Genomic DNA, 57671 nt, shown 5'->3' with positions numbered 1-57671 from the left:
CACGCGGAGCGTGGGAACGATCATTGGGCGGGGGGTTAGCCGAGCAGTTCACTCATGGCAATGATCTGCTCCGCCACCTGAATCAGCTTCTGCTGCCGGCTCATGGCCTGGCGGCGCATGAGGGTGTAGGCCTCTTCCTCGTTGCAGTCTTTCATTTTCATCAACAGCCCTTTAGCCAGCTCGATGCGCTTGCGCTCGGCCAGTTGCTGATCGCGGGCGTTGAGCTGGGCGCGCAAGGCCTGGTCGCTTTCAAAGCGCGCCATCGCAACGTCGAGAATCGGCTGCAAGCGTTGTGCGTGAATGCCTTCGACGATGTAGGCACTGACGCCGGACTTGATCGCCTGACGCATTACGTCGGGGTCGTGTTCGTCGGTAAACATCACGATCGGCCGCGGTTGATCACGCGACACCAGCACCACTTGCTCCATCACATCGCGGCTCGGTGACTCGGTATCGATCAGGATCACGTCCGGACGCACCGTTTCGACGCGTGCGGGCAGGTCAATGGTCAGGCCGGATTCATCGATGACCTCAAACCCGGCTTCGGTGAGGGCGGCTTTCAGGCGACCGACTTTCTTCGCCGTGTCGTTGATCAGCAGGATACGCAACATGTTCGCAGTCTCCTGTCAGCGGGTGGCGAATCGGTGCGAGCTGTCGCTCATGGCGTGCAACTTGAAACTGCGGGCGTAACCGGCCGGGTCACTGCCGTCCCAGATTTTGCCGTCGATCAGTTGGCTGGCGCGCATGGCCTGGCCCTCGGCGGCGACACCAACCGCCGCGGCCGCCTCACGGTACAAGTCTAGTTGTTGGACCTGACGGGCTACGCCGAGGTAGTCCGGGTCGTCACGCAACAAGCCCCAGCGGCGGAATTGGGTCATGAACCACATGCCGTCGGACAAATACGGCAGGTTGACCTCGCCATCGCCATGGAAGCGCAGGGCGTGCGGATCCTGCCAGCGATTGCCGAGTCCGTCGGCGTAATCACCCAGCAACCGAGGCTCGATGCAGTCGAGCGGCGCATCGAGGTATTCCGGCGCGCTCAACAGTTTGGCGGTGCTGCGACGGTTCTCGGTGCTTTCCTCGATGAAGCGGCTGGCCTCCAGAATCGCCATCACCAGCGCCCGCGCCGTGTTCGGGTATTGCTCGACAAAGGCACGGGTGCAGCCGAGGACTTTTTCCGGATGATCGGGCCAGATCGTCTGGGTCGTCGCCAGGGTAAACCCCAGGTTCTGCTTCACCGCACTGGCAGACCAAGGCTCGCCGACGCAGAAACCATCGATGCGACCCGCCTGCAGGTGCGCGACCATTTGTGGTGGCGGCACCACCACGCTGTCGACGTCCTGCAACGGATGAATGCCCTGGCTCGCGAGCCAGTAATACAGCCACATGGCGTGGGTGCCGGTCGGAAAAGTCTGGGCGAAGGTCAGTATTGGGCGACTTTGGTGCACATGCCGATCCAGTGCTTCAGGACTGGTCACGCCCAAGGCCTGCAAGCCATGGGAGAGGTTGATGCTCTGACCGTTCTGATTCAGCCCCATCAACACCGCCATATCGGTGGCGGCTACACCGCCGATGCCCAGGTGTACGGCGTAGATCAGGCCGTAAAGGCTATGCGCGGCATCGAGTTCGCCGCTGACCAGTTTGTCCCGCAGGTTCGCCCAGGACGATTGGCGCTTGAGGTTCAGGGTCAGGCCATAAGGCTGGGCGAAACCCTGCGTGGCCGCGACCACCACCGAGGCGCAGTCTGTCAGGGCCATGAAGCCGAGGTTGATTTCGGTCTTTTCCGGGGCATCGCTGCCGTTGACCCAGGCGAGTGGGCCCGCTGTGGTTTCATTCATGACTCAACACCTTCCAAAAAAAAACGTCGCCCCAGACCCTTGCGTGAGCAAAGCCTTGTGACGACGCCATTGTCCTTCCACTCATCCCGCCGTTGGCATGAGTGCTGATGCCTATGTCGGTGCAAGGCATATGCCATCGCCCGTTGATTTTGCCGCGTGCCTCGCTTGCGACCCCGATGCCCGGCTATAATCGCCGCCTCATTTCGCCGCCATTCGAGTCAAAGCCGCCCATGTACACCCTGGCCCGTCAGCTGTTGTTCAAACTTTCCCCGGAAACCTCCCACGATCTGTCCCTGGACCTGATCGGCGCGGGCGGGCGTTTGGGCCTCAACGGTTTGCTGTGCAAGGCCCCGGCGAGAATGCCGGTGAAGGTCATGGGCCTGGACTTCCCGAATCCGGTCGGTCTGGCGGCCGGCCTGGACAAGAATGGCGCGGCCATCGACGGTTTCGCGCAGTTGGGTTTTGGATTCGTTGAAATCGGCACCATCACCCCGCGCCCGCAGCCGGGCAACCCGAAACCACGGATTTTCCGTCTGCCGGAAGCCGAGGCGATCATCAACCGCATGGGTTTCAACAACCTTGGTGTCGATCACCTGTTGGCCCGTGTGGCGGCCGCCAAGTACAAGGGCGTGCTGGGCATCAACATCGGCAAGAACTTCGATACGCCGGTTGAACGTGCGGTCGACGACTACCTGATCTGCCTGGACAAGGTCTACGCCCACGCCAGCTACGTGACAGTCAACGTCAGCTCGCCGAACACCCCGGGCCTGCGCAGCTTGCAGTTCGGCGATTCGCTCAAGCAGTTGCTGGCGGACCTGGCGACCCGCCGCGCGGAACTGGCATTGCGCCATGGCAAACACGTGCCGCTGGCGATCAAGATCGCCCCGGACATGACCGATGAAGAAACCGCGCAGGTCGCGCAAGCATTGATCGAAACCGGGATGGACGCGGTGATCGCCACCAATACCACCCTGAGCCGCGTGGGCGTCGAGGGCCTGGAGCATGGCGAGGAGGCGGGCGGTTTGTCCGGAGCGCCGGTTCGCGAAAAAAGCACCCACACCGTTAAGGTATTGGCGTCGGAGCTGGCAGGTCGCCTTCCGATCATTGCTGTGGGCGGCATCACCGAAGGCAAGCACGCGGCTGAGAAAATCGCCGCGGGCGCGAGCCTGGTGCAGCTCTATTCCGGTTTCATCTACAAAGGTCCGGCGCTGATTCGCGAGTCCGTCGACGCCATCGCAGCCCTGCGCTGATTCTCTTGCAGGCATAAAAAAGGGCACCTCGAAGGTGCCCCTGGGCCGGAGCCCGCCGCCCGGATGGGGCGTGCGTGGTTAAGTCGTTCAGTAATCAGATTGTCGTGTCGGAGTGTTTGGCCCTGTAAATTAGCCGACGGCGTGAAGTTCGTTGAGTCTGTGGATTCCCGCAGTGCCAGTCATACCGTCCCAGTTGTCGCCGCGTCCTTCTCGCCAGCCGTTAATCCAGGCTTGGCGTACCGACGGTAGAGTAAATGGGCAAAGCTCACGGGATTTGCCACCAACGCCATATTGATATCCGCGCAAAAATGCTCTTTCCAACGGATCACGCTTAAGTCTTCTCATAGGGTGTTGCCCTCACTTGTTGACTGTATTTATCGCGTCGACCTCAACTGAGGTCTGGCAGAAAAAATCCTGCCGTTGGGGCTCGCTGCCGGCGTCGCGAGCCAAGGTGTCGACGTCGTTGCGGCGTCAACCTGTATTGAGTTCTAACCAATGCGTCACACCGATGGAATGATCGTTTTGTCATAAGGACGTAACCATTAAGGTGGTATGGCCATAAGTAACACGATGTTTGCCCGTGTTTATTGACCAAACCCCGGTATGATCAGCCCCGCGCTGGATGATCGCGCCAATCCCTTGCTGAGAATGCCTCGCGTTGCCCGGAGGCATTATTCGACGAAGGGTCGGTTTATGACATTTTGTTGCATCAACTTTTTTATCTGCCTTTGCATCTAAGCTCTTTTAACCCGGGCTTGCAGGGTGGGACGGCACACCTCCGTGCCACGCGGGCGCTCTTTTAGAAAAGCGCCTGATTGAAAACCGGGCCGGCAATGCGTTGCCGGTTCACTAGCCAAAGGCTTTGAAATTCCAATGTCCGATCAATTCGAAATCTTCCTCACTTGCCCCAAAGGCCTTGAAGGCCTGCTCATCGAGGAAGCCGTCGGGCTTGGCCTTGAGGACGCGCGTGAGCACACCTCGGCTGTGCGCGGCATGGCCACCATGGAAACCGCTTATCGCCTGTGCCTGTGGTCGCGTCTGGCGAACCGGGTGCTGCTGGTGCTCAAGCGTTTCCCGATGAAGGACGCTGAAGACCTGTATCACGGCGTGCTCGACATCGAGTGGCAAGACCACATGCTCAATGACGGCACCCTGGCCGTCGAATTCAGCGGCCACGGCTCGGGCATCGACAACACCCACTTCGGCGCCTTGAAAGTCAAAGACGCCATCGTCGACAAGCTGCGCACCCCGCAAGGCGACCGTCCGTCCATCGACAAGCTCAACCCGGACCTGCGCATTCACCTGCGTCTGGACCGTGGCGAAGCCATTCTCTCGCTCGACCTGTCCGGCCACAGCCTGCACCAGCGCGGTTATCGCTTGCAGCAAGGCGCGGCACCGCTCAAGGAAAACCTTGCGGCCGCGATCCTGATCCGTTCCGGCTGGCCACGCATTGCGGCCGAAGGCGGCGCACTGGCTGACCCGATGTGCGGTGTGGGTACGTTCCTGGTCGAAGCGGCCATGATCGCTGCCGACATGGCGCCGAACCTGCGTCGCGAGCAGTGGGGTTTTACCGCTTGGCTCGGTCACGTACCGGCACTGTGGAAAAAACTCCACGAAGAAGCCACCGAACGCGCCGCTGCCGGCCTGGCCAAGCCACCGCTGTGGATTCGCGGTTACGAAGCTGACCCGCGACTGATTCAGCCGGGCCGCAACAACGTTGAGCGTGCGGGCCTGAGCGAGTGGATCAAGATCTACCAGGGCGAAGTCGCCACGTTCGAGCCACGTCCGGACCAGAACCAGAAGGGCCTGGTGATCTGCAACCCTCCCTACGGCGAGCGCCTGGGCGACGAAGCAAGTCTGCTTTATCTCTACCAGAACCTCGGCGAGCGCCTGCGTCAGGCTTGCCTGAACTGGGAAGCGGCCGTCTTCACCGGCGCTCCGGAGCTGGGCAAGCGCATGGGCATCCGCAGCTTCAAACAGTATTCGTTCTGGAACGGCGCCTTGCCGTGCAAGCTGCTGCTGATCAAGGTCACCCCGGACCAGTTCGTCACCGGCGAGCGTCGCACCCCGGAACAGCGTCAGGTCGAGCGTGAACAAGCTGAAGTCGAAGTTGCCGACAACGACGTGGCACCGGGCAAGTACGAGAAGTACAACAAGAACGGCAACCCGATCAAACCGGCCCCGGTGGTGATCGAGCAGCCGCGCTTGAGCGAAGGCGGGCAGATGTTTGCCAACCGCCTGCAAAAGAATCTCAAGGCGCTGGGCAAGTGGGTCAAGCGCGAAGGCATCGACTGCTATCGCGTCTACGATGCCGACATGCCGGAATACTCCATGGCCATCGACCTCTATCAGGATTGGGTCCACGTCCAGGAATACGCCGCGCCGAAATCCATAGACCCGGAAAAAGCCTCGGCACGCATGTTCGATGCCTTGGCGGCCATTCCGCAGGCCTTGAACATCGACAAGAGCCGCGTAGTGGTCAAGCGCCGCGAGCGCCAGAGCGGTACCAAGCAGTACGAACGCCAGGCGGCGCAGGGCAAGTTCGTCGAGGTCAATGAAGGCGGTGTGAAGTTGCTGGTCAACCTGACCGACTACCTCGACACCGGTCTGTTCCTCGACCACCGCCCAATGCGCATGCGGATTCAGAAAGAGGCGGCCGGCAAGCGCTTCCTCAACCTGTATTGCTACACCGCGACCGCCAGTGTTCACGCGGCCAAGGGCGGCGCCCGTAGCACCACCAGCGTCGACCTGTCGAAAACCTACCTCGACTGGGCGCGTCGCAACCTGTCGCTGAACGGTTTCTCCGACAAGAACCGTCTGGAGCAGGGTGACGTGATGGCGTGGCTTGAAGCCTGCCGTGACGAGTACGACCTGATCTTCATCGATCCGCCGACGTTCTCCAACTCCAAGCGCATGGAAGGCATCTTCGACGTGCAGCGTGACCAGGTGCAATTGATCGATCTGGCCATGGCACGGCTGGCGCCGGGCGGCGTGTTGTACTTCTCCAACAACTTCCGCAAATTCACGCTCGAGGAAAACCTCACCGAGCGTTATGCCGTCGAAGAAATCACCGCCCAGACCATCGATCCGGATTTCGCCCGTAATGGCAAGATTCACCGTGCCTGGAAAATCACGGCCCGTTGACGGTTAAGCCGATTGGATCCACAGAGCCTTGATTTTTAAAGGCTCTTTGGTTCTTTCAGTGCTGGTCAAATTAGTGGCTAATAGCTATAACTCAACGCATGGCCAATGGGCTTTCCCGCACCTGGCGTTTTGAGTTGCGTCTATGTCGTTGCACGCCGTGCGCCCCAAGATCCTGGGTTTTATCAGTGAAGATGTCTCGGCCTGGCTGGTCGCGCTGCTGGTATTGCTCGTTGGCGGGATTCTCACCGGTTTGCTGGCCTGGTCGACGCTCAATCTGTTTCAGCATCAGTTGCGGCAACGTTTCCAACTGCTGGCCAGCGAACGTTACAGCCGCATCGAAGAACGTTTCGAAGACCAGGAGCAACGCCTTGACGGGGTGCGCCGGTTCTTCGCCAATTCCGAGTCGGTCTCCCGCGAGGAGTTCGACGGCTACACCCAACCACTCTTGCACCGCACACAGGCGTACTCGTTTGCCACGCGGGTCACTCGCGCCGAACGTCCTGCCTTCGAACGCCGGGTGCGCGACGAGGGGTTGAGCGACTTCACCATCCGCGAACTCAATGGCGAAGGCCAACTGCAATTGGCGGCCGAACGGGATGAGTACGTGGCTGTGCTTTACAGTCAGACGCAAAGCCGGCTCGGCTCGCCGCTGGGGTACGACTTGTGGGCCCAGCCCTTGCGCCGCGATACGCTGGAGCGGGCCAACCAACGGGGGGGCATGGCGGTGTCGAAGCCGATGCACCTGGTCAGCATCGAGCCGGCTTACGCGCGCGGGGTGTTGTTGGTGGCGCCGGTGAAGCAGGCCAGTGATCCGGCCGGGAAACCCTCCGGTTATGTCATGGCGGTGATCAGCATGCGTCAGCTGCTGGCGGATGGGCTGCCTGAGGCCAGTCATGACTACCTCTCGGTGCGAATCCTCGATTTGTCCACCGATGATCAGCACGAAGTGCTTTATGAATCCTCCAACACGCCAGCCACCAGCGAGTTGTCAGCGACACGCCTGTTGCGCATGGCTGACCATGACTACCAAGTCGACATCCTGCCCAGCGAAGCCTTTCTGCAAGCCAACCATTCCTCGGTGAGCAGCCTGGTGGTGCTCGGCGGTTTGCTCAGTCTGTTGCTCAGTGCATTGCTCTATGTATTGGTCAGTCAGCGCCAGCGTGCGCTGAGCATGGTCGAGCAGCGCACCCAGGAGCTGCACGCCCGTGAGCAGGAGTTGCGCGGCACCCACGGCCAGTTGCGTGGCGTGCTGAATGCGGCGACTCAGGTGGCGATCATCGCCACCGACTTGCGCGGTGTCATCAGCACGTTCAACGCCGGGGCCGAGCAGATGCTCGGTTACTCCAGTGCCGAAGTGGTGGGGCGCATGACCCTGGAAAACCTGCACTTCCCCCGCGAGCTGGTCACCCGCGCGGCCGAATTGAGTGCGTCCTATGGCAAGCCGATTCCGACCTGTCAGGCGATGCTGGTCGAAGGGGGCGAAAAAGGAGGCCACGAAGCGCGGGAGTGGACGTTGGTCCGCCAGGATGGCAGCCATTTGACGGTCAACATGCTCGCGACTCCGGTGCTCGACGAACAAGGCCTGTGGGTTGGGCATCTGGCCATTTGCATCGACATCACCGAACGCAAACGCGTGCATGAGGCATTGGCCGCGCGGGACCTGCTGCTGAAAAAACTCAGCGCCCATGTGCCCGGTGGCATTTATCAATTCAAGATGGAATTCGACGGGCGCTTCAGCTTGATTTACGCCAGCGACGGTATTCGCGACATCTACGAACTCGAACCGGACGTGCTGTTGTTCGACGCCGAAGCGATCTTCACGCGGATTCATCCTCAGGACATGACGCGCGTGCGCGCCTCGATCCGGGCGTCGGCGGACACCCTCAGCCCGTGGCGCGAGGAATACCGGGTGCTACTGCCCAAGCGTGGGCTGCGTTGGGTGCGTGGCGAGGCGACTCCGGAAGAACTGCCTGGCGGTGGCGTGCTCTGGCATGGCTATGTTTCGGATATTTCCGACATGAAGCGGGTGGAGGAAGAACTGCGGGCGTTGTCGATCACTGACTCCCTGACCGGAATTCACAACCGCCGCTACTTCCAGGAGCGCCTGACCACGGAAATGTCCCGGGTCGAACGCGGTGGCGGCGAATTGTCGGTGATCATGCTCGACATCGACCACTTCAAACGCATCAATGACCTGCATGGCCACGCTGTGGGCGATCGGGTGTTGCAGGTCGTGTGCGAACGAATCAGTCATCGCCTGCGCCGCACGGACGTGTTCTGTCGCCTGGGCGGCGAGGAGTTCATGGTGCTCTGCCCGGACATTGACGGCGAGCATGCGCATGTCTTGGCCTTGCAGCTTTGGCAAGGGTTGCGCAGTTCGCCGATTGAAGGCGTTGGCATCGTGACCGCGAGTTTCGGGATTGCCAGTTGGCGCGTCGGGGAGGGCGCGGATGCGCTGTTGTTGCGGGCGGATTCGGGGGTTTACGCGGCGAAGCAGGCGGGACGGGATCGGGTACAGGAAGAGACGAAGTAAGGCTTTCTGCTGACCCTGTGGGAGCGGGCTTGCCCGCGATAGCGGTGTATCAGTCAACATGATTTCGACTGACACTCCCTCATCGCGGGCAAGCCCGCTCCCACATGGATCTCCAGTGTTTGGTAAAACAGGTCAGAGCACCGAAGCCGTTTCCGGCACTTTCGGCTGGCGATACAGGTCCAGCAGCACCTGATCCAGCACCGACGAAGCACCAAACGGCGCCTTGTCGTTGAGAATCGCCACCACCGCCCAGGTATTGCCGTTGACGTCGCGGCTGAAGCCGGAGATCGCGCGTACGGTGTTCAGGGTGCCGGTCTTGACGTGGGCTTCGCCGCGCATGGCGGTGGTTTTCAGGCGTTTTCGCATGGTGCCATCGGTACCCGCAATCGGCATCGAACTGATGAACTCGGCAGCGTACGGGCTGTGCCATGCGGCTTGCAGCATCGCCGCCATTTCACGCGCGCTTACCCGTTCGGCACGGGACAGGCCGGAACCGTTCTCCATCACCAGGTGCGGCGCGGTGATGCCTTTCTTCGCCAGCCACTGGCGCACCACACGCTGGGCAGCCTTGGCGTCGTCGCCGTCAGCGTCGGTGCGGAATTTCTGGCCCAGGCTCAGGAACAACTGCTGGGCCATGGTGTTGTTGCTGTATTTATTGATGTCGCGAATGATTTCCGCCAGGTCCGGCGAGTAAGCCCGGGCCAGCACCTTGGCGTTGCCTGGCGTCGGGGCCAGGCGATCCTTGCCCTGGATGCTGCCGCCCAGTTCTTTCCAGATCGCACGCACCGCGCCAGCGGTATACGTGGCGTGGTCGAGCAGCGACAGGTAAGTCTGCGAGCTGCAGCCATCGCCCAACTGACCGCCAACCGTCACGGTCACGCTGCCATCGGCCTGGGTCACCGGGTTGTAGCGCACGCCACCGGTGCATTGCTTGGAATTGATGGCTTTGACCTGGTTTTCAATGTTGATGGTGGCGATCGGCGGTTCCACCGAAATCAGCACCCGGCCATTGTCGTTGCGTGCCACGAAGCGCAGGGCCTTGAGGTTGACCATCAGCGAATCTGGCTTGACCAGGAACGGCTTGTTCTCGTCATTGCCGTCATCGTTGAACTCGGGCAATTGCGGTTGGACGAAGAAGCTGCGGTCGAGCACCAGGTCGCCGGTGATTTGCGTCACGCCGTTGGCGCGCAGGTCACGCATCAGCAGCCAGAGTTTTTCCATGTTCAATTTCGGATCGCCGCCACCCTTGAGGTAGAGGTTGCCGTTGAGGATGCCGCCGCTCAGCGTGCCGTCGGTGTAAAACTCGGTTTTCCACTGATGGTTCGGGCCGAGCATTTCCAGCGCGGCGTAGGTGGTGACCAGCTTCATGGTCGACGCCGGGTTGACCGAAACGTCAGCGTTGAAAATGGTTGGGGTGCCGGGACCGGTCAGCGGAATCATCACCAGCGACAGGGCGGTGTCCGGCAGTTTGCTGGCCTTGAGGGCTTTTTCGACGTTGGGCGACAGGCCGGTATTGATGGAAGCGGCGGAAACGGAGAAGGCCAGGGGAAGAAGGAAACCGGCCAGCAGCAATGGACGCAAAGACTTGATCATGTGAAATAAAACCCTACAGCCGAGGGGAAAAAAGACGAGGGCATGGAGACAAAAATCCCTCAGTGGTCATGAAAGTGTCGGCATTATGCCCCAAGGTGCAACCGCTTGTGCCGTGCCAGGCCTCTCTGATTTGCTATTTTTTTACCGGCGGTAGGCGTCACGCCACCGAGAGTCGGGCAATCAGCGGCTGAAACTGCTAAAGTGCCGCCCGTTATTACTTATGAGGATTGTTCCAATGGCGACTAACCGTTCCCAGCGTCTGCGCAAAAAACTGTGCGTCGATGAATTTCAAGAGCTGGGTTTCGAACTGAACCTGGATTTCAAAGAAGATTTGGCTGATGAAGCCATTGATGCTTTCCTCGACGCGTTCCTGAAAGAAGCCATGGAAGCCAACGGTCTGGGCTATGTTGGCGGCGACGACTTCGGTCTGGTTTGCCTGCAGAAGCGTGGCTCGGTATCCGAAGAGCAGCGTGCCGCTGTTGAAGCCTGGCTCAAAGGCCGCAGCGAACTGACCGAAGCAACCGTCAGCCCGCTGATCGACGTCTGGTACCCGGAAAAGCCGATCAATCCGGTAGCTTGATGTCATAAAAAACGGCGACCCAAGGGTCGCCGTTTTTTTATGCCCAAAAGATCGCAGCCTCGTTTCACTCGACAGCTCCTACATTGGAATGCATTCATCCTGTAGGAGCTGTCGAGTGAAACGAGGCTGCGATCTTTTGCTTTTTCAGGCCTTACGCCAGTTCAGGATCAACAGCGTCAACACCCCCGCCACAATCCCCCAGAACGCCGACCCGATGGAAAACAATGTCAGCCCCGACGCCGTGACCATAAAGGTGATGAGCGCCGCTTCACGCTCCTTCACTACGGTCATGGCGATGCTCAAGCCATTGATGATCGAACCAAACAGCGCCAGCGCGGCAATCGACAGCACCAACTCTTTAGGCAACGCGGCAAACAACGCCGCCAGCGTCGCGCCAAACACGCCGGCGATCCCGTAGAAAATCCCGCACCACACCGCTGCCGTATAGCGCTTGTTACGATCTTCATGGGCATGCGGCCCGGTGCAGATCGCCGCGCTGATGGCCGCCAAGTTGATCCCGTGGGAGCCGAACGGCGCCAGCAGCAACGAAGCGATCCCGGTGGTGGTGATCAGCGGGGAGGCCGGCACGGTGTAGCCGTCGGCGCGCAGCACGGCAATGCCGGGCATGTTCTGCGACGTCATTGCCACCACGAACAGCGGGATGCCGATGCTGATGGTCGCGGCCAGAGAGAAATGCGGCGTGGTCCAGACCGGCGTTGCTACTTCCAGATGAAAGCCGCTGAAATCCAGCAGCCCCATGAACCCCGACAGCGCCGTGCCGATCAGCAGTGCCGCGAGCACCGCATAGCGTGGCGACAGGCGCTTGATCACCAGGTAAGTGAAGAACATTCCCAATACCAGCCCGGTGCGATGCTGGGCAGCGACGAAGATTTCGCTGCCGATCTTGAACAGGATCCCCGCCAGCAATGCCGCAGCCAATGAAGCCGGAATTCTTTTCACCAGGCGTTCGAAGCTGCCGGTCAAACCACAAATCGTCACCAGCACCGCGCAGGTAATGTAGGCACCGATGGCTTCACCGTAACTGACGCCGCCCAGGCTCGTGATCAGCAACGCTGCGCCGGGCGTCGACCAGGCGATGGTGATCGGCGTGCGGTAACGCAAGGACAGGCCGATGGAGCAGACCGCCATGCCGATCGAGATCGCCCAGATCCACGACGAAATCTGCCCGCTGGTCAAACCCGCCGCTTGCCCGGCCTGGAACATCAGGACCAGGGAGCTGGTGTAACCGGTCATCATCGCGATGAAGCCGGCGACGATGGCCGACGGTGAGGTGTCGGCCAGGGGGCGGAGCTGCGTGTGCGTGGCGTCGTTCATGACAGCGGTGTTTCCTTGTTCTGATAAAGATGTCCGTTGCAACGCCAACCTACTGTGGGAGCGAGCTTGCTCGCGATAGCGATTTCACATTCAACATAAATGTCGACTGACCCGCCGCCATCGCGAGCAAGCTCGCTCCCACAGGGATCGCGGATTCTGTGTTCAAGCCTAAACTCAAAAGTAACCAGTCGTTGCAATACAGCGGAAGTGACAAACAGCCGTACAGTCGTGTTGCCACCATCCATTGTGTACAATCGCAGTGTTTTTTACGCGATACTTGCCAGCGACCCACTGTGCCGTATTACAGTCACGGTCAATTCGCCGCAGTTCTCCCGACTCGAGTGCCCATGAACGAACAGTTGCAACCCCTAAAGAAACAACCGCGAGCAGGCAAAGCCGGCCGCAGCGGTACCCAGGACGATATTGTCTACGCGCATATCTTCGAGGCCATCCTCGAACAGCGTCTGGCGCCCGGCACCAAGTTGAGCGAAGAAGCGCTGGGGGAAATTTTCGGGGTCAGTCGCACCATCATTCGCCGCGCGCTGTCGCGCCTGGCCCATGAAGGCGTCGTGCTGCTGCGTCCAAACCGTGGCGCGGTCGTTGCCAGCCCGAGTGTCGAAGAGGCCCGTCAGGTGTTCCTCGCGCGGCGTCTGGTGGAGCGGGCGATCACTGAGCTGGCCGTACAACACGCCACCGCCGAACAGATTGCCGAGTTGCGCCAGATGGTCAACGACGAACGCGACAGCTTCTCCCGTGGCGATCGTGGTGCCGGTATCCGTTTGTCGGGCGAGTTCCACCTGAAACTGGCCGAAGCGGCGAAAAACGCGCCACTGATCAGTTTCCAACGCAGCCTGGTGTCCCAGACATCGTTGATCATTGCCCAGTATGAAAGCGGCAATCGCTCGCACTGTTCCTACGACGAGCACACCCAGCTGATCGACGCGATCGAAGCGCGCAACGGTGAGTTGGCAGTGAATCTGATGATGCATCACATGGATCACATCGACAGCAAACTCAACCTCGACGAAGAAAGTGCGTCGGATGACTTGCATGCGGTGTTCTCGCATTTGTTGCAGACCAAGAAGCCAGGGCGTTCGTCGGCGAAGATCTGATGGTCCGTGGTGCGCCTATCGCCAGCAGGCTGGCTCCCACAGGGTTTTGAGGTCGCACGCAAATCTCGTGAACCCCACACATCACTGTGGGAGCCAGCCTGCTGGCGATGGCGGCAGGACAGGCAATAAAAATCCCCCAGGCTGAAAAGCACTGGGGGATTTTTTATGCCCTGAAAAGCTCTGATCGTTCCCACGCTCTGCGTGGGAATGCAGCCCGTGACGCTCCGCGTCACTGGACGCGGAGCGTCCCCTGAGGCATTCCCACGCGGAGCATGGGAACGATCAGTGTGGAGAGAGCTTAGCGCTGATGCACCTGATTCCCCGCCGCGTACGTCTGCAGCACCGTCCGGTCATCGCCCAGCGTCATCAACACAAACAACGTTTCGGCGATGTTATTGGCCTGCTTCAAGCGATAGCTCAGCAGCGGCGTGGCGTTGTAGTCCAGGACCAGGAAGTCGGCGTCGGTGCCCGGTAGCAGGGTGCCGATCTTGTCTTCCAGGCGCAACGCGCGCGCGCCGCCCAGCGTCGCCAGGTACAGCGATTTGAACGGGCTCAGCCGCGCACCTTGCAGCTGCATGACTTTGTAGGCTTCGTTCAAGGTTTGCAGGATCGAGAAGCTGGTGCCACCACCCACGTCCGTGCCCACACCGACATTCAGTTTGTGCTTCTCGGCCATCGGCAGGTTGAACAGGCCGCTGCCGAGGAAGAAGTTCGAGGTCGGGCAGAAGGCGATGGCCGAGCCGGTTTGCGCCAGTCGTGCGCATTCGTCGTCGCACAGGTGCACGCCGTGGGCAAACACCGAGCGCTCGCCAAGCAGTTTGTAGTGATCGTAGACGTCGAGGTAACCCTTGCGCTCCGGGAACAGCTCCTTGACCCATTCAACTTCCTTGAGGTTTTCGCTGATGTGGGTCTGCATGTACAGGTCTGGGTATTCGCTGAGCAACTGACCGGCGAGGGTCAGTTGTTCCGGGGTGCTGGTCGGCGCGAAGCGTGGGGTGACCGCGTAATGCAGGCGGCCCTTGCCGTGCCAGCGCTCGATCAGCGCCTTGCTTTCGACGTAGCTGGATTCAGCGGTGTCGGTCAGGTAGTCCGGCGCGTTGCGGTCCATCATCACCTTGCCGGCGATCATCCGCAGGTCCAGCTGTTCGGCGGCTTCGAAGAACGAATTCACCGATTGCGGGTGCACGCTGCCAAACACCAGCGCGGTAGTGGTGCCGTTGCGCAGCAGTTCCTTGATGAAAATGTCCGCGACTTCATCGGCGTGGGCCTTGTCGGCGAACTGGCTTTCGCACGGGAAGGTGTAAGTGTTGAGCCAGTCGAGCAACTGCTCGCCATAGGCGCCGACCATGCCGGTTTGCGGCAGGTGAATGTGGGTGTCGATGAAGCCGGGGGTGATCAACGCATCCTGATATTGGGTGATCTCGATATCGGCCGGCAGGTTTGGCAGCAATTCGCTGGCGTGACCGAGGGCGCTGATCTGGCCGTTTTCGACCACCAGCAAGCCATCTTCGAAATACTCATAGGAGGTTTCGATGCCCACTTCGGCGGGGTCGGCGATGCTGTGCAGGAGGGCGGCGCGGTAGGCTTTACGAGTGAAAGGCATGGGGTTTCTCAACGTGTGGCTTGGCTGCGGCGTGAAGCAGGCAGCAGTTTGGCAATTGATGATCCGGCGCTGGCAGTGTGCTGGCCGAAATCCGCGTTATAGGTGGCGATGATCTCGCCGGCGATGGAGATGGCGATTTCCACAGGCAACTTGCCTTTGACTTCGCCGATCCCCATCGGGCAGCGCATGCGTTGCAGCACGCTGCTGTCAAAACCGCGCTCGCGCAGGCGATGCTCGAACTTCACCCGTTTGGTCTTCGAACCGATCAGGCCGAAGTAGGCGAAGTCATTGCGCTTGAGGATCGCGGCGGTGAGTTCGAGGTCGAGCTGGTGATTGTGGGTCATGACGATGCAGTAGCTGCCGGCGGGCAGGTCGTCGACTTCGTCCACCGGTTCTTCGCTGACAATCTTGCGTACGCCGTGGGGGATGTGTTCAGGGAATTCGTCTTCCCGGGAGTCGATCCAGCGCACGCGGCAGGGCAGGCCGGCGAGCAGTGGCACCAAGGCGCGGCCGACATGGCCGGCGCCGAACACGGCGATCTGCGCCTGGACCTGGCCCATCGGTTCGAACAACAACACGGTCACGCCGCCGCAGCACTGGCCAAGGCTGGCGCCGAGGCTGAAGCGCTCCAGAAGGGTGTCCTGCTTGCCGCTCGCGAGCATCTCGCGGGCGATTTGCATGGCTTTGTATTCCAGGTGCCCGCCACCGATGGTGTCGAAGGTCTGGGTGGCGCTGATGACTATCTTCGAACCGGCATTGCGCGGCGTCGAGCCGAGCTCTTCGATGATGGTCACCAACACACAGGGTTCACCCCGGGATTGCAGGTCGGCGAGGGCGTCGATCCAGTTGTACATATTCACCTCGACATCGTTGTTGTCTGTCAGTCCGCCATCGCGAGCAAGCTCGCTCCCACATTGGATTTGTATTGATTCATAAATCGCCACATAACCCTGTGGGAGCGAGCTTGCTCGCGATGGCCGCGCCTCGGTCTTACAGCGAAGCCAACTCGGCTTCAGCCTCCGCAGGCTTCAAAGCCTTCAACTGCCGCATCTGCTCACAACCCCACAACACCCGCTCCGGCGTCGCCGGCGCGTCGATCTTCGGTTGATGCTTGTAATCACCCAAGCTCGCCACGGCGTCCTTGATCGCGCACCACGAGGCAATGCCGAGCATGAACGGTGGCTCACCCACAGCCTTGGAATGGAACACCGTGTCTTCCGGGTTCTTGCGGTTTTCCACCAGCTTCACCCGCAGGTCCAGCGGCATGTCGGCCACGGCCGGGATCTTGTAGCTGGCCGGGCCGTTGGTCATCAATTTGCCCTTGGCATTCCAGACCAGCTCTTCCATGGTCAGCCAGCCCATGCCCTGGATGAAACCGCCCTCGACCTGACCGATGTCGATGGCCGGGTTCAGCGAGGCGCCGACGTCGTGGAGGATGTCGGTACGCAGCATCTTGTATTCGCCGGTCAGGGTGTCGACGATCACCTCGCAACAGGCCGCGCCAAAGGCGTAGTAGTAGAACGGCCGACCCCTTGCCTGGCTGCGGTCGTAGAAGATTTTCGGAGTCTTGTAGAACCCGGTGCTGGACAACGACACCTGAGCGAAATACGCCTGCTGGATCAGCGCTTCGAAGGTCAGGATGTGATCGCGAATCCGCACGTGACCGTTGTGAAATTCCACGTCTTCTTCGCTGACCTTGTATTGCCGTGCAGCAAATTCGATAAGGCGTTTCTTGATGATCTCGGCGGCGTTCTGTGCTGCTTTGCCGTTCAGGTCGGCGCCGCTGGAAGCCGCGGTCGGCGAGGTGTTCGGCACCTTGTCGGTGTTGGTTGCGGTGATCTGCACGCGGTCCATTTCCACCTGGAACACCTCGGCCACAACTTGCGCGACTTTGGTGTTCAGGCCTTGGCCCATTTCGGTGCCGCCGTGGTTCAGGTGGATGCTGCCGTCGGTGTAGACGTGGATCAGCGCGCCGGCCTGGTTGAGGAAGCTGGCGGTGAAGGAAATACCGAATTTGACCGGGGTCAGCGCCAGGCCTTTTTTCAGGATCGGGCTGTTGGCGTTGTAGCGACGGATCGCTTCGCGGCGCTCAAAGTACTGGCTGCTCTCTTCCAGTTCGGCGGTCATTTCCTCGAGCATGTTGTGCTCGACGGTCTGGTAATAATGGGTGACGTTGCGTTCGGTCTTGCCGTAGTAGTTGGCCTTGCGCACGGCCAGCGGATCGAGGACGAGATGCCGGGCGATGGCGTCCATCACTTCTTCAATCGCGACCATGCCTTGCGGGCCGCCGAAACCACGATACGCCGTGTTCGACGCGGTGTTGGTCTTGCAGCGGTGACCGTTGATGGTCGCATCGCCCAGGTAATACGAGTTGTCGGCGTGGAACATCGCACGGTCGACAATCGACGCCGACAGGTCCGGCGAGCAACCGCAGTTGCCGGCCAGTTCCAGGGCGATGCCGTGCAGGCGGCCGGTGCTGTCAAAGCCGACGTCGTACTCGACGTAGAACGGGTGACGCTTGCCGGTCATCAGCATGTCCTCGACCCGCGGCAGACGCATTTTGGTCGGTTGCCCGGTCAGGTGCGCGATCACCGCGCACAGGCATGCGGGGCTCGCCGCCTGGGTTTCCTTGCCGCCAAAACCACCGCCCATGCGGCGCATGTCGACGACGATTTTGTTCATCGAAACGTCGAGCACCTCGGCGACAAGCTTCTGCACTTCAGTCGGGTTCTGGGTCGAGCAGTAAACGATCATGCCGCCGTCTTCGGTCGGCATCACCGAAGAGATCTGGGTTTCGAGGTAGAAGTGTTCCTGGCCGCCGATGTGCAGCGTGCCCTGGATGCGATGTTCGGCAGTTGCCAACGCGCCGGCCGAGTCGCCGCGCTGATGGGTGTGGCTGTCGAGCACGAAATGGCGTTTGCGCAGGGCTTCGACCACGTCCAGCACCGGCTCGAGATCTTCGTATTCGATGATCGCTGCCATCGCGGCTTTGCGTGCGGTTTCCAGGTCTTTCGCCGCGACGGCCACCACGGGCTGCCCGACGAATTGCACCGTATCGATGGCCAGCAATGGGTCACCCGGCAGCAACGGGCCGATGTCTTTCAGGCCCGGCACGTCTTCGTGGGTGATGGCAATGCGCACGCCTTCAGAGGCGTAGCAGGGCTTGGTGTCGATGCTGATGATTTTCGCGTGGGCGCGGTCCGACAGGCGTGCGTAAACATGCAGCTGGTTCGGAAACTCCAGGCGGTCGTCGATGTACTGCGCTTCACCGGACACGTGCTTGGCGGCGCTGTCGTGCTTGACGCTGCGGCCGACGCCGGTGGTCAGGTCCTTGGCGAACAGTTCAGCCAGTTCGGCTTGGGTCTTCTCTACAGCGTGATGATTAGACATAAGCGGTCACCCGAGTCTCGATGTGCGGTGTTTGCAGTTCGATGAAGTATTTACGCAGCAGGTTCTGTGCGCTGAGCAGGCGATATTCCTTGCTGGCGCGGAAGTCCGAGAGCGGCGTGAAATCTTCGGCCAGTGCGGCACAGGCGCGTTCGACGGTGGCGTTGTTGAACGGTGAACCGAGCAACACGGCTTCGCAGTGGCTGGCGCGTTTCGGAATCGCCGCCATGCCACCGAAGGCGACACGGGCGTCAGCGACCATGCCGTTGTCGATGCGCAGGTTGAACGCGGCGCAGACGGCGGAAATGTCATCGTCCAGACGCTTGGACACCTTGTAGGCGCGGAATAATTGTTCAGCGCTGGCACGGGGCACGATGATCTTTTCGATGAACTCGCTTTCCTGGCGCGCGGTGACGCGGTAATCGATGAAGTAATCTTCCAGCGCCATCGTTCGGCGGGTTTCGCCTTTGCACAAAACGATCTGCGCGCCGAGGGCAATCAGCAGCGGTGGCGAATCACCGATGGGCGAGGCGTTGCCGATGTTGCCGCCGAGGGTGCCCTGGTTGCGGATCTGCAAGGACGCGAAGCGTTGCAGCAGTTCGCCGAAGTCCGGATATTCGGCTTTCAAGGCGTCGTAGCAATCGGAGAGGGCGGTCGCGGCGCCGATTTCCAGGCGATCGTCGAAGCGCTCAATGCGCTTCATTTCGACGACATTGCCCACATAAATCATCACCGGCAGTGTGCGGTGGAACTGGGTGACTTCCAGCGCCAGGTCCGTCCCGCCAGCCAGCAGGCGCGCCTGTGGATAAGCGTCGTAGAGGTCGGCCAGATCAGCCACGGTCAGCGGCACCAGGCAACGCTTGTCGCCACTGTTGAGTTCGCCGATGTCGGTGGGGGCGATGGCCTTCAGGCGCGCGATGGTCTCGGCTTCACGGGCGTCGAACTGGTCTGGCTGCTTGGCGCAGCAGGATTGCTCGGCGGCTTGCAGGATCGGCCGGTAGCCGGTGCAGCGGCAGAGGTTGCCGGCCAGTGCTTCGTGAGCCTTGTGCGAGTCGGGTTGATCGCTGTTCTTTTGCAGCGCGAACAGCGACATCACGAAGCCCGGGGTGCAGAAGCCGCATTGCGAGCCGTGACACTCGACCATGGCTTTCTGCACGCTGTGCAGCTCGCCCTGGTGCTTGAGGTCTTCGACGCTGATCAATTGTTTGCCGTGCAATGACGAGACGAACGTCAGGCACGAGTTGAGGCTGCGATAGCGAATATGTTCGCGGCCATCGTCATCCGTTTGCAGCTCGCCGACCACCACGGTGCAGGCGCCACAGTCACCGCTGGCGCAGCCTTCTTTGGTGCCGGGCTTGCCCACATGGTCGCGCAGATAATTGAGCACGGTCAGGTTTGGGTCCAGGGCGTGCTCGCTACGGAGTTCCTGGTTAAGTAAAAACTGGATCACGGAAGGCCTCGCAGACTCATTATTGTTGTTAACCGACTTGACCCGAATTTATCAGGTCTGACTTTGCGGTCAATGATTTTCTGACTTAAAGGTCAGGAAATAGCATTTTGTCGATCAACGACTCGTTCCTTCATTATTGACCCTCGCGGGATAGCTTGCCTTTTGCGTGATTCGTGCCAAAAACCGCTGAGTGGGCACTCCGCCATGACCCTTCATGTGCGCTACACTGCGCCGCTTGTACAGATCGAAGAATTTGAAGGACACCCATGACGTTCAAGGCGCCGGACAGCCTCGCCGAGCAAATCGCCCATCACCTCGCCGAACGCATCATTCGTGGCGAAATGAAGCCGGGAGAGCGCATCCAGGAACAGAAGGTCACGCTGGCCCTCAATGTCAGCCGCGGATCGGTCCGTGAGGCATTGCTGATCCTCGAACGCCGCCACCTGATCGCGATCCTGCCGCGACGGGGCGCGCATGTCACCGAGCTCACGGCCCACAAGGTCCAGAGCCTGTGCGCGCTGATGAGCGAACTTTACATTCTGCTTGGCAACGCCGTAGCCAGCGGCTGGAAAGTCCAGGCCGACATGGCGCCGTTCGTGCAGATCCAGCAGCGCCTGGCCGCCAGCTATGAGCGACAGGACATCCGCACCTTCGTTGACGACAGCTTCAACGTGATGCGTGCTGCGTACCCGTTTGCCAACAACCCTTATTTGCAGGAAACCGTCGAGAATCTGCAGCCGGCCATGAGCCGCGCGTATTTTCTCGCCCTGGACCAGCGCAAAGCGTCGATGAGCGAATTTCTTGAGCTGTTCGAACGCCTGCTGGCGGCGGTGCTGGCCCGGGACTTTGCGCAGATTCGCGAAGTGCTGACGGCTTACGGCCAGCGCAGCTGCGATCTGGTGGTTTCCGCCCTGACGGACGCTTAAGCGTGCGGCTAAAGTGCATCAAGCTGGCGGGGTTCAAATCCTTCGTCGACCCGACCACGGTGAACTTCCCCAGCAACATGGCGGCCGTCGTCGGGCCCAATGGCTGCGGAAAGTCGAACATCATCGACGCCGTACGTTGGGTGATGGGCGAAAGCTCGGCCAAGAACTTGCGTGGCGAGTCGATGACCGACGTCATCTTCAATGGTTCGACCAGCCGCAAGCCGGTGAGCCAGGCCAGCATCGAGTTGGTGTTCGATAACTCCGACGGCACGTTGCTCGGTGAATACGCCGCCTATGCGGAAATTTCCATTCGCCGCAAAGTGACCCGCGACAGCCAGACTACTTACTACCTCAACGGCACCAAGTGCCGGCGCCGCGATATCACCGACATCTTCCTCGGCACCGGCCTGGGCCCGCGCAGCTATTCGATTATCGAACAGGGGATGATCTCCAAGCTGATCGAGTCGAAGCCCGAAGACCTGCGCAACTTTATTGAAGAAGCGGCGGGCATTTCCAAATACAAGGAGCGCCGGCGCGAGACTGAAAACCGTATCCGCCGCACCCACGAAAACCTGGCCCGCCTGACCGATCTGCGCGAAGAACTCGAACGCCAGCTCGAACGCTTGCACCGCCAGGCCGAGGCCGCCAGGAAGTATCAGGAATACAAAGGCGAGGAGCGTCAGCTCAAGGCCCAACTGTCGGCCCTGCGCTGGCAGGCATTGAACGAACAGGTTGGTCAGCGCGAAGCGATCATCGGTAATCAGGAAGTCACCTTCGAAGCGTTGGTCGCCGAGCAGCGCAACGCCGACGCGGCCATCGAGCGCTTGCGTGACGGGCACCATGACCTGTCCGAACGCTTCAATCTGGTGCAGGGGCGTTTCTATTCGGTCGGTGGCGATATCGCGCGGGTCGAACAGAGCATCCAGCACGGTCAGCAGCGTTTGCGGCAGTTGCAGGACGATCTCAAAGAAGCCGAGCGCGCGCGTCTGGAGACCGAGTCTCACTTGGGCCACGACCGCACTTTGCTGCTGACCCTCGGCGAAGAGCTGGACATGCTCACCCCCGAGCAGGAAGTCACCAGCGCCGCCGCCGAAGAAGCCGCCGCTGCGCTGGAAGAATCTGAAACCACCATGCACGCGTGGCAGGAGCAGTGGGACACGTTCAACCTCACCGCCGCCGAACCGCGTCGCCAGTCTGAAGTGCAGCAATCACGTATCCAGCAGCTGGAAACCAGCATGGAACGTTTGGCCGACCGGCAGAAGCGCCTTGGCGAAGAACGTGCGTTGCTCTCGGCGGACCCGGAAGACGCGGCGATCATGGAGCTCAGCGAGCAGTTGGCCGCGTCCGAGGCCACGCTTGAAGATTTGCAGGCCAGCGAAGAAGCCCAGGTCGAACGCCTTGAGCAACTGCGGCAGGAATTGCAGCTTGCCCTGCAAAACCAGCAACAGGCCCAAGGCGATTTGCAGCGCCTCAACGGTCGTCTCGCATCGCTTGAAGCCTTGCAGCAAGCGGCACTCGATCCAGGCACCGGCACCGCTGAATGGCTGCGCGATCAGCATCTGGCCGACCGTCCGCGCCTGGCCGAGGGCCTGAAAGTCGAAGCAGGTTGGGAGCTGGCGGTGGAAACCGTGCTGGGCGCCGATCTGCAAGCGGTGCTGGTGGACGATTTCGGCGACTTCGATCTGGCCGGTTTTGCCCAAGGCGATTTGCGCTTGCTCAGTCCGGCCAGTGATGGCGTGCGGGTGCCGGGCAGCCTGCTCGATAAAGTTGAAGCCTCTGTTGATCTGGCGCCCTGGCTGGGCCAGGTCAAACCGGTCGACACCCTTGAGCAGGCCTTGGCCTTGCGCGGTCAATTGGCCACCGGTGAGAGCCTGATCAGCCGCGATGGCTACTGGGTCGGCCGGCACTTTTTACGTGTGCGCCGAGCCAGTGAAGCGGAAAGCGGCGTGCTCGCCCGTGGCCAGGAAATCCAGCGTCTGACCCAGGAGCGCGAAGAGCGCGAAGCCACGGTCGAAACTCTCGAAACGAAATTGCAAAACCTGCGGGCGCAACAGCGTCAGCAGGAGAACGGTCGCGAGCACTTGCGTCGTTTGCTGCAAGACGAAGCGCGTCAGCAAGGCGAGTTGAAGGCGCAGCTATCCGCCGGCAAAGCCAAGGCCGAGCAACTGACCTTGCGCCGTACACGCTTGGATGAAGAGCTCACCGAACTGGCCGAGCAGCGCGCGCTGGAACACGAAAACATCGGCGAAGCGCGTCTGCAGTTGCAGGAAGCCCTCGACGCCATGGCGCTGGACACCGAGCAGCGCGAGTTGCTGCTGGCCCAGCGCGACAGCCTGCGCGAGCGACTTGATCGCGTGCGTCAGGAAGCCCGGCAGCACAAGGATCACGCCCATCAACTGGCCGTGCGTCTGGGCTCGCTCAAGGCGCAACATGACTCCACGCGCCAGGCGTTGGAGCGACTGGAAATGCAGTCCGAGCGCCTGAGCGAAAAACGTGAACAACTGAGTCTCAATCTGGAGGAGGGCGAGGCGCCACTGGAAGAGTTGCGCTTGAAACTCGAAGAGTTGCTCGACAAGCGCATGACCGTTGACGAAGAACTCAAGACCGCGCAAATCGCGCTGGAAGACGCCGACCGCGAACTGCGCGACGCCGAGAAACGCCGTCACCAGGCCGAACAGCAGTCGCAGTTGATTCGGGGTCAGATGGAAACCCAGCGCATGGAATGGCAAGCCCTGACCGTGCGCCGCAAGACCCTCGAAGATCAATTGCTGGAAGACGGCTACGACCTTCACGGCGTGCTTGCCACGCTGACGACCGAGGCCAACGAGAAGGACGCCGAGGAAGAACTTGAACGCATTGCCGCACGCATTCAGCGCCTCGGTGCAATCAACCTGGCGGCCATCGACGAATACACGCAACAATCCGAGCGCAAACGTTATCTGGACGCGCAGAACGACGATCTGGTGGAAGCACTGGACACCCTCGAGAACGTGATTCGCAAGATCGACAAGGAAACCCGCAACCGCTTCAAAGATACCTTTGATCAGATCAATGGCGGTTTACAGGCTCTTTTCCCGAAAGTTTTCGGTGGAGGACGCGCGTATTTGGAACTGACGGGCGAAGATCTACTCGATACAGGGGTAACGATCATGGCGCAGCCGCCAGGAAAGAAGAACAGCACCATCCATTTGCTCTCCGGTGGCGAAAAAGCCCTGACGGCATTGGCCCTGGTGTTTGCCATCTTCAAGTTGAATCCGGCGCCGTTCTGCATGCTTGATGAAGTTGACGCACCACTGGACGACGCTAACGTGGGACGCTACGCACGGTTGGTTAAAGAGATGTCGGAAACGGTGCAATTCATCTACATCACCCACAACAAGATCGCCATGGAAATGGCCGATCAACTGATGGGGGTGACGATGCACGAACCGGGTTGCTCGCGTCTGGTGGCGGTGGATGTCGAAGAGGCAATGGCGATGGTGGATGCCTAGCGGCGCAGTTAGAAGCCATAAGCCTCAAGCTTCAAGAGGAGTGACTTGAGGCTTGAAGCTTGCGACTTTTAGCTTGAGCTGCGCATGCCATGCGTCTGTGCGGGTTGTTGAATGAAGATGGCAAATCGACACAATTTGCGCAGCGATTTTGACAGACGGTGTAAAGTTACCTTTGGTCGTGCTAGTTTAATGTCAATTTTTCGTATACGTGGGCAAAACGCCTGTCAGAACATAGAGTTGGCGCCACGTTTTAAAGCGGTTTACGAGTTGTAAACCCCTTATTTTTCAGCATTTTTTATAGAGGCACGGGATTAAATGGAAATCGGTCTGCGCGAGTGGCTGATCGTCATCGGCATTATTGTCATTGCCGGTATTCTTTTCGATGGCTGGCGTCGCATGCGCGGCGGCAAGGGAAAACTGAAATTCCGTCTTGACCGAAGTTTGTCCAACCTGCCGGACGAGGACACCAGCGCCGAGCTGTTGGGCCCGCCTCGTGTGCTGGATACTCATAAAGAACCGCAGCTGGATGAGCATGATCTGCCGTCGGTAAGCATGCCGGCCCGGGAACCCCGCGAATCGGGTTCCAAGCGCGGCAAGCGTGGCCATGGCGAGCCGTCGCAGGGCGACATGAACCTCAGCCTGGACCTCGATGGCGGCCCGAGCTTCAGCAGCCGTGACGATGACTTCCCGGATGACAGCAAATCCTCGCCTTCGGTCAGCGACAAGGAACAACCGCAAGCCGAAGAAGTGCTGGTGATCAGTGTTATCTGCCGTGATGCGGCAGGCTTCAAGGGCCCGGCGTTGTTGCAGAACATTCTGGAAAGCGGTCTGCGTTTCGGCGAGATGGATATCTTCCACCGTCACGAAAGCATGGCCGGCAATGGCGAAGTCCTGTTCTCCATGGCCAATGCGGTCAAGCCGGGCGTGTTCGACCTGGACGACATCGACCATTTCAGCACGCCAGCCGTGAGCTTTTTCCTCGGTCTGCCAGGTCCGCGTCATCCGAAACAGGCTTTCGACGTGATGGTTGCCGCGGCACGCAAGCTGTCCCAGGAGCTGAACGGTGAACTCAAGGACGATCAGCGTAGCGTGCTGACCGCCCAGACCATCGAGCACTACCGTCAGCGCATCGTTGAATTCGAACGCCGCGCCCTGACCCAGAAACGATAAAGGCAAAAGATCGCAGCCTCGTTTCACTCGACAGCTCCTACAGGATGAACGCATTCCAATGTAGGAGCTGTCGAGTGAAACGAGGCTGCGATCTCTTGATCTGGATGAAATGAGATTGAGCAGCCACGGCTGCTCTTTTGCTTTATGAGAGAACACCCATGACCGCCGCCAAAACCCGCATTCTAGAGCTGCGTGCCGAGCTTGATCAGCACAACTATCGCTATCACGTGCTGGATGAACCGAGCATTCCGGACGCCGAATACGATCGGTTGTTTCACGAACTCAAGGCCCTTGAAGCGGCGCATCCCGAACTGATCACCAGCGACTCGCCGACCCAGCGTGTGGGCAGCGCGGCGTTGTCGGCGTTCACCCAAGTGCGTCACGAAGTGCCGATGCTCAGCCTCGGCAACGCCTTTGAAGAAACCGACATGCGCGAATTCGATCGCCGCGTGACGGAAGGCCTGGATCTGCCGGCCGGCGACTTGTTTGGCGGCGGCGCGGCGGTGGAATACAGCTGCGAGCCGAAGCTCGATGGCCTGGCGGTCAGCCTGTTGTATCAGGACGGTGTGCTGGTGCGCGGCGCCACGCGCGGCGATGGCACCACCGGCGAAGACATCAGCGTCAATGTGCGCACCGTGCGCAATATTCCACTCAAGCTGCAAGGCACCGGCTGGCCCGCGACTCTCGAAGTGCGCGGTGAAGTGTTCATGTCCAAGGCCGGTTTCGAACGCCTGAACGCCACGCAACTTGAAGTGGGCGGCAAGACCTTCGCCAACCCGCGCAACGCGGCGGCAGGCAGCTTGCGGCAACTGGATTCGAAGATCACCGCCAATCGTCCTCTGGAGTTCTGCTGCTACGGCATCGGCCAGGTGTCGGAAGATATCGCCGATACGCACATCGGTAATCTCAAACAGCTTCAGGCATGGGGTCTGCCGATCAGTCGCGAGTTGAAACTGGCCCACGGCATCGATGAATGCCTGGATTACTACCGCGACATCGGTGAGCGCCGTAACGGGCTGGCCTACGAAATCGACGGGGTGGTGTTCAAGGTCAACAGCATCGCCTCCCAGCGTGAGCTGGGTTTCCGCGCTCGCGAACCGCGCTGGGCCATCGCGCACAAATTCCCGGCGATGGAAGAGCTTACCGAGTTGCTCGATGTGGAGTTCCAGGTTGGCCGCACCGGTGCCGTGACGCCGGTGGCGCGCTTGAAACCGGTCAAGGTCGCCGGCGTTACCGTGGCCAATGCAACGTTGCACAACATGGATGAAGTGGCACGCCTGGGCCTGATGATCGGCGACACCGTGATCATCCGTCGCGCAGGCGACGTGATTCCGCAAGTGGTGCAAGTGGTCATGGAGCGTCGCCCGGAAACTGCGCGGCCGGTACAGATTCCGCAACAATGTCCGGTCTGCGGCTCGCACGTCGAGCGCACGCAACTGGTCAAGCGCAGCAAGGGGCGCGAGACCGTCAGCGAAGGCGCGGTCTATCGTTGTGTCGGTCGACTGGCCTGTGGTGCGCAACTCAAGCAGGCGATCATTCACTTCGTGTCGCGCCGTGCCATGGACATCGAAGGCCTGGGCGAGAAGAGCGTCGAGCAACTGGTCGATGAAGGCCTGGTGAGTTCGCCGGCCGATCTGTACGCCCTGACGTTTGAGCAAGTTGTCGACCTGGAAGGTTTTGCCGAGCTGTCGAGCAAGAACCTGCTCAGCGCTATCGAAGACAGCAAGCGCCCGAGCCTTGCACGGTTTATCTACGCCCTCGGGATTCCCGATGTCGGCGAGGAGACGGCCAAGGTGCTGGCGCGCTCTCTCGGCTCGCTGGAGCGGGTTCAGCAGGCATTGCCGCAAGTGCTCACGTATTTGCCGGATGTCGGCCTGGAAGTGGCACACGAGATTCACAGTTTCTTTGAAGATGCGCATAACCAGCAGGTGATCAAGGATCTGCTCAAGCATGGCCTGCAGATTCAGGATCAGGGTGAGCTGGGTGCCGATTTTGCCGCGAGTACTACGCTGGGCGGCTTCCTCGACAAGTTGAACATTCCTTCGGTCGGACCGGGCGGGGCGCAGAAGTTGGCGGACAAGTTTGGTTCGCTGGAAGCGGTCATGAGCGCCGACTGGCTGGACATGCGCCAGGCGTTGCCCGAGAAGCAGGCCAATTCGGTTCGCGAGTTTTTTGCAGTCGCTGAAAATCGTCAGCTCGCTGAAGCCGCTGAAAAACAGCTGCGCGATTTCGGCATGCATTGGCAGAGCGAGAAAAAAGTCGTCGAAGGATTGCCGCTGGCCGGGCAGACCTGGGTGCTGACCGGTTCGCTGGAGTTGATGAGCCGCGATGTCGCCAAGGACAAGCTCGAGAGCCTGGGTGCCAAAGTGGCCGGTTCGGTATCGGCCAAGACTCATTGCGTGGTGGCTGGGCCGGGGGCTGGCTCCAAGCTGGCCAAGGCCAATGAGCTGGGGTTGAAGGTTCTGGATGAAGAGGCGTTTGTCGAGTTTTTGCGCCAGCACGATATTTCGGTGTGATGCCATTCGCGAGCAAGCCCGCTCCCACATTTAACTGAGTTCTCCCTGTAAGAATGCGATCAAATGTGGGAGCGGGCTTGCCCGCGAAGGCGATAGTTGTATTGCGCAAAAAACCGGGAACGATCGACGGCCATTCATGATCTAGTCTTGGCAAGCCCCAGGGAGAGATCGTCATGTACCGCTTCTTCGAACAGCTCAGTACACGCATTGCCGCGCCTTTCATCGGCGAAAGTTCGCGTAACAGCAAAATCTGGCACTGCCGCTGCGGCCAGTCGCTGTTCTTTCGCAACAGTCAGTGCCTGGCCTGTTCGGCGGCGTTGGGTTATCAGCCGGAGCAGAGTCGTTTGTCTTCGCTGCAACCAGGTGTGCAAGCCGATACATGGTTGCTCGATGCCGATCCCGAGGCGGGAGTGTTCCGTCGCTGCGCCAACCTCGATTCGCCGGCGGCGTGCAACTGGCTGCTGCCGGCCAACGATCACGATGCGTTGTGCATCGCCTGTAGTTTGAATCGAACCATCCCTGATCTGTCGATTGCCGAAAACCATGAACGCTGGCGCAAGGTGGAAACCGCCAAGCGTCGTCTGGTCGCGCAGTTGATCAGTCTTGGTTTGCAGGTCATCCCCAAAACCCTTGACGAAGACACCGGCCTGGCGTTCGATTTCATTGGTGTCGACCTTGAAGGCAACGCGCCAACCACCGGTCACGCCAACGGCCTGATCACCCTCGATATCAAGGAAGCCGACGACGCTCATCGTGAGCAGGTCCGGGTGCAAATGCACGAGCCCTATCGCACGCTGCTGGGGCATTTTCGGCATGAGGTCGGGCATTATTATTGGGACCGGCTGATCGCCAACAGTCACTGGCTGGAACCGTTCCGCGGTTTGTTCGGCGACGAGCGGGCGAGCTACGCCGAGGCCCTCGAACGGCATTACCAGCAAGGTGCGCCGCTCGACTGGCAGCAACAAGCCGTCAGCGCATACGCCACCATGCATCCGTGGGAAGACTGGGCCGAAACCTGGGCGCACTATCTGCACATGATGGATGCGGTGGATACGGCGCTGGGGTTTGGCATGAGCGCGAGGGAAATGGATTTCGATTACCAGCCGTTTCCGTCCAGCGTCCTCTACGATCCACAACATCCCGGCGGTGCGGCGTTCCTGTCGTTCGTCAATGCGTGGATCGAACTGGCTGGCATGCTCAACGAGCTGTCGCGCAGCATGGGGCAGCCGGATTTCTATCCATTTGTCCTGCCGCCAGCGGTGATTGCCAAACTGCACTTCATTCACCTGGTGATCCAGGAAGAGGGCGGCAGGGTGGATGAGGTGCTGCAGGATCTCTAGCTGCACGCGGCTTCAATCTTCGATGTTGCGCAGGTATTGCATGTCCTTGAAGCAGCACAGATTTTTTAATCCGCACGAACGGTTGTAAGTTCTTCTCAGACAGGTACAATGGCGCGGCTCGCCGTCAGGTGAGCGTCGTTATGGTGACCCCATCGGTCCCCCCGCAACGATTACCCGTGAACCTGGTCAGATCCGGAAGGAAGCAGCCACAGCGGGAACATTGTGTGCCGGGGTGTGGCTGGTGGGGTTGCCTCCATAACGCACCGCGAGCCTTCTCTCGCGTTATCTTTTAAAAAAATACTTTTTGCTGTCACGGACCTTGTCCGGTGCGGTTTTTCGTCGTTTCCGATTTTCCACATGAGCACCCAAAGGAGGCCAGCCTGTCCGTATCAGACACGGCAGTCTCCTTTTTCATGAGCGGCAGTTTTTCGCCGCTAAGGCTTGGACAAGGCCTGGTCAACCGCTGCGATCAGCTTTCCCAGATCCTTGGGGGTTGCTTTGTGTATGACACTGAACAAATACGCCCGCTGTTCATCTTCATCGCCTGAATCTGCAAAAAAGACTTTGAGCTTTACGTCCAGTGCATCAGCAAGCCGGAACAAGGCTTCAACGCTGGGCGTGTAGGTTCCGGTTTCAAAGCGGCTGATGGTTTTGGGGTCAAAACCGGTTTTTTCGCCGAGTTCAGCCTGAGTAAGCCCCGCGCCCTTGCGGTAACGTCGGATGGCCGGACCCAAACTTGAAATGTGCATCGCTCAATTCCCATTTAGAATCAAGAACTTAACGATAGATTTTTGCATTAGGCAACTGCATGATCCATCACCTTGCTTTGCAAAATGTGATGCATTTCGTAGAATTGCCGCCATTAAGCGGTATTTGGTGACCTGTTTCCAGAAAATCGGCAATGCGAAACGGCCGGCACTGCGCTTCTTTGTCAGCGTTTCTTGAGGTCTTTGAGCCTGGCTGATCAAGGTTCTGCAGGCCATCAAATGCTGATCATGGAGTTGTAACGTGTCTGCGCAGTCCCACCGCTAGTGACAGCGAGCCTGATTCATGGATGAGAAATACCGCAGGGCCGTGGATGCCGCCGCCATATTTTCCGAGACGGACCTGAGCGGCCGGATCACCTACGTCAACGATCAGTTTTGCGCCGTGTCCGGCTATAGCCGTGCGGAATTGATCGGTCAGAATCACCGTCTTCTCAACTCCGGCCTGCACGGCACCGACTTCTTCGCGACGATGTGGCGCACCATCGCGCTGGGCAACGTCTGGAAGGGCGAGATCTGCAATCGGGCAAAGGACGGCAGCCTGTATTGGGTCGACAGTACCATGGTGCCGGTACTCGACGATGCCACCGGGCGCGTTGACCGATACCTGTCGATTCGTTTCGATGTCAGCGAAAAACGCCAGTTGCTGCACACCCTGCAATGGCGGGTCGGGCACGACGTGCTGACCGGGCTGCCCAATCGTGCGTTTCTTTCAGACTTGCTGGATCAGGCGCTGGAGTTTTCCCGTCAGGAAAACATCCCGTTGGCCGTGTGCATGCTCGACCTCGACGGGTTCAAGGCGGTCAATGACGGCTACGGTCACGCCAGTGGCGATCAGTTGCTGGTTGAAGTGGCCAAGCGTCTGCGCCAGATCGTGCGTGCCGAAGATGTGGTGGCGCGGTTGGCCGGTGACGAGTTCGTGCTGGTGTTGCGTTATGTGCGTGATCTGACGGAATTGCGCGCGGCACTGAACCGGGTGCTGGGAGCGATCTCGGCGCCATACACGCTGCATGGCAAGGATATCAATGTGTTCGCCAGCATCGGTGTCACGCTGTTCCCCCTCGATAACGAGGATGCCGAAACCTTGTTGCGTCACGCCGATCAGGCCATGTACGTGGCCAAGCAGCGCGGTCGCAACCGTTTTCATCTGTTCGATGTGTCCAGGGATCAGGAAGTCAAAGTCACCCACCAGACGGTCGAGCGGGTGCGCCAGGCGCTGGCCGCCGATGAGCTGTGCCTGCATTTTCAACCCAAGGTCAATATGCGCCTGGGCGTAGTGGTGGGTTTCGAGGCGCTGTTGCGCTGGCAGCACCCTGAGAACGGCATAGTGCCGGCCCGGGATTTTTTGCCTGTGGTGGAAGAGACGGACCTGATCATCGACATCGGCGAATGGGTGATGGATCAGGTGCTGTCGCAGCTCCGCCGCTGGCAGCAGGCGGGGCAGTGCTGGCCGATCAGCATCAATATCGCGGCGCGGCATTTTCAGCGCGCGGACTTTGTCGACCGGCTCAGTTATGTACTTGCCCGGCATGCGGATGTCGCTCCGCAAATGCTGGATCTGGAAATCGTCGAGTCGGTCGCGATCGAAAACATCCAGCATGTCAGCGAATGTTTGCAGGCCTGCCAAGCGCTCGGCGTGCAGTTTTCCCTGGGCGATTTTGGCACTGGATATTCATCGCTGAGCTACCTCAAGCGCTTGCGCACCCAGACCATCAAGATCGATAAATCGTTTGTGCGCGACATTCTTGAGGATCGCGACGACCTGGCCCTGACCACGGCGGTGATCGGTCTGGCACGGGCGTTTGGCCGGCAGGTGATTGCTGAAGGGCTGGAAAGTATCGAGCACGGTGAACTGCTGCTGCGGCTGGGGTGTGAAGTTGCCCAAGGCTATTTCATCGCCCGGCCAATGCCGCCCGCCGATGTTCCGGATTGGGTTGCGAAGTTCGTCGCGCCCGCGCGATGGCAGGCGCTGGATCAGGTTGGCTGAAGTTTGCTGGCCAACACTGATCTCTTGTGGGAGCGAGCAGGCTCGCTGCCACAATGGCGCCGCGTTGATCGGAAGATTCGTCTAGAGCGTACCGGGCTCGCCGCCTATATAAAGCCGGATGATGTCATCGATCTCCCCCGACATTTTCATCCGCAGCAATGTGCGCAGGATCCGTTGCACCGGCACCTTGGGGTCGTTGCGCACATAGCAGCCGACACGCTGCTCCTGCAGCACCGCCACGCTTTTGAGTTGCCGTTCGGGCAACAACCGCTGATTGAACCAGTCCAGCGTCCATTGATTGCTCACGGCGTAGCGATAGCGTCCGGCGTGGAGTTTTTCCAGTACTTGTTCCTGACTGCGCGCGTCCTCGCGCTGCAATCGGTCGGCGTCGAACAGCGGTTGCAGAGTCGGGTAGCTGTAGCCGAGCACCGTGCCGATGGATTGCCGCGGCAAGTCCGCCGCGATTACGGCGCTCGGTGGGGTCTGCCGGGTGATCAGCACGTCGGGCTGAGTCCAGAGCGGAATGCTCCAGATATAATCGCCGGACTGATTGGGCTGCCAGGACTGCGCGGCATAGCAGCGGACATCGACTTCGCCGTGTTCCATGGCGTTTTGCACACGTGTCCGGGGCAGGACATGAAATTCGGCCGGGACGCCGACCTGGGTCGCAAGACTGAGCATCACGTCATACAGAATGCCCTGGGTCGGGCGACCGTGGTCCAGTTGCACCATCGGCATCGCCCAGCTGTCGGGTATTACAAAACGCAACGGCGGCTCGGCGGCGGCGACGTTCAGACTTATCCACAGCAGTGCCCCCAAGGCAAAACGCATAAACGCTCCGGTATGACGAAAACCTGAGTGGATAAAAGCCCCCAAAGTGCATCTTAGCCAGATTAGACGAGCGCGCCGGATGCAATTTTGGCCTTGCTCCGCTAGCATTAGCCGCTTGTGTTCCTTCGTGGCGACGGTTTTCGATGAGTTATCAGGTTCTTGCACGTAAATGGCGTCCGCGCTCGTTCCGCGAAATGGTCGGCCAGACCCATGTGCTCAAGGCTCTGATCAATGCCTTGGACAGCCAGCGGCTGCATCACGCCTACCTGTTTACCGGCACGCGCGGGGTCGGCAAGACCACCATCGCGCGCATCATTGCCAAATGCCTGAACTGTGAAACAGGTATCACTTCGACACCCTGCGGCGAGTGCTCTGTATGCCGCGAAATCGATGAAGGCCGCTTCGTCGACCTGATCGAAATCGACGCCGCGAGCCGGACCAAGGTCGAGGACACCCGCGAGCTGCTCGACAACGTGCAGTACGCGCCGAGCCGTGGGCGCTTCAAGGTCTACCTGATCGACGAAGTGCACATGCTCTCCAGCCATTCCTTCAATGCGCTGTTGAAAACACTTGAAGAGCCGCCGCCCTACGTCAAGTTCATCCTGGCGACGACGGATCCGCAGAAACTTCCTGCAACCATTCTTTCGCGGTGTTTGCAGTTCTCCCTGAAAAACATGACCCCGGAACGGGTGGTCGAGCATTTGACCCATGTGTTGAGTGCCGAGAACGTGCCGTTCGAAGATGACGCGCTGTGGCTGCTGGGTCGCGCCGCCGACGGTTCGATGCGCGACGCCATGAGCCTGACCGACCAGGCCATCGCCTTCGGTGAAGGCAAGGTCATGGCCGCTGACGTGCGGGCGATGCTGGGCACCCTTGATCACGGTCAGGTCTACGATGTTTTGCATTCGTTGATCGAAGGCGACGCCAAGGCGCTGCTCGAAGCAGTCCGTCACCTGGCCGAACAAGGCCCGGACTGGAACGGTGTGCTGTCGGAAATTCTCAACGTGCTGCACCGCGTTGCCATCGCCCAGGCCCTGCCTGAAGGTGTCGACAACGGTCACGGCGATCGCGATCGGGTGCTGGCACTCGCTCAGGCACTGCCGGCCGAAGACGTGCAGTTCTACTACCAAATGGGCCTGATCGGTCGCCGCGACCTGCCGCTGGCGCCGGATCCGCGTGGTGGTTTCGAAATGGTCCTGCTGCGCATGCTCGCGTTCAGACCGGCAGACACCGCTGATGTGCCGAGGCAACCGCTAAAGCCAGTGGGGATCAGCCAGGCCACAGTTGATTCCGCAAATTCAGTGGCTGCCGCGCCTGTTGTTGCGCCGGTAGTCCCTGCGGCAGTTGCACCGGTCTCGCCTGCGCCCGTCGCTGCGGTTGTTGCTCCAGTCCCGGTGCCAGTGCCTGAACCCGAGCCTGTTGTGCCGGTGATCGTGCCTGAACCCGTCGTTGAGCCCGTAGCGGTCGAAGCGGTGGTCGACCTGCCGTGGAACGATCCGGTAGAGCCTGAAGTCGTCCAGCAACCGGCCGTCGAGCCGGTTCTGGAAACCGCCGGCGAGCAACCTGATTTGCCGCCGATGCCATTGCCGACACCTGACAGCGTGGTGCCGGACGCGCCGGAATGGGCCGCTGCGCCGATACCGGAGCCGTCGGTCGCCGAAGTCGATGCTGCCACGCCGGGCATGGACCTGGACGACGAGCCGCCGCTGGACGAGGATTACATCGAGCCAGACCTGGATTCGGCCTACAGTTACCTTGATGAACTGGCCAGCGAACACTCCGCCGAGCCGGCGCCAGAACCTGAGCCCGAACCCGCGGCCATGCCGGCCACCGGTCTGGCCCTGCAATGGCTGGAGATGTTCCCGAAATTGCCGATCTCCGGCATGACGGGCAGCATCGCCGCCAACTGCACGTTGATTTCAGTCGAGGGCGATCACTGGCTGATGCACCTGGATCCGGCCCACAGCGCCTTGTTCAACGCGACCCAGCAACGTCGACTCAACGATGCGTTGAACCAGTTTCACGGGCGCACGCTGACCCTGACCATGGAGCTGATCAAGCCCGAGCAGGAGACGCCGGCCCAGGCCGCGTCCCGTCGCCGTGCGAACCGTCAGCGCGAGGCGGAGGAATCGATCCACGGTGATCCGTTCATCCAGCAAATGATGCAGCAGTTCGGTGCGGTGGTCCGCAACGATACTATTGAACCTGTCGAAGCCCTGGTCAGTCAGGGCTAATAACTGAAGGCGTTCGGCCTCAAGGGCCGGGCGCTGTTTTAATCCAAGTACTTTTGAGGTGATTCCCATGATGAAAGGTGGCATGGCCGGCCTGATGAAGCAGGCGCAGCAGATGCAGGAAAAAATGGCCAAGATGCAGGAAGAACTGGCCAACGCTGAAGTCACCGGTAAAGCCGGCGGCGACATGGTCACCGTGGTGATGACCGGTCGTCACGACGTCAAGCGCGTGACCATCGACCCAAGCCTGGTCGAAGGCCTGAGCGAAGACGACAAGGAGATGCTGGAGGCCGTGTTCGCCGCCGCCGTCAACGACGCCGTGCGCAAGATCGAAGCCAACAGCCAGGACAAAATGGGCAGCATGACCGCTGGCATGCAACTGCCACCGGGTATGAAACTGCCGTTCTGATTCGCCAAGGCGCGTCCGATGAGCTACAAAAAATGCCAGGCATCGCGCCTGGCATTTTTGTTTCTGGCACACACTTATCGTTCCCACGCTCTGCGTGGGAATGCCTCAATGGACGCTCTGCGTCCGCTTCGCAAGGGACGCGGAGCGTCCCGGGCTGCATTCCCACGCGGACGGTTCGACGCCTCGACGTGGGAACGATCAGTGCCAGACAGAAACATCGAACGCCACACCCTCACAACGGTCTGCTCCCTATACCATCGAATTCAACATTCAAGGAGACGCTGCCATGTCTGACCCACTGACCCTGAACCAACGCATCGTCCTGGCGTCCCGGCCTGTAGGCGCGCCGACGCCGGAGAATTTCCGCCTGGAGCGCGAAGCGCTGCCGGACCTGGCCGACGGTCAGGTCTTGCTCAAGACTCTGTACTTGTCGCTGGACCCCTACATGCGCGGTCGCATGAGTGACGCACCGTCCTACGCCGCTCCGGTGCAAATCGGCGAAGTGATGACCGGTGGGGCTGTCAGCCGCGTCGAACGCTCGCTGAATCCGAAATTTCAGGAAGGTGACCTGGTGGTCGGCTCCACTGGCTGGCAGAGCCACAGCATCAGCGACGGTGGCAACATCGTTCCCGTGCCGTCCGGGCTCCCGAGCCCGTCGATGGCCCTTGGGGTGTTGGGCATGCCGGGCATGACGGCGTATATGGGCCTGATGGACATCGGTCAGCCGAAAGCCGGTGAAACCCTGGTGGTCGCGGCAGCGTCGGGCGCAGTAGGCTCGGTGGTCGGCCAGGTGGCCAAGATCAAAGGCCTGCGTGTGGTTGGCGTGGCGGGTGGCTCGGAGAAGTGCCGTTATGTGGTCGAGGAATTGGGCTTTGACGCCTGCGTCGACCACAAGAGCCCCAACTTCGCCGAAGAACTGGCCCAGGCGTGCCCCGAAGGCATCGATATTTATTACGAAAACGTGGGCGGCAACGTATTCGATGCGGTAGTGCCGCTGCTCAATGCCAAGGCACGGATTCCGCTTTGTGGCCTTATCGCTTCCTACAACGCCCACGAAGCACCGACCGGGCCGGACCGCTTGCCGCAATTGCAACGGACGCTTTTGACCAAGCGCGTGCGTATCCAGGGCTTCATCGTGTTTGACGACTACGGCGATCGTCAGCCGGAATTCGTCAGCGCGATGGCGCCGTGGGTGCGTGATGGCAAGGTGAAATTCCGCGAAGACGTGGTCGATGGCCTGGAGCAGGCACCGCAAGCGTTCATCGGACTGCTGGAAGGACGTAACTTCGGCAAACTGGTGGTGCGGGTCGCGCAAGACTGAGTATTTGACGCTAAAGAGAGGCGCGGGTATAAACCGCGTCTCGTTGTTATGTCGGACGTTTCCCCATGAGCTTCAGCCCTTTGATTCGCCAACTGATCGACGCCCTGCGAATTTTGCCGGGCGTGGGTCAGAAAACCGCCCAGCGCATGGCGCTGCAACTGCTTGAGCGTGATCGCAGCGGTGGTTCGCGATTGGCCCAGGCCTTGAGCCAGGCGATGGAAGGGGTGGGCCATTGCCGGTTGTGCCGCACGCTGACCGAAGATGACCTCTGTCCGCAATGTTCGGACACCCGCCGCGACGACACCTTGCTCTGCGTGGTGGAAGGGCCGATGGATGTCTACGCGGTGGAGCAGACCGGTTTCCGTGGTCGCTACTTTGTGCTCAAGGGCCATCTGTCGCCACTTGATGGGCTGGGACCTGAGGCCATCGGTATTCCGCAATTGCTGACGCGCATCGAGGAGGCCGGTACGTTCACGGAAGTCATTCTTGCCACCAACCCGACCGTGGAAGGTGAGGCGACGGCGCATTACATCGCGCAGTTGCTCAGCAACAAAGGTTTGATTGCCTCGCGCATTGCCCATGGCGTGCCGTTGGGCGGTGAGCTGGAGTTGGTGGATGGCGGGACGTTGGCGCATTCGTTTGCCGGGCGTAAACCGATTGCCTTGTAGTGACTGATTGAGCCCCATCGCGAGCAAGCTCGCTCCCACAGGGGTTTTGTATGCACTGTAATTCCAATGTGGGAGCGAGCTTGCTCGCGATGCAGGCGCCTCGGTCTACCTGATTCACACAATCCTCTTGAAAACCAAGCAAGCGCTCGGTTAACTTCGCTGAACCTTCAGTGGAGCTCGCCGATGCCTGCCTTTGAGGAATACTTCGACCCCAGCCACCAATTGGTCCGCGACAGCGTCAGACGTTTCGTCGAGCGCGAGATTCTTCCGGACATCGACCAGTGGGAAGAAGCCGAAAGCTTTCCCCGCGAGCTCTACCTCAAGGCCGGTGCGGCGGGCATTTTGGGGATCGGTTACCCCGAATCCCTGGGCGGCAGTCACGAAGGCGACCTGTTCGCCAAGATAGCGGCCAGCGAAGAATTGATGCGTTGTGGTTCTGGCGGTCTGGTGGCGGGCCTCGGTTCGCTGGACATTGGCTTGCCACCCATCCTCAAGTGGGCCAGGCCCGAGGTCCGCGAGCGTGTGGTGCCGCACGTGCTGTCCGGTGAGAAAATCAGCGCCCTGGCAGTCACCGAACCCAGCGGCGGCTCCGACGTCGCCAACCTGCAAACCCGCGCCGTGCGTGAAGGCGATTTCTACCGGGTTAGCGGCAGCAAAACCTTTATCACCAGCGGTGTCCGCGCCGATTTCTACACGGTTGCGGTGCGTACGGGGGAGCCGGGTTTCGGTGGCATCAGCCTGCTGCTGATCGAAAAGGGCACGCCCGGTTTCACGGTCGGTCGCCAGTTGAAGAAGATGGGGTGGTGGGCATCGGACACCGCCGAACTGTTCTTCGATGATTGCCGGGTGCCGGCGGGCAATTTGATCGGTGCCGAGAACATGGGGTTCGCCTGCATCATGGGCAATTTCCAGAGTGAACGCCTGGCCCTGGCGCTCATGGCCAACATGACCGCGCAGTTAGCCCTGGAAGAAAGCCTGAAATGGGCGCGTCAGCGCGAAGCGTTCGGCAAGCCGATCGGCAAGTTCCAGGTGCTTAAACACCGTCTTGCGGAAATGGCCACGGCATTGGAGGTGTCACGGGAGTTCACTTATCGTCAGGCGGCGAAAATGGCGGCGGGGCAGAGCGTGATCAAGGAGATTTCGATGGCCAAGAACTTTGCCACCGACACGGCTGACCGGATAACCACGGATGCCGTGCAGATCCTTGGGGGCCTGGGTTACATGCGCGAAAGCCTGGTGGAGCGGCTGTACCGGGATAACCGGATTCTGTCGATTGGCGGCGGGACGCGGGAAGTGATGAACGAAATCATCAGTAAGCAGATGGGGCTCTAATCCTTGGTGTGGCGGCTGACGCTATCGCGGGCAAGCCCGCTCCCACAGGATTATCGTCAGATACACATCTTGTGTACGGCGACGATCACTGTGGGAACGGGCTTGCTCGCGAAGAGGCCCTTGAGAACGCCGCTTACGCTTACTTCTCGCTCAACGCAAACTGCGTCAGGCAGAACGTCGGGATCCCCATCTCTTGCAGCCGCTTCGACCCACCCAGCTCCGGCAAATCGATAATCGCCGCCGCTTCATGAACCCGCGCGCCCATGCGTCGAATCAGGTTCGTCGCGGCGAGCAGCGTGCCGCCGGTGGCGATCAGGTCATCGAACATCACCACCGAATCGCCTTCGCACAAGCTGTCGGCATGCACTTCGAGGAACGCTTCGCCATATTCGGTGGCATAACCTTCAGCCAGCACGTCGGCCGGCAGTTTGCCCTGCTTGCGAAACAGCACCAGCGGCTTGTTCAGTTGATAGGCCAGCACCGAACCGATCAAGAAACCGCGAGCATCCATCGCGCCGATATGGGTGAAGTCCGCCTCGACATAACGGTGGGCGAAGCTGTCCATCACCACGCGCAGGGCCGTAGGAGACTGGAACAAAGGTGTGATGTCGCGAAAGATCACCCCCGGCTTCGGAAAGTCGATTACCGGGCGGATGAGGGATTTGATGTCGAAGGCATCGAAGGCCATAGTCGAAGAATCCTGGCAGGCTGCAAACGTCGCAGTATAACGGCGGCTGAACCGTTTCGCTCAGCCGCATTCGTTACCGTCAGCCTTCGAGCGAGCCACCGGCCAGTGCACAGAGCTGGATCGGGTCGAGGATGTGGATTTCCTTGCCTTCGGCGGCGATCAGTTCGTTTTGCTGAAAGCGCGTGAATACGCGGGACACAGTCTCCACGGCCAGGCCCAGGTAATTGCCGATTTCGTTGCGCGACATGCTCAAGCGGAACTGGTTGGCCGAGAAGCCTCGGGCGCGGAAACGTGCCGAGAGGTTGACCAGGAACGTGGCGATGCGCTCGTCGGCGGTTTTCTTCGACAGCAGCAACATCATCTGTTGATCGTCACGAATCTCGCGGCTCATCACGCGCATCAGCTGGCGGCGCAGTTGCGGCAGTTGCAAGGCCAGTTCATCGAGACGTTCGAAAGGAATTTCGCACACCGACGTGGTTTCCAGGGCTTGCGCCGACACCGGGTGCTTTTCGGTGTCCATGCCCGACAGGCCGACCAACTCGCTCGGCAGGTGGAAGCCGGTGAGCTGTTCTTCACCGCCATCGCTCAGACTGAAAGTCTTGAGGGCGCCGGAGCGAACGGCATAAACGGAGTCGAAGGTGTCGCCCTGGCGGAACAGAAATTCGCCTTTTTTCAGCGGTCGGCCACGTTTGACGATTTCGTCCAGCGAGTCCATGTCTTCCAGATTCAAAGACAGCGGCAGACAAAGCGGGGCCAGACTGCAGTCCTTGCAATGGGCCTGGCTGTGAGCACGCAGTTTTACTGGCTCGGACATTTCTTCAATCCTTGTGGGAAAACACACATAAGCCGTAAGGGTAACTCACGGGAGGACATTCAAGCCAGCATGCGCCGTTTTGTCGCTTGTCGATGACGGGGCGCTCTCTCGACGCTTAACGCCTGCCTGATGACTGCCGACTCGATGAGGCACTAGATCACCCGGGAAAAACGCTGGTTATTGTGCTGTTGCAGATAGGCATCGAACACCATGCACACCGACCGCACCAGCAGACGTCCGGCGGGCAGTACGGTGATCCGATCGTTGTCGAGCGTGATCAAGCCGTCATCGGCCAGGGTCTGGAGCTGCGGCCACAGTTCCCCGAAGTAGCCACGAAAATCGATGTTGAACGTCTGCTCTATCGCCGAAAACTCCAGGTTGAACGTGCAGATCAATTGCTGAATCACCGCCCGCCGCACGCGATCATCGGCGTTGCACACCAGGCCACGACTGGTCGCCAGTTGAGCGCTGGCGAGGGCGCTCTGGTACTGGCTCAGGTCACTGTTGTTCTGGCAGTAAAGGTCGCCGATCTGACTGATCGCCGACACGCCCAACCCGATCAGATCGCAATGGCCGTGGGTGGTATAGCCCTGAAAATTGCGCTGCAGGGTCGATTCTTCCTGGGCAATCGCCAACTCATCGTCGGGTAACGCAAAGTGATCCATGCCGATGTAGCGGTAACCGGCGGCGGTCAGCTGTTCAATGGTGCGCTGGAGCATTTCCAGTTTCTGCGCCGGTGTCGGCAGCTCGTTGCTGTTGATCCGCCGTTGCGGCAAGAAGCGTTCCGGCAGGTGCGCGTAGTTGAATACCGAGAGCCGGTCCGGTTGCAGCGCGATGACTTCGTCGACGGTGCGCGCGAAGTTCTCCGGGGTTTGTTTCGGCAAGCCGTAGATCAGGTCAATGTTGATCGAGCGAAATTGCAGGGTCCGGGCGGCATCGATCACCGCGCGGGTTTCTTCCAGGCTTTGCAGGCGATTGACTGCCCGTTGCACCGCCGGGTCGAGGTCTTGCAGGCCAATGCTGACCCGGTTGAAGCCCAGCTCGCGGAGCAGGCCCATGGTCGACCAATCCGCTTCGCGTGGGTCGATCTCGATGCCGTAGTCGCCGGAATCGTCGTCCAGCAAGTTGAAGTGTTTGCGCAACTGGGCCATCAGCTGGCGCAGTTCGTCGTGGCTGAGAAAGGTCGGGGTGCCGCCGCCGAAGTGCAGTTGCTCGACTTTTTGCGTGGGGTCGAGGTGGCAGGCGATCAGCTGGATTTCCTGCTCCAGGCGCTGCAAGTAGGGCTGGGCGCGGCCGCGGTCCTTGGTGATGACTTTGTTGCAGGCGCAGTAGTAGCAAATGTTCGCGCAGAACGGCACGTGCACATACAGCGACAACGGGCGTAGCGCCTTGCGGCTGTCGCGCAGGGCGTGAAACAGGTCAAAGGTGCCGACCTGTCCGTCGAATTGCATGGCGGTCGGGTAAGAGGTGTAGCGCGGTCCCGCCAGGTCGTAACGGCGGATCAGATCAGTGTCCCAACGAATGGCGTCGAGCATCATGCGGGCGTTCCCCCGGATAGGCTGGCAGTGTCAGCGAGTCTAGGGCGCGGGGCGGTGGGGCATCTTGATTTGCATCAAAGGTCAGGATTTGTGTTGTTAGTGAGGACCCCATCGCGAGCCTGCTCGCGATGGGGGGGGCCGCCGATCTAATGCCCCATCAACCAATGCTGATGGGGCCCCGGCAAGGTCCACAGGCCGAACAGGATCACCAGCAACCCGCCGGTCATCCGCACACTGCGTTTGCGCAACAACGCCGTGACCCGCTCAGCCGCCAGGCCTGTGGCGAGCAGCACCGGCCAGGTGCCCAGGCCGAAGGCCAGCATCAACAGCGCACTGTCCAGCGCATTGCCCTGACTCGCCGACCACAGCAAGGTGCTGTAAACCAGACCGCACGGCAGCCAGCCCCACAGCGCGCCCAGCAGCAAAGCACGTGGCAGGCTCGACACGGGCAGCAGTTTGTTGGCGACCGGCTGGATATGCCTCCACAGGCCGCGACCGAGGCTTTCGATGCGGGTCAGGCCGCTCCACCATCCGGCGAGGTACAAGCCCATGGCGATCAGCAGCAAACCGGCGATCACCCGCATGAACATGGCCGCCGGGCTGTTGGCCACGGCCCAGCCTGCCAGGCCGATCAAGAGTCCGGCGGTGGCATAGCTGAGAATTCGTCCCAGGTTATAGGCCAGCAGCAGCCGAAAGCGGCGGCTGCGTTGCTCCTTGGGAATCGCCAGGGTCAGCGCGCCCATCAAGCCGCCGCACATTCCCAGGCAGTGCCCGCCACCAAGCAGGCCGAGAATCACCGCAGACACTAACAGCGGCGCCAACTCAAGCATGCGGAGGAGCCTTGTCGTCCGGTTTGACCGGATGACCGCTGGCTTCGTCGACCGCGGCCTTGTGGTTCGGGTCCTGGTCGTCGAACAGAATGCTGTGGGCCGGGCCGTCGAGGTCGTCGTACTGACCGCTGTCGACCGCCCAGAAGAAGATGTAAACGGCGATGGCCACGATCAGCAGCGCGGCCGGGATCATCACGTAGAGAGCTGGCATCTGGACTCCATGCCCGCGCGGCTCAGGCCGGCAGCGGACGGGTTTCTGGCGTGGTACGGCTGGCAGGCGCGCTCGGCAGGCGAGTCAGGCGCAGGGCATTGAGCACCACGGTCAACGAACTGATGGACATGCCGACCGCGGCCCATATCGGCGTGATCCAGCCGAGGGCGGCGAACGGCAACATGAGGCCATTGTACAGCCCGGCCCACAACAGGTTCTCGATGATTACCCGGCGGGTGCGCCGCGCCAGGCTGAAGGCTTGCACCAGCGCCTCGAGGCGGTTCGAGAGCAGGACCGCATCGGCACTGGTTTTCGCCAGGTCGGTGGCCGAGCCCATTGCCACGCTGATATCGGCGGCGGCCAGCACCGGCACGTCGTTGACCCCGTCACCGAGCATCAACACCTTGCGGCCTTCCTTGTGCAGCTGTTGCAGGACCTGCAATTTGTCATCCGGGCGCAAGCCGCCCCGGGCTTCATCGATGCCCAGTTCGGCGGCGACGCTGACGACCATCGGCGAGGTGTCGCCCGACAGCAGCAGTGTGCGCCAGCCACGGGCCTTGCAGGCGTCAACCAGCGTTTGGGCGTCGGCGCGCAGGCGGTCGTCGAGCACAAACCAGGCCAGCGGCCTCTGGCTGTCGCCGAGCAGCAGCCATTGGCCCGCTTCCTTCGGCATCGACGGCACGGGCGCGCCACTGAGCTCACAGACGAAGCCTGGTTGACCGATGCGCAAGCGTTGCGCGCCGACCAACCCTTCAAGGCCCAGCCCCGGTGTGCTGTGGACTTCTTCGGCGGCCAGCGGTGCGCGACCAAAGGCGCGGGCGATCGGGTGTTCGGAGCGGTTTTCCAGCGCGGCGGCCAGGCTCAGGCATTGATCGCTGCCGAGTTCGCCGAGCGGACGGATCGAGCGCAACGCCAGGCGTCCTTCGGTCAGTGTGCCGGTCTTGTCGAAAATTACCGTGTCGATTTGGTTCAGGCCTTCGAGCACATGACCGCGCGTCAACAGTAAACCCAGTTTATGCAGGGTGCCGGTGGCGGCCGTGAGGGCGGTCGGTGTGGCCAGCGACAAGGCGCACGGGCAGGTGGCAACCAGCATCGCCAAGACAATCCAGAAGGCGCGAGATGAATCCAGCTCCCACCAGAGCAAGCCGATGGCCACGACGGCAATCAGGGTCAGCAGTAAAAACCATTGCGCGGCGCGGTCGGCGATTTCCGCCAGGCGCGGCTTCTCGGCCTGGGCGCGGTCCAGCAGGCGGACGATGGCCGACAGCCGAGTGTCCTGGCCGAGGGCGAGGACTTGCACGGTCAGGGCGCCTTCGACATTGAGCGTGCCGGCGGTGACGGCATCGCCCAGCGTTCGAGGTTGCGGCAGGTATTCGCCGGTCAACAGCGATTCGTCGATGCTTGACTGGCCATCGAGGATCTTGCCGTCCGCCGGCAGAATCGCGCCGGGGTGTACCAGCACCTGATCGCCGACGCGCAATTCGCTGAGCAGGATTCGTTCGCTCTGGCCGTCAGTACTCAAGCGCAGGCACGAGGCGGGCAACAGGTTTACCAACTGCGCGGTGGCGGCGGCGGTGCGCTCCCGGGCGCGACGTTCCAGGTAACGTCCGGCCAGCAGGAACAGCGCGAACATGCCTACCGCATCGAAATACAACTCGCCGACACCGCTGATCGAGGTCCAGATCCCGGCGATGTAGGCGCTACCGATTGCCAATGACACCGAAACATCCATGGTCAGGTGACGGGTGCGCAGGTCGCGCAGGGCGCCTTTGAAAAAGGGCGCGCAGCTGTAGAACACAATCGGCGTCGTGAGGAATAGTGCAACCCAGCGCAGGATGGTGTGCAGCTCGGGGCTCAAGTCGATGTTGAATTCGGGCCAGGTGGCCATGGTCGCCATCATCGCCTGGAACCACAGCAGGCCGGCCACGCCGAGTTGGCGCAGGGCCAGGCGATTTTCGGCGGCCAGTTGCTCGCTGGCGCGGTCGGCTTGATAGGGATGGGCGGCGTAGCCGATGTGGCGCAACTCGCTGAGCACCTGGCTCAGTGGCAATTGCGCATCAGCCCAGCGTACATGCAGGCGATGATTGGACAGGTTCAACCGCGCCTCGGCTACCGCCGGCAAGCCGCGCAGGTGTTTCTCGATCAGCCAGCCGCAGGCGGCGCAACTGATGCCTTCCATCAGCAAGGTGGTTTCGGCGAGTTCGCCATCGTGGCGCACGAACGGTTGTTGCACGTCGGCGCGGTCGTACAGCGCCAGTTCATCCACCAACTGCACGGGCAGGGCTTCGGGGTTGGCCGAGGATTCGCTGCGATGATGGTAATAGCTTTCCAGACCGCCGGCGACGATGGCTTCAGCCACGGCCTGGCAGCCCGGGCAGCAGAACTCGCGGGTTTCACCGAGGACCACGGCGGTGAAGCGGCTGCCGGTCGGGACGGGCAGGGCGCAGTGGTAGCAGGGGAATGGACTGGTCATGGGGTTTTCACAGCGTGTTGTCCGATGATCGTTCCCACGTCGAGGCGTCGAACCGTCTGCGTGGGAATGCCTCCCCGGACGCTCTGCGTCCGCTTCGGCTGGGACGCAGAGCGTCCCTGGCTGCGTTCCAACGCAGAGCGTGGGAACGATCAAGGTGAGGCTTACTTCTTCAGGTCTTCGGCGCCTTGCAGCGGCTCATCGCCCAGCATCAGGTCCTTGTCATGGATGACCTGTTCTTCCTCGAACAGACGCCAGGTCTTGTCGTCCTGCACACCCAGCAATTCGACAAAGCGACGGCCTTCAATCTTGTCACTCAGCTGGCCGATGTAGCGACCTTGTTCGGTTTCGCTGCGGGTGAGGGTGATCTTGCGATCCTTCTCGGGTTGGGTCGGTGAGATCAGGTTCAGTTGAAGGGTCTTGGGTTGACTGTTGCCGCTCAGGCGCAAGTCGACTTCGCCCGTCACGTCGTCCAGATGCACGCTGGCGCGCAGCAACAGGGTCTGTGCCAGCAGTTCGCGGTCCAGGGAGCGGTTGATGCCTTTGCCGGCCTCGTAGTAATTGTCATTGACCAGGTTGTCGGGATTGTTCACCGCGATGGTCACCATGGACAAGGTCAGGGTCACGGAGCAGGCCAGGATGGCAATAATGATCCATGGCCAAAGATGCTTGTACCAAGGGCTTGCGGCATTTGCTGCGGGCATGATCACTTCTCTCAACGAATTTGTGGGCCGATGAATCGGCTCTTGGCTTCAACGTGGACACTGTTGTCGTCGGCATCCTTGAGGGTGAATTTGACCTCGTTGGTGCTCGACGGCAGTTTCTCCGGCGCCATGGACAATTCCACGGGCTGGCTGAAAATCTCCCCGGCGGCGACTTTGATTTCACGCTTGCCTTGCAGCTTCAGGTCCGGCAAACCAGAGGCTTCCAGCACGTAGGTGTGGTCACGCTGGTCTTTGTTCATGATCTTCAGGCTGTAGACGTTTTCGATCCGGCCTTCGGCGTTCTCGCGGTACAGCACGCGGTCCTTGCTGACGTCGAAACCGACCAGCGAACGCATGAAGAACGCGCCGGCCAGCAAGCCCATCATGGTCAGCAGCACCAAGGCGTAGCCGATCAGGCGCGGGCGCAGTTTATGGGTTTTTTGCCCGGACAGGTTATGTTCGGTGGTGTAGCTGATCAAACCGCGTGGGTACTCCATTTTGTCCATGATGCTGTCGCAGGCATCGATGCAGGCGGCGCAGCCGATGCACTCGATCTGCAGGCCATCGCGGATGTCGATCCCGGTCGGGCAAACCTGCACGCACATGGTGCAATCGATGCAGTCGCCAAGGCCCTGGGCCTTGTAGTCGATGCCTTTCTTGCGCGGGCCACGGCTTTCGCCGCGACGTGGATCGTAGGAAACGATCAGCGTGTCCTTGTCGAACATCACACTCTGGAAGCGCGCATAGGGGCACATGTAAATGCACACTTGCTCGCGCAGCCAGCCGGCATTGCCGTAGGTGGCGAGGGTGAAGAACGCGACCCAGAAATACGACCAGCCATCCGCTTCGCCGGTGAAGAAATCGATGGTCAGTTCGCGAATCGGCGAGAAGTAACCGACGAAGGTCATGCCGGTCACGAAGCCGATCAACAGCCACATCGAGTGTTTGCTGAGTTTGCGCAGGAATTTGTTAGCGCTCATCGGCGCCTTGTCGAGCTTGATGCGTTGGTTGCGGTCGCCTTCGGTGACCTTTTCGCACCACATGAAAATCCACGTCCAGACGCTTTGCGGACAGGTATAACCGCACCAGACCCGGCCGGCGTACACGGTAATGAAGAACAGGCCAAAGGCGCTGACAATCAAGATGCCGGAAAGCAGGATGAAATCCTGGGGCCAGAAGGTGGCGCCAAAAATGAAGAATTTACGTTCCGGCAGGTTCCACCACACGGCTTGATGACCGCCCCAGTTCAGCCAGACCGTGCCGAAATACAACAGGAACAAAAAGGCCCCGCCCATCATTCGCAAATTGCGGAACAGGCCGGTGAAGGCTCGGGTGTAGATCTTTTCTCGGGAGGCGTAGAGGTCGACGCTGTTGTTCGCGTTTTTGGCAGGCGGTGTGACGTCGTGTACCGGAATCTGATTGCTCATCATTGCATCCCACGGCAGTGGAAAAATGCCTCGGTCAGTGCATGCCGACCGCGGTCGAAAAGGGGTGTAGCAGTGGCGCAATGATACGCCTGTAGCTCTACCTCAAGGGTGCGACCTTTGGTCACGTTGGTAGAAATCAACTGACGGTGTAATGACTTGAATCAATTGACTTATGAATTATGGACGGTTTTTCGAGATTCAGATTGGGAGGTGATGCGATTCGTGGCCGCCCGGCATGCCGATCACCGAAGGGATTGCCGCAGCGGCTTCCTGGTGGGGCTCACCAAACGCTGAATATAAACTGCAAAAAAATTGGGCGAAGTTGTTCTTCTGTATTAATTGCGGGTTGCGGAAATATATTTATTTAATTGGCTCTGGTTGGTTGTTTGAGGTTTTTGTTCGATTTCATTAAGTTGGTGGGGTGCAGCTTTAATCGCACTTTATTTAATACTAATGGAAACGGAATTTCATGATTGCCAAGAAAGTTAAGCAGTTTGTGCTGGGCGTGTGCCTGTTGTCTACGATGCCTTTTGCCTATTCAGTGGAGGGTGCTCCACATCACATGATCTTCGCTTCGGATACGCAATACCCGTGGACCGATAAGCTCGACCGCAGAGAGCCGGAGTCAGAAGCGGATTTCAATAGCCGTTCAAAATGGCTGGTAGAGACCCAGTTTGCGAGTATTGCCGACTTTCGGAAAAACAATGCGCAATCCCATGTGCCGCTGATGATCAATGGTGATATCACCGCTTTCGGTCACGGCTGGCAGCGCTCTTACATGAACTCGGTATTGAAAAAATACTTCAAGGACGATTATCTGTATGGGTTGGGTAATCACGATTATGAGAATAACGTGGATGATTGCTTCAGCAATAGTTGCGCGGCCGGCAGTATCGTGGAGTTCAAAGAACACCATGAAGGCAAGGTTGATAACTTTGATCTGAACATTACGGGCAGTTTCATTAGCCGGCAGTATTCGGGCAGCCTCGCCTATTCCAAGAACATCGGTGACGTCCATATGGTGCAACTCAATAATGAACCGACCTATGCGACCAGGATTTCTCACGCGTTAAACCCGACGACCTTCGATATCAACAGTACCCTCGATTGGCTTGAAATCGATTTGAGACACGCTCGGATTCAGGGCTACGCCATCATTATCAACATGCACAAGCCGGAGGAAATGATGGGGAACAGTGAGCAAGTGAGGCGTTTCCACCAAATGATCAGGAAGTATGAGGTCACTGCCATTTTTGCCGGCCATTACCATCAAAATGGCGGTGATGCCTATGAAGTGAATGGCGTGCCAATGTACCTCAGCGGCGCCAGTTCCCAGCAAACCTACCTGATTGCCAGCTTCTCGGATGATCGCAAGCAATTGCACATCAACCTTGTGACGAACAACCAATGGCAGACCCGAAAGCTGCTGGATACGGTACCGGTGAAATCGATCTGGGCCAGTCGCCCATAAAAAAGGCCCCGCCAGATCACTGGCGGGGCCCTTTTTATTGCATCAAGCATTTGCCTTACTGAGCATCTGCCGCCGGAGCCTTCTCACCGTGAGAAAGGCTGTAGACGTAAGCGGCCAGCAGGTGAACCTTGTCGTTGCCTTGCAGCAGTTCTTGCGCAGGCATCTGGCCCTGACGGCCGTAACGGATGGTCTGCTGCAGTTGAGCGAAGCTCGAACCGTAGATGAACGCTGCCGGGTGGGTCAGGTTAGGTGCGCCCATCGCTGGCGTACCTTTGCCTTCCGGACCGTGGCAAGCCACGCAGTTGGCGGCGAAAAGCTTCTGGCCGGCAACCGGGTCAGCCTTGGTGCCTTCCGGCAGCTTGCGGCCATCGAGGTTGGTCAGTACGAACGAAGCAACGTCCGCAACGCCTTGCTCGCCGATCACGTCAGCCCACGCTGGCATGACCGCATGACGGCCGCCCATGATGGTGGTCTTGATGGTTTGCGGCTCGCCGCCCCAGCGCCAGTCGGCGTCGGTCAGGTTCGGGAAGCCATAGGCGCCCTTGGCGTCGGAACCGTGGCAGACCGAGCAGTTGGAGGCGAACAGACGGCCACCCATCTTCAGGGCTTGCGGGTCCTTGGCCACTTCTTCGATTGGCATGGAAGCGAACTTGGCGAAGATCGGACCGAACCTGGCGTCCGACTTGGCCATTTCCTTTTCCCACTCGTGAACGCCGGTCCAGCCGGACTGGCCGTTGGCGAACGCGGTCTGCTTCTCGTTATCCAGGTAGTTGTAACCTGGCAGCAGGCCTTTCCAGTTGCCCAGGCCCGGGTACAGCACCAGGTAGCCCAGGGCGAAGATGATGGTGCCCACGAACAGCATGAACCACCATTTTGGCAGTGGGTTGTCGTACTCCTCGATCCCGTCGAAGGAGTGGCCAACCGTTTCTTCGGTGGCTTCGCTGCGCTGGCCCTTGCGGGTGGACAGCAGCAGCCAGGTCAGGGCGAAGATGGTGCCGAGACTGAGGACTGTGACGTACAGACTCCAGAACGTAGTCATTCTTTGTTACTCCTAGAAGCTTGCTCGACGTGCTTGATGGCTTCGGGATCATCCGCGAAAGGCAGCAAGGTCGCGTCTTCAAACTCCGACTTGCGCTTGGGGCTGAATACCCACAACGCCAGACCGATGAAGGCCACCATCACAACAACGGTGCCCAGGCCACGAATCATCCCGATATCCATCTAAATCACCGTTTGCTTTTGATGATGGTGCCCAGGCCTTGCAGATAGGCCACCAGCGCGTCCATTTCGGTTTTGCCCTTCACAGCATCCTTGGCGCCGGCGATGTCTTCGTCGGTGTAAGGGACGCCGAGCGTGCGCAAGACTTCCAGTTTCTTGGCGGTGTCTTTGCCGTCGAGCTTGTTTTCCACGAGGAATGGGTAGGCCGGCATTTTCGACTCAGGCACTACGTTGCGCGGGTTGTACAAGTGCGCACGCTGCCAGTCATCGGAGTAACGACCGCCGACGCGGGCCAGGTCCGGACCGGTACGCTTGGAACCCCACAGGAACGGGTGGTCCCAGACGCTTTCACCGGCGACCGAGTAGTGGCCGTAACGTTCGGTTTCAGCACGGAACGGGCGGATCATCTGCGAGTGGCAGCCGACACAACCGTTGGCGATGAACACGTCGCGTCCTTCGACTTCAAGCGCAGGGCGAGGCTTCATGCCTTCGACCGGCTTGTTGGTGACGTCCTGGAAAAACAGCGGAACGATCTGGGTCAGGCCGCCGATGCTGACGGCGATAACCATGAAGAAGGCCAGCAGGCCAATGTTCTTCTCGACTGCTTCATGCTTCATCAGTGAGCTCCAACTACAGCAATCTGTTCAGCGGCTTTGGCTTCTGCCGGGTTCGAGGCACGTACGGTACGCCATACGTTGTAAGCCATGAACAGCATGCCGCTGGCGAAGAACGCACCGCCCAGGGCGCGAACGATGTAGCCAGGGTGGCTGGCTTGCAGGGCTTCGACGAACGAGTAGGTGAGGGTGCCGTCGTCGTTGATTGCACGCCACATCAGGCCCTGGGTGATGCCGTTGACCCACATCGAGGCGATGTACAGAACGGTACCGATGGTTGCGAGCCAGAAGTGTGTGTTGATCAGGCCGATGCTGTGCATCTGCGCGCGACCGAACAGTTTCGGGATCATGTGGTAGATGGCGCCGATCGAGATCATCGCTACCCAGCCAAGAGCACCGGCGTGTACGTGGCCGATGGTCCAGTCGGTGTAGTGCGACAGCGAGTTCACGGTCTTGATGGCCATCATCGGGCCTTCGAAGGTCGACATGCCGTAGAACGCCAGCGATACCACCAGGAAGCGCAGGATCGGGTCGGTGCGCAGCTTATGCCAGGCGCCCGACAGGGTCATCATGCCGTTGATCATGCCGCCCCAGCTTGGAGCCAGCAGAATGATCGACATCGCCATGCCCAGGGACTGAGCCCAGTCCGGCAGTGCGGTGTAGTGCAGGTGGTGCGGACCGGCCCAGATGTACAGGGTGATCAGCGCCCAGAAGTGCACGATCGACAGGCGATAGGAGTAGATCGGACGCTCGGCCTGCTTCGGAACGAAGTAGTACATCATCCCCAGGAAGCCGGTGGTCAGGAAGAAACCGACCGCGTTATGGCCGTACCACCACTGGATCATCGCGTCCGTTGCACCCGCATAGGCGGAGTAGGACTTGAACAGGCTGACCGGCAGCGACATGTGGTTGACGATGTGCAGCATCGCCGTCACGACGATGAAGGCACCGTAGAACCAGTTGCCGACGTAGATGTGCTTGGTCTTGCGCTTGACGATGGTGCCGAAGAACACCAGACCGTAAACAACCCAGACGATGGCCAGCAAAATAGCCAGGGGCCATTCCAGCTCAGCGTATTCCTTGGTGGTGGTGTAACCCAGCGGCAAGGTAACGATGGCGCCGATGATCACCGCTTGCCATCCCCAGAAGTGGAAGGCGGCGAGACTGTCGGAAATCAGTCGCGTTTGGCAGGTTCGCTGCACGACGTAATAAGAAGTGGCAAACAGTGCACAACCACCGAAGGCGAAAATCACCAGGTTGGTGTGCAACGGGCGTAAGCGTCCAAAAGTCGTCCACGGCAGACCGAAGTTCAATTCCGGCCATACAAGCTGTGAGGCGATGAAGACACCAAGCCCCATGCCAAGGATCCCCCAGACCACCGTCATGATGGCGAACTGGCGGACTACCTTATAGTTATAAGCAGTCGGACTGATTGCTGTGCTCATTCTAAGGTTCCACGGTTTGGGTGTTTTATTAGGAGTAAAAATCGGTCGCAAGTATGGAGAAAGCAGGGGGTCATTGCAACGCGCCATGACCTGGATCAATGCTTTCAAAAGCTGATTCTGCGGCCTTTCCATGCGCCGCGTAAGGACAAAATTGCCCCCGGACAAAATGTCGCAGCGAACGAAAAGTGTGAGGGGGTCAGGTCAGTTGTAACGGGGTGTGTTCAAACACAACGATCGGGTGACAGACGGCGATTGGCACGACAGCCGGTATCTACCAGCCTTTGCGGCCTGTCATCGAGCGAATTCGTCGAACGCATCGGGTTGGGTCGACCTGGAACCGGCTCATGCCAGTCCGCATCGCAGAAGCTTAGACCCGAATCTGGTGAACCGAAAGGAGCGACCCAAGGAGGGGTGCGACACTTGGTCGCAAAAAAGCAGGGAACTGCCGCATCCGGGAGAATGCGGCAGTAGAGCGGTCGAGATTTATTCGCGTTTGCCTTCGGCTTGCAAGCGCTCGGTGCTCAGACCGTGAGACAGGCTGTAAACATACGCAGCCAGCAGTTGTACTTTGTCGTTGCCGAGCAATTCGTTCTGCGCCGGCATGTGGCCCTGGCGGCCATGACGTATCGTTTGTTGCAGTTGCGCCAGGCTTGAACCGTAGATAAATCCGGCCGGGTGCGTCAGATTCGGCGCTCCCATGGCTTCAGTGCCCTGGCCGTTTGCCCCATGACAGGCCACGCAGGTGGTGCTGAACAGTTGCTGTCCGGCTTGCACATCGGCACCGCTGTCGGCTGGCAATGGCAGTCCCGCCAGTTCGTGACGTACATACGCGGCAACGTTTTTCACACCGGTTTCGCCGAGGATTTCACCCCAGGCCGGCATTGCCGCCATGCGACCGCCCATGATGGTGGTCTTGATGGTGTCGGCAGCACCGCCCCAGCGCCAGTCGGCGTCGGTCAGGTTCGGGAAGCCGAAGGCGCCCTTGGCATCCGAGCCGTGGCAGACCGAGCAGTTGGAGGCGAACAGACGACCGCCCATTTTCAGCGCTTGCGGGTCCTTGGCCACTTCTTCCAGCGGCATGGCGGCGAATTTGGCGAAAATCGGCCCAAACTTTGCGTCAGCTTTGTTCATCTCCTTTTCCCATTCGTGGACGCCGGTCCAGCCGTCCTCGTAACCCGGCAGGACGCCTTTCCAGTTGCCCAGGCCGGGATAGAGGATCAGATAACCCACGGCAAACACCAGCGTGCCGGCGAACAGCATGAACCACCACTGCGGCAGCGGATTGTCATACTCCTCGATGCCGTCGAAGCTATGGCCCATGGTCTGGTCGACGCTGCCCTTGGTTTCGCCCTTGCGGGTGCCGATCAGCAGCCAGGTCAGGCCGATCAGGCTGCCGATGGTCAGTACGCAGATCCACGTACTCCAGAAGGTGGTCATGGCCGGGTACTCCTTGTTGTTGCGGGTTCTTGAGGGCTATCGGGTTGTGGTTCGTCGGCGAACGGCAGCAGGCTCGCTTCGGCGAATGCCGGGTTGCGCTTGCTGTTGAACACCCACAACGACAGGCCGACGAAGGCCACGAACACCACGACCGTGCCCAGGCCTCGGATCATTCCACTGCTTAACTCAACGACCATGGCTCACCTCTTGCTCTTGATGGCAGTGCCGAGCACTTGCAGGTAGGCGACCAGTGCGTCCATTTCGGTCTTGCCCTTGAGCGAGGCCGTTGCACCGGCGATGTCGTCGTCGGTGTAGGGCACGCCCAGGGTGCGCATGGTCTTGATCTTGGTTTCGGTGTGGCTGCTGTCGAGTTGATTGGCCACCAGCCACGGATAGGCCGGCATCTTCGATTCCGGCACGACGTTGCGCGGGTTGTACAAGTGCGCGCGGTGCCAGTCTTCGGAGTAACGGCCGCCGACTCGTGCAAGGTCCGGCCCGGTGCGTTTCGAACCCCACAGGAACGGGTGATCCCAGACGCTCTCACCGGCGACCGAATAGTGGCCGTAGCGTTCGGTCTCGGCGCGAAACGGGCGGATCATCTGCGAGTGGCAACCGACGCAGCCTTCGCGGATGTAGATGTCACGTCCTTCCAGTTGCAGCGCGGTGTAGGGCTTCATGCCTTCCACTGGTTTATTGGTCACGTCCTGAAAGAACAGCGGGACGATCTGGGTCAGGCCGCCGATGCTCACGGCAAGCACCATCAACAGCATCAGCAGGCCGACGTTTTTCTCGATTGTTTCGTGTTTCATGGCGGACTCCTCAGGCCATCTGCGCGGCAGCGGCGACTTCGGCAGGCTGCGAGGCCCGCACGGTGCGCCAGGTGTTGTAAGCCATCAGGAACATGCCGCTGAGGAAGATCGCACCGCCCACCAGTCGCACGACGAAGCCTGGGTGGCTGGCCACCAGGGTTTCGACGAAGGAGTAGGTCAGCGTGCCGTCCTCGTTGACGGCGCGCCACATCAGGCCCTGGGCGATGCCGTTGACCCACATCGAGGCGATGTACAGCACGGTGCCGATGGTCGCGAGCCAGAAGTGCGCGTTGATCAGGCCGATGCTGTGCATCTGCGCGCGACCGAAGATTTTCGGGATCATGTGATACAGCGCACCGATGGAAATCATCGCCACCCAGCCGAGCGCGCCGGCGTGAACGTGGCCGATGGTCCAGTCGGTGTAGTGGGAGAGGGCGTTGACCGTCTTGATCGCCATCATCGGCCCTTCGAAGGTCGACATGCCGTAGAAGGCCAGGGACACCACGAGGAAGCGCAGGATCGGGTCGCTGCGCAACTTATGCCAGGCGCCCGAGAGCGTCATCATGCCGTTGATCATCCCGCCCCAGCTTGGCGCCAGCAGGATCAGCGACATCACCATGCCCAGCGACTGCGCCCAGTCCGGCAGCGCGGTGTAGTGCAAGTGGTGCGGACCGGCCCAGATGTAAAGGGTGATCAGCGCCCAGAAGTGCACGATGGATAAGCGATAGGAATACACCGGGCGCTCGGCCTGTTTGGGCACGAAGTAATACATCATCCCCAGGAAACCGGCGGTGAGGAAAAAGCCCACGGCGTTGTGCCCGTACCACCACTGGACCATCGCATCGGTCGCACCGGCGTACACCGAGTAGGACTTGGTGAAACTCACCGGCACTTCAAGGTTGTTGACGATGTGCAGGATCGCCACGGTGATGATGAACGCACCGAAGAACCAGTTGCCGACGTAGATGTGCTTGGTCTTGCGCTTGGCCAGCGTGCCGAAGAACACGATGGCGTAGGCGACCCAGACGATGGTGATCAGGATGTCGATCGGCCATTCCAGCTCGGCGTATTCCTTGGAACTGGTGTAACCCAGTGGCAGGCTGATGGCCGCCAGCAGGATCACCAGTTGCCAGCCCCAGAAGCAGAACGCGGCGATTTTCGGCGCGAACAATTGGGTCTGGCAGGTGCGTTGCACCGAATAAAACGAGCTGGCGAACAGGGCGCAACCGCCAAAAGCGAAGATCACCGCGTTGGTGTGCAACGGGCGCAAACGGCCGAAGCTGGTCCACGGTAGATTGAAGTTGAGTTCGGGCCAGACCAATTGAGCCGCGAGAAAAACCCCGAGACCCATGCCGACGATGCCCCACACCACCGTCATAATGGCGAATTGGCGGACCACCTTGTAGTTGTAGGCGGTACTGATAGAAGTGTTCATGGTTCCCCATCCACGGTTCAGCCGAAGTGAGCGCCAGCAGCGCCGCTTCGCCTGGAGTTATAGGCAGACTAAAAGCGAGGCAAGCATGGACAAAGAGCACAAGGCCAGTATTGACGGGGATCAATGGGCGCAATGTGTGCGGGAGCATGGATGGTTGTGGAATGCCGCGTCAGCGCCGGCCTCGGCGACGTTGATTCTTGCCCACGGTGCCGGTGCGCCGATGGACAGCCTCTGGATGAGCGATATGGCTGCGCGCCTTGCGGTTCAAGGGGTCAATGTATTGCGCTTCGAGTTTCCATACATGGCGCAAAGGCGCGTCGATGGCGGCAAGCGTCCTCCGAATCCGGCGCCAAAACTGCTGGAATGCTGGCGTGAGGTGTATGCCGTGGTGCGACGCCATGTCACTGGGCGTCTAGCCATTGGCGGCAAGTCCATGGGCGGGCGGATGGCCAGTCTGTTGGCTGATGAACTGGGTGCGGATGCCTTGGTGTGCCTCGGTTATCCGTTTTATGCGGTGGGGAAGCCGGAGAAGCCTCGGGTCGAGCATCTGGCTTCTTTGCGGACTCGGACGTTGATTGTGCAGGGGGAGCGGGATGCTCTGGGTAATCGTGAGGCGGTTGAGGGGTATTCGTTATCGACGGGGATTGAGGTGTTTTGGTTGGCCGCTGGGGATCATGACTTGAAGCCTTTGAAGGCCTCGGGGTTTACCCATGAGCAGCATCTGGCGGCTGCGGCGGGCAAGGTTGCTGCATTTCTTCAGTGAGATTTGAGGGGGGGCATATCCGTTGCTGCGGTAACGGCCACTTAGGGTTTCGCCCTGACGGCGACTCACTTTTTTTACAAACGCCTAAAAAAAGTAAGCAAAAAAACGTTTGCTCCTACGTTCGGCCCGCTCGCTGGGGCTCGGGGTTCCTTCGCTCCGGGAACCATCCGGGGGCATCGCCTCCGGTTTGCTTCGCTGCACCTCCTCTCGATGTGTTCGACTTCGTCGAACGGTCGCTGCGCTCCCACCCCCGGATGAATCCCTCCCCTCAGCCTTCCGATGTCGCCCGTGGATCAAGATCAAGAGCTGCAGCCGAGCTAACGCTCATCCTGTTGAGTGGTGAGGAGCAGAAGCAGAAGCAGAAGCGGTACGCGTTCTGCTCTTGCTCTTCTGTGGGAGCGAGCTTGCTCGCGAAGGCGGCCTGACAGCCGACCATTCTCTAACTGAATGCATTCCAATGAAAACTGTGGGAGCTGGCCTGCCAGCCAACCAATCTCTAACTGAATGCACTCCAATCAAAATTTTGGGAGCTGGCCTGCCAGCGATGGCGGCCTGCCAGCCAACCATTCTCTAACTGAATGCACTCCAATCAAAACTGTGGGAGCTGGCCTGCCAGCGATGGCGGCTTGCCAGCCAACCAATCTCTAATTGAATGCACTCAAATCAAAACTGTGGGAGCTGGCCTGCCAGCGATGGCGGCCTGACAGCCAACCAATCTCTAACTGAATGCACTCCAATCAAACCTGTGGGAGCTGGCTTGCCAGCGATGGCGGCTTGCCAGCCAACCAATCTCCAACTGAATGCACTCAAATCAAAACTGTGGGAGCTGGCCTGCCAGCGATGGCGGCTTGCCAGACAACCAATCTCTAACTGAATGCACTCAAATCAAAACTGTGGGAGCTGGCTTGCCAGCGATGGCGGCTTGCCAGCCAACCAATCTCCAACTGAATGCACTCAAATCAAAACTGTGGGAGCTGGCCTGCCAG

The 57671-nt window shown here is 60.0% G+C and carries 46 protein-coding genes and 1 other RNA gene; 20 read left to right on the top strand and 27 right to left on the bottom strand.

Annotation, left to right across the window (positions count from 1 at the left end; translation table 11 throughout):
- Nucleotides 1-35: 35 nt before the first annotated feature.
- Together HNR03_RS03210 and HNR03_RS03205 are read right to left on the bottom strand one after the other, a co-directional pair.
- Nucleotides 36-611 (bottom strand): ANTAR domain-containing response regulator, encoded by a 576-nt coding sequence (locus HNR03_RS03210; protein WP_008146285.1) that lies wholly within the window; start codon nucleotides 609-611, stop codon nucleotides 36-38.
- Nucleotides 612-626: 15 nt separating this feature from the next.
- Nucleotides 627-1838 (bottom strand): CmpA/NrtA family ABC transporter substrate-binding protein, encoded by a 1212-nt coding sequence (locus HNR03_RS03205; protein ID WP_259150797.1) that lies wholly within the window; start codon nucleotides 1836-1838, stop codon nucleotides 627-629.
- A 230-nt stretch (nucleotides 1839-2068) separates the two neighbouring features.
- Between HNR03_RS03205 and HNR03_RS03200 the strand changes: the two genes are divergently transcribed.
- Complete coding sequence (locus tag HNR03_RS03200) at nucleotides 2069-3088, top strand: quinone-dependent dihydroorotate dehydrogenase (protein WP_090188549.1); 1020 nt, start codon at nucleotides 2069-2071, stop codon at nucleotides 3086-3088.
- 129 nt (nucleotides 3089-3217) lie between these two features.
- Here the strand turns inward: HNR03_RS03200 and rmf are convergent, their stop codons facing one another.
- Nucleotides 3218-3433 (bottom strand): ribosome modulation factor, encoded by a 216-nt coding sequence (gene rmf / locus HNR03_RS03195; protein ID WP_003223300.1) that lies wholly within the window; start codon nucleotides 3431-3433, stop codon nucleotides 3218-3220.
- Nucleotides 3434-3961: 528 nt separating this feature from the next.
- On the opposite strand from rmf, the gene rlmKL reads away from it, so the two are divergent.
- Entirely contained in the window at nucleotides 3962-6232 is a 2271-nt protein-coding gene (gene rlmKL, locus HNR03_RS03190) for a bifunctional 23S rRNA (guanine(2069)-N(7))-methyltransferase RlmK/23S rRNA (guanine(2445)-N(2))-methyltransferase RlmL (protein WP_090181917.1), read from the top strand.
- Between the two features lie 142 nt (nucleotides 6233-6374).
- Complete coding sequence (locus HNR03_RS03185) at nucleotides 6375-8765, top strand: GGDEF domain-containing protein (RefSeq protein ID WP_259150722.1); 2391 nt, start codon at nucleotides 6375-6377, stop codon at nucleotides 8763-8765.
- Between the two features lie 132 nt (nucleotides 8766-8897).
- Here the strand turns inward: HNR03_RS03185 and dacB are convergent, their stop codons facing one another.
- Nucleotides 8898-10358 carry a D-alanyl-D-alanine carboxypeptidase/D-alanyl-D-alanine-endopeptidase gene (dacB, locus tag HNR03_RS03180; RefSeq protein WP_259150718.1) on the bottom strand — a complete coding sequence of 487 codons (1461 nt, stop codon included), beginning with the start codon at nucleotides 10356-10358 and terminating at the stop codon, nucleotides 8898-8900.
- A 235-nt stretch (nucleotides 10359-10593) separates the two neighbouring features.
- Between dacB and HNR03_RS03175 the strand changes: the two genes are divergently transcribed.
- Nucleotides 10594-10938 (top strand): YggL family protein, encoded by a 345-nt coding sequence (locus HNR03_RS03175; protein WP_007896965.1) that lies wholly within the window; start codon nucleotides 10594-10596, stop codon nucleotides 10936-10938.
- A gap of 144 nt (nucleotides 10939-11082) precedes the next feature.
- Here the strand turns inward: HNR03_RS03175 and HNR03_RS03170 are convergent, their stop codons facing one another.
- Nucleotides 11083-12273: a benzoate/H(+) symporter BenE family transporter gene (locus tag HNR03_RS03170; RefSeq protein WP_259150707.1), complete on the bottom strand. Its 1191-nt coding sequence runs from the start codon at nucleotides 12271-12273 to the stop codon at nucleotides 11083-11085.
- 347 nt (nucleotides 12274-12620) lie between these two features.
- Here HNR03_RS03170 and HNR03_RS03165 point away from each other — a divergent pair, with 347 nt between their 5' ends.
- Nucleotides 12621-13385 (top strand): GntR family transcriptional regulator, encoded by a 765-nt coding sequence (locus tag HNR03_RS03165; protein WP_150631658.1) that lies wholly within the window; start codon nucleotides 12621-12623, stop codon nucleotides 13383-13385.
- Between the two features lie 298 nt (nucleotides 13386-13683).
- On the opposite strand, the gene guaD is transcribed toward HNR03_RS03165, so the two are convergent.
- From guaD to xdhA, 4 genes are all read right to left on the bottom strand, one after another.
- The gene (guaD, locus tag HNR03_RS03160) at nucleotides 13684-14988 is read right to left on the bottom strand and encodes a guanine deaminase (RefSeq protein ID WP_259150698.1); all 1305 of its coding nucleotides are present in this window, start codon (nucleotides 14986-14988) and stop codon (nucleotides 13684-13686) included.
- An 8-nt stretch (nucleotides 14989-14996) separates the two neighbouring features.
- Nucleotides 14997-15842, bottom strand: a complete 846-nt coding sequence (gene xdhC, locus HNR03_RS03155) for a xanthine dehydrogenase accessory protein XdhC (RefSeq protein ID WP_259150697.1) — start codon at nucleotides 15840-15842, stop codon at nucleotides 14997-14999.
- A 136-nt stretch (nucleotides 15843-15978) separates the two neighbouring features.
- A complete protein-coding gene (gene xdhB, locus HNR03_RS03150) occupies nucleotides 15979-18378 on the bottom strand; it encodes a xanthine dehydrogenase molybdopterin binding subunit (RefSeq protein ID WP_259150694.1) in 2400 nt (799 codons plus the stop codon).
- A complete protein-coding gene (gene xdhA, locus HNR03_RS03145) occupies nucleotides 18371-19825 on the bottom strand; it encodes a xanthine dehydrogenase small subunit (RefSeq protein WP_259150693.1) in 1455 nt (484 codons plus the stop codon). The genes xdhB and xdhA overlap by 8 nt, the downstream gene beginning before the upstream one ends.
- Before the next feature lie 266 nt (nucleotides 19826-20091).
- Between xdhA and HNR03_RS03140 the strand changes: the two genes are divergently transcribed.
- From HNR03_RS03140 to ffs, 6 genes are all read left to right on the top strand, one after another.
- A complete protein-coding gene (locus tag HNR03_RS03140; RefSeq protein ID WP_259150691.1) occupies nucleotides 20092-20751 on the top strand; it encodes a GntR family transcriptional regulator in 660 nt (219 codons plus the stop codon).
- Between the two features lie 2 nt (nucleotides 20752-20753).
- Nucleotides 20754-24242, top strand: coding sequence for a chromosome segregation protein SMC (gene smc / locus HNR03_RS03135; RefSeq protein ID WP_259150689.1), 3489 nt, complete (start codon nucleotides 20754-20756; stop codon nucleotides 24240-24242).
- A 315-nt stretch (nucleotides 24243-24557) separates the two neighbouring features.
- Entirely contained in the window at nucleotides 24558-25412 is an 855-nt protein-coding gene (gene zipA / locus HNR03_RS03130) for a cell division protein ZipA (RefSeq protein WP_222585424.1), read from the top strand.
- Between the two features lie 158 nt (nucleotides 25413-25570).
- Nucleotides 25571-27928, top strand: a complete 2358-nt coding sequence (gene ligA, locus HNR03_RS03125) for an NAD-dependent DNA ligase LigA (RefSeq protein ID WP_259150684.1) — start codon at nucleotides 25571-25573, stop codon at nucleotides 27926-27928.
- A 173-nt stretch (nucleotides 27929-28101) separates the two neighbouring features.
- Nucleotides 28102-29268, top strand: a complete 1167-nt coding sequence (locus HNR03_RS03120; protein WP_259150682.1) for a putative zinc-binding metallopeptidase — start codon at nucleotides 28102-28104, stop codon at nucleotides 29266-29268.
- Between the two features lie 150 nt (nucleotides 29269-29418).
- Nucleotides 29419-29515: signal recognition particle sRNA small type (ffs, locus tag HNR03_RS03115), an RNA gene on the top strand.
- Nucleotides 29516-29702: 187 nt separating this feature from the next.
- On the opposite strand, the gene HNR03_RS03110 is transcribed toward ffs, so the two are convergent.
- On the bottom strand, nucleotides 29703-30017 hold the full coding sequence (locus HNR03_RS03110; RefSeq protein ID WP_222585427.1) for a helix-turn-helix domain-containing protein: 315 nt from the start codon (nucleotides 30015-30017) through the stop codon (nucleotides 29703-29705).
- Nucleotides 30018-30318: 301 nt separating this feature from the next.
- Here HNR03_RS03110 and HNR03_RS03105 point away from each other — a divergent pair, with 301 nt between their 5' ends.
- Complete coding sequence (locus tag HNR03_RS03105; protein ID WP_259150678.1) at nucleotides 30319-32019, top strand: bifunctional diguanylate cyclase/phosphodiesterase; 1701 nt, start codon at nucleotides 30319-30321, stop codon at nucleotides 32017-32019.
- Nucleotides 32020-32100: 81 nt separating this feature from the next.
- On the opposite strand, the gene HNR03_RS03100 is transcribed toward HNR03_RS03105, so the two are convergent.
- Nucleotides 32101-32850 (bottom strand): ABC transporter substrate-binding protein, encoded by a 750-nt coding sequence (locus HNR03_RS03100; protein ID WP_222585429.1) that lies wholly within the window; start codon nucleotides 32848-32850, stop codon nucleotides 32101-32103.
- Between the two features lie 143 nt (nucleotides 32851-32993).
- On the opposite strand from HNR03_RS03100, the gene dnaX reads away from it, so the two are divergent.
- From dnaX to HNR03_RS03075, 5 genes are all read left to right on the top strand, one after another.
- The gene (gene dnaX / locus HNR03_RS03095) at nucleotides 32994-35084 is read left to right on the top strand and encodes a DNA polymerase III subunit gamma/tau (RefSeq protein WP_259150677.1); all 2091 of its coding nucleotides are present in this window, start codon (nucleotides 32994-32996) and stop codon (nucleotides 35082-35084) included.
- Between the two features lie 67 nt (nucleotides 35085-35151).
- Nucleotides 35152-35490, top strand: a complete 339-nt coding sequence (locus HNR03_RS03090; RefSeq protein WP_007933349.1) for a YbaB/EbfC family nucleoid-associated protein — start codon at nucleotides 35152-35154, stop codon at nucleotides 35488-35490.
- 286 nt (nucleotides 35491-35776) lie between these two features.
- Nucleotides 35777-36811 carry an NADP-dependent oxidoreductase gene (locus HNR03_RS03085; protein WP_259150671.1) on the top strand — a complete coding sequence of 345 codons (1035 nt, stop codon included), beginning with the start codon at nucleotides 35777-35779 and terminating at the stop codon, nucleotides 36809-36811.
- Between the two features lie 65 nt (nucleotides 36812-36876).
- Entirely contained in the window at nucleotides 36877-37479 is a 603-nt protein-coding gene (recR, locus tag HNR03_RS03080) for a recombination mediator RecR (RefSeq protein ID WP_259150669.1), read from the top strand.
- 183 nt (nucleotides 37480-37662) lie between these two features.
- Entirely contained in the window at nucleotides 37663-38811 is a 1149-nt protein-coding gene (locus tag HNR03_RS03075; protein WP_259150668.1) for an acyl-CoA dehydrogenase family protein, read from the top strand.
- 139 nt (nucleotides 38812-38950) lie between these two features.
- On the opposite strand, the gene HNR03_RS03070 is transcribed toward HNR03_RS03075, so the two are convergent.
- From HNR03_RS03070 to ccoG, 8 genes are all read right to left on the bottom strand, one after another.
- The gene (locus HNR03_RS03070; RefSeq protein WP_222585433.1) at nucleotides 38951-39499 is read right to left on the bottom strand and encodes an adenine phosphoribosyltransferase; all 549 of its coding nucleotides are present in this window, start codon (nucleotides 39497-39499) and stop codon (nucleotides 38951-38953) included.
- A gap of 79 nt (nucleotides 39500-39578) precedes the next feature.
- Nucleotides 39579-40313, bottom strand: coding sequence for a fumarate/nitrate reduction transcriptional regulator Fnr (gene fnr, locus HNR03_RS03065; RefSeq protein WP_222585434.1), 735 nt, complete (start codon nucleotides 40311-40313; stop codon nucleotides 39579-39581).
- A gap of 152 nt (nucleotides 40314-40465) precedes the next feature.
- Nucleotides 40466-41848: an oxygen-independent coproporphyrinogen III oxidase gene (hemN, locus tag HNR03_RS03060; protein ID WP_259152072.1), complete on the bottom strand. Its 1383-nt coding sequence runs from the start codon at nucleotides 41846-41848 to the stop codon at nucleotides 40466-40468.
- Nucleotides 41849-41997: 149 nt separating this feature from the next.
- Nucleotides 41998-42681, bottom strand: a complete 684-nt coding sequence (locus tag HNR03_RS03055) for a sulfite exporter TauE/SafE family protein (protein ID WP_090182047.1) — start codon at nucleotides 42679-42681, stop codon at nucleotides 41998-42000.
- Complete coding sequence (ccoS, locus tag HNR03_RS03050; RefSeq protein ID WP_208672037.1) at nucleotides 42674-42892, bottom strand: cbb3-type cytochrome oxidase assembly protein CcoS; 219 nt, start codon at nucleotides 42890-42892, stop codon at nucleotides 42674-42676. Before ccoS ends, HNR03_RS03055 begins: the two co-directional genes overlap by 8 nt.
- A gap of 22 nt (nucleotides 42893-42914) precedes the next feature.
- Nucleotides 42915-45365, bottom strand: a complete 2451-nt coding sequence (locus tag HNR03_RS03045; protein ID WP_259150667.1) for a heavy metal translocating P-type ATPase — start codon at nucleotides 45363-45365, stop codon at nucleotides 42915-42917.
- Between the two features lie 161 nt (nucleotides 45366-45526).
- Nucleotides 45527-46066, bottom strand: coding sequence for a FixH family protein (locus tag HNR03_RS03040; protein ID WP_259150662.1), 540 nt, complete (start codon nucleotides 46064-46066; stop codon nucleotides 45527-45529).
- A gap of 11 nt (nucleotides 46067-46077) precedes the next feature.
- On the bottom strand, nucleotides 46078-47493 hold the full coding sequence (ccoG, locus tag HNR03_RS03035; RefSeq protein ID WP_222585438.1) for a cytochrome c oxidase accessory protein CcoG: 1416 nt from the start codon (nucleotides 47491-47493) through the stop codon (nucleotides 46078-46080).
- Between the two features lie 235 nt (nucleotides 47494-47728).
- Here ccoG and HNR03_RS03030 point away from each other — a divergent pair, with 235 nt between their 5' ends.
- Together HNR03_RS03030 and HNR03_RS03025 are read left to right on the top strand one after the other, a co-directional pair.
- Complete coding sequence (locus tag HNR03_RS03030) at nucleotides 47729-47905, top strand: hypothetical protein (RefSeq protein WP_259150661.1); 177 nt, start codon at nucleotides 47729-47731, stop codon at nucleotides 47903-47905.
- A 57-nt stretch (nucleotides 47906-47962) separates the two neighbouring features.
- A complete protein-coding gene (locus HNR03_RS03025) occupies nucleotides 47963-48964 on the top strand; it encodes a metallophosphoesterase (protein ID WP_259150660.1) in 1002 nt (333 codons plus the stop codon).
- A gap of 55 nt (nucleotides 48965-49019) precedes the next feature.
- Here HNR03_RS03025 and ccoP (HNR03_RS03020) read toward each other — a convergent pair whose 3' ends face one another.
- From ccoP (HNR03_RS03020) to ccoN (HNR03_RS02985), 8 genes are all read right to left on the bottom strand, one after another.
- Nucleotides 49020-50003: a cytochrome-c oxidase, cbb3-type subunit III gene (gene ccoP / locus HNR03_RS03020; protein ID WP_222585440.1), complete on the bottom strand. Its 984-nt coding sequence runs from the start codon at nucleotides 50001-50003 to the stop codon at nucleotides 49020-49022.
- Complete coding sequence (locus tag HNR03_RS03015) at nucleotides 50000-50185, bottom strand: CcoQ/FixQ family Cbb3-type cytochrome c oxidase assembly chaperone (RefSeq protein WP_003175465.1); 186 nt, start codon at nucleotides 50183-50185, stop codon at nucleotides 50000-50002. Before HNR03_RS03015 ends, ccoP (HNR03_RS03020) begins: the two co-directional genes overlap by 4 nt.
- A 5-nt stretch (nucleotides 50186-50190) precedes the next feature.
- Nucleotides 50191-50799: a cytochrome-c oxidase, cbb3-type subunit II gene (gene ccoO, locus HNR03_RS03010; protein WP_054054085.1), complete on the bottom strand. Its 609-nt coding sequence runs from the start codon at nucleotides 50797-50799 to the stop codon at nucleotides 50191-50193.
- Complete coding sequence (gene ccoN / locus HNR03_RS03005; RefSeq protein WP_090182059.1) at nucleotides 50799-52241, bottom strand: cytochrome-c oxidase, cbb3-type subunit I; 1443 nt, start codon at nucleotides 52239-52241, stop codon at nucleotides 50799-50801. Before ccoN (HNR03_RS03005) ends, ccoO (HNR03_RS03010) begins: the two co-directional genes overlap by 1 nt.
- Nucleotides 52242-52724: 483 nt before the next feature.
- Nucleotides 52725-53678 carry a cytochrome-c oxidase, cbb3-type subunit III gene (gene ccoP / locus HNR03_RS03000; RefSeq protein WP_259150583.1) on the bottom strand — a complete coding sequence of 318 codons (954 nt, stop codon included), beginning with the start codon at nucleotides 53676-53678 and terminating at the stop codon, nucleotides 52725-52727.
- Complete coding sequence (locus HNR03_RS02995; RefSeq protein WP_259150582.1) at nucleotides 53675-53875, bottom strand: cbb3-type cytochrome c oxidase subunit 3; 201 nt, start codon at nucleotides 53873-53875, stop codon at nucleotides 53675-53677. The genes ccoP (HNR03_RS03000) and HNR03_RS02995 overlap by 4 nt, the downstream gene beginning before the upstream one ends.
- Nucleotides 53876-53878: 3 nt before the next feature.
- Entirely contained in the window at nucleotides 53879-54487 is a 609-nt protein-coding gene (gene ccoO / locus HNR03_RS02990; RefSeq protein WP_090182064.1) for a cytochrome-c oxidase, cbb3-type subunit II, read from the bottom strand.
- A 10-nt stretch (nucleotides 54488-54497) separates the two neighbouring features.
- Nucleotides 54498-55922 (bottom strand): cytochrome-c oxidase, cbb3-type subunit I, encoded by a 1425-nt coding sequence (ccoN, locus tag HNR03_RS02985; protein WP_222585444.1) that lies wholly within the window; start codon nucleotides 55920-55922, stop codon nucleotides 54498-54500.
- Between the two features lie 85 nt (nucleotides 55923-56007).
- Here ccoN (HNR03_RS02985) and HNR03_RS02980 point away from each other — a divergent pair, with 85 nt between their 5' ends.
- Nucleotides 56008-56685, top strand: coding sequence for an alpha/beta family hydrolase (locus HNR03_RS02980; RefSeq protein WP_259150577.1), 678 nt, complete (start codon nucleotides 56008-56010; stop codon nucleotides 56683-56685).
- Nucleotides 56686-57671 lie beyond the last annotated feature (986 nt).

The sequence above is a fragment of the Pseudomonas sp. JAI111 genome, from assembly GCF_024809425.1.
Taxonomy (GTDB): domain Bacteria; phylum Pseudomonadota; class Gammaproteobacteria; order Pseudomonadales; family Pseudomonadaceae; genus Aquipseudomonas.
This window is presented reverse-complemented; position numbering and strand designations above follow the sequence as displayed.

Excerpts from the sequence above, each read along its gene's own strand:
- HNR03_RS03210 (WP_008146285.1), bottom strand. The coding sequence starts at position 611 with ATGTTGCGTATCCTGCTGATCAACGACACGGCGAAGAAAGTCGGTCGC.
- HNR03_RS03205 (WP_259150797.1), bottom strand. The coding sequence starts at position 1,838 with ATGAATGAAACCACAGCGGGCCCACTCGCCTGGGTCAACGGCAGCGAT.
- HNR03_RS03200 (WP_090188549.1), top strand. The coding sequence starts at position 2,069 with ATGTACACCCTGGCCCGTCAGCTGTTGTTCAAACTTTCCCCGGAAACC.
- rmf (WP_003223300.1), bottom strand. The coding sequence starts at position 3,433 with ATGAGAAGACTTAAGCGTGATCCGTTGGAAAGAGCATTTTTGCGCGGA.
- rlmKL (WP_090181917.1), top strand. The coding sequence starts at position 3,962 with ATGTCCGATCAATTCGAAATCTTCCTCACTTGCCCCAAAGGCCTTGAA.
- HNR03_RS03185 (WP_259150722.1), top strand. The coding sequence starts at position 6,375 with ATGTCGTTGCACGCCGTGCGCCCCAAGATCCTGGGTTTTATCAGTGAA.
- dacB (WP_259150718.1), bottom strand. The coding sequence starts at position 10,358 with ATGATCAAGTCTTTGCGTCCATTGCTGCTGGCCGGTTTCCTTCTTCCC.
- HNR03_RS03175 (WP_007896965.1), top strand. The coding sequence starts at position 10,594 with ATGGCGACTAACCGTTCCCAGCGTCTGCGCAAAAAACTGTGCGTCGAT.
- HNR03_RS03170 (WP_259150707.1), bottom strand. The coding sequence starts at position 12,273 with ATGAACGACGCCACGCACACGCAGCTCCGCCCCCTGGCCGACACCTCA.
- HNR03_RS03165 (WP_150631658.1), top strand. The coding sequence starts at position 12,621 with ATGAACGAACAGTTGCAACCCCTAAAGAAACAACCGCGAGCAGGCAAA.
- guaD (WP_259150698.1), bottom strand. The coding sequence starts at position 14,988 with ATGCCTTTCACTCGTAAAGCCTACCGCGCCGCCCTCCTGCACAGCATC.
- xdhC (WP_259150697.1), bottom strand. The coding sequence starts at position 15,842 with ATGTACAACTGGATCGACGCCCTCGCCGACCTGCAATCCCGGGGTGAA.
- xdhB (WP_259150694.1), bottom strand. The coding sequence starts at position 18,378 with ATGTCTAATCATCACGCTGTAGAGAAGACCCAAGCCGAACTGGCTGAA.
- HNR03_RS03140 (WP_259150691.1), top strand. The coding sequence starts at position 20,092 with ATGACGTTCAAGGCGCCGGACAGCCTCGCCGAGCAAATCGCCCATCAC.
- zipA (WP_222585424.1), top strand. The coding sequence starts at position 24,558 with ATGGAAATCGGTCTGCGCGAGTGGCTGATCGTCATCGGCATTATTGTC.
- ligA (WP_259150684.1), top strand. The coding sequence starts at position 25,571 with ATGACCGCCGCCAAAACCCGCATTCTAGAGCTGCGTGCCGAGCTTGAT.
- HNR03_RS03120 (WP_259150682.1), top strand. The coding sequence starts at position 28,102 with ATGTACCGCTTCTTCGAACAGCTCAGTACACGCATTGCCGCGCCTTTC.
- HNR03_RS03110 (WP_222585427.1), bottom strand. The coding sequence starts at position 30,017 with ATGCACATTTCAAGTTTGGGTCCGGCCATCCGACGTTACCGCAAGGGC.
- HNR03_RS03105 (WP_259150678.1), top strand. The coding sequence starts at position 30,319 with ATGGATGAGAAATACCGCAGGGCCGTGGATGCCGCCGCCATATTTTCC.
- HNR03_RS03100 (WP_222585429.1), bottom strand. The coding sequence starts at position 32,850 with ATGCGTTTTGCCTTGGGGGCACTGCTGTGGATAAGTCTGAACGTCGCC.
- dnaX (WP_259150677.1), top strand. The coding sequence starts at position 32,994 with ATGAGTTATCAGGTTCTTGCACGTAAATGGCGTCCGCGCTCGTTCCGC.
- HNR03_RS03090 (WP_007933349.1), top strand. The coding sequence starts at position 35,152 with ATGATGAAAGGTGGCATGGCCGGCCTGATGAAGCAGGCGCAGCAGATG.
- HNR03_RS03085 (WP_259150671.1), top strand. The coding sequence starts at position 35,777 with ATGTCTGACCCACTGACCCTGAACCAACGCATCGTCCTGGCGTCCCGG.
- recR (WP_259150669.1), top strand. The coding sequence starts at position 36,877 with ATGAGCTTCAGCCCTTTGATTCGCCAACTGATCGACGCCCTGCGAATT.
- HNR03_RS03075 (WP_259150668.1), top strand. The coding sequence starts at position 37,663 with ATGCCTGCCTTTGAGGAATACTTCGACCCCAGCCACCAATTGGTCCGC.
- HNR03_RS03070 (WP_222585433.1), bottom strand. The coding sequence starts at position 39,499 with ATGGCCTTCGATGCCTTCGACATCAAATCCCTCATCCGCCCGGTAATC.
- fnr (WP_222585434.1), bottom strand. The coding sequence starts at position 40,313 with ATGTCCGAGCCAGTAAAACTGCGTGCTCACAGCCAGGCCCATTGCAAG.
- hemN (WP_259152072.1), bottom strand. The coding sequence starts at position 41,848 with ATGCTCGACGCCATTCGTTGGGACACTGATCTGATCCGCCGTTACGAC.
- HNR03_RS03055 (WP_090182047.1), bottom strand. The coding sequence starts at position 42,681 with ATGCTTGAGTTGGCGCCGCTGTTAGTGTCTGCGGTGATTCTCGGCCTG.
- ccoS (WP_208672037.1), bottom strand. The coding sequence starts at position 42,892 with ATGCCAGCTCTCTACGTGATGATCCCGGCCGCGCTGCTGATCGTGGCC.
- HNR03_RS03045 (WP_259150667.1), bottom strand. The coding sequence starts at position 45,365 with ATGACCAGTCCATTCCCCTGCTACCACTGCGCCCTGCCCGTCCCGACC.
- HNR03_RS03040 (WP_259150662.1), bottom strand. The coding sequence starts at position 46,066 with ATGCCCGCAGCAAATGCCGCAAGCCCTTGGTACAAGCATCTTTGGCCA.
- ccoG (WP_222585438.1), bottom strand. The coding sequence starts at position 47,493 with ATGAGCAATCAGATTCCGGTACACGACGTCACACCGCCTGCCAAAAAC.
- HNR03_RS03030 (WP_259150661.1), top strand. The coding sequence starts at position 47,729 with ATGCCGATCACCGAAGGGATTGCCGCAGCGGCTTCCTGGTGGGGCTCA.
- HNR03_RS03025 (WP_259150660.1), top strand. The coding sequence starts at position 47,963 with ATGATTGCCAAGAAAGTTAAGCAGTTTGTGCTGGGCGTGTGCCTGTTG.
- ccoP (WP_222585440.1), bottom strand. The coding sequence starts at position 50,003 with ATGACTACGTTCTGGAGTCTGTACGTCACAGTCCTCAGTCTCGGCACC.
- HNR03_RS03015 (WP_003175465.1), bottom strand. The coding sequence starts at position 50,185 with ATGGATATCGGGATGATTCGTGGCCTGGGCACCGTTGTTGTGATGGTG.
- ccoO (WP_054054085.1), bottom strand. The coding sequence starts at position 50,799 with ATGAAGCATGAAGCAGTCGAGAAGAACATTGGCCTGCTGGCCTTCTTC.
- ccoN (WP_090182059.1), bottom strand. The coding sequence starts at position 52,241 with ATGAGCACAGCAATCAGTCCGACTGCTTATAACTATAAGGTAGTCCGC.
- ccoP (WP_259150583.1), bottom strand. The coding sequence starts at position 53,678 with ATGACCACCTTCTGGAGTACGTGGATCTGCGTACTGACCATCGGCAGC.
- HNR03_RS02995 (WP_259150582.1), bottom strand. The coding sequence starts at position 53,875 with ATGGTCGTTGAGTTAAGCAGTGGAATGATCCGAGGCCTGGGCACGGTC.
- ccoO (WP_090182064.1), bottom strand. The coding sequence starts at position 54,487 with ATGAAACACGAAACAATCGAGAAAAACGTCGGCCTGCTGATGCTGTTG.
- ccoN (WP_222585444.1), bottom strand. The coding sequence starts at position 55,922 with ATGAACACTTCTATCAGTACCGCCTACAACTACAAGGTGGTCCGCCAA.
- HNR03_RS02980 (WP_259150577.1), top strand. The coding sequence starts at position 56,008 with ATGGACAAAGAGCACAAGGCCAGTATTGACGGGGATCAATGGGCGCAA.